We start from the raw sequence: 48,508 nt of genomic DNA on the forward strand, positions 1-48,508 counted from the left end.
CCCTGGGCCACTCGAAAGCGGTAGCTCCACTCGTTCCTCGTTCCGCAACCGCACTCCAAAAAATCATCGGCCCGCCTGCAGGGCCATCGCGCAGGCAGTGGAGCAATCAAGACGCCCGCATCACCTACCGCCCCGCAGCCCCCAGCACCCCCAGACGCTTCAGGTACCACCTCAGCCCCGCCGTGTCATCCTCACGCCTCACACGCAAACGATGCCCCTCTCCCGTCGCCGAATAGCGCGCACTCGGAATCTCAAAAGCCTCCCGAAAGTCAGCGTATTCCTCCTGGGTCAGCTCACGCGAAAGCGGAATGGCTGAACTGCCCTTTTCCAGCAGCCAAACTGGAGACATCACCCAAATGAGGACCAGCAGCGCCGTGATCCCATGCCTCCAGCGCGCCAGTCGCGTGCGAGCAAAAAACAGCGACATCAAGAAAGCGCTGGCAAGCATGAGCCACGGACTGGCTAGCACGACCTCAGCACCCGGGATGCGCAAAGCCGCAGCCTGCCCGCCATAGATCGCCGCAAAATCACCCGCAGGCATGAAGAGAAGCAGCGGAAGGATGAAATCATCCCACTTCCAGGGAAACTCTTTCGACGATGGCCGCTCGGCATCCATGCTCACGGCAGGCAGCCTACCAGAAAACAGCAGCCCGGCAAAAGCGAAGCTCAGGAAGTACGACAGACATTGCCTCACTCCGTTCGCCCTGCGGGCAGCCTTCGGCTGGCTGCCTACGCTTCGCTCCGGCTCCTGTCTGTCGGTCAGTGCTACCGCCAGCCCCACAACCCGCCGTCAACCAAACACCACGGCGATGCCATCAAAAACTCTTCCGCACCTCCTGCCACTCCTCCCAGCAGCGCTGCGGGTCGATGTCCTTGTACCCGCGCTCCGCATCGATCTTCTCCGCCACATCCCTCGGCACCGCCGCCGCCTTGCAGCCATTGCGGATCTCGATCACCTCCGCCTCCGTCAGCGGGCTCCCCTTCTCCTGCTCCCTGCTCACCAGGATCGAAATCAAACTCGGGATCGGATAAATCAGCAAAGGCTCGGAATCACTCATGGCGTCGGCGGGAAAAGATGCGCCTCCTTTTCACTCAACCGGGAACGGGTCAAGCCCCAGAATCACATCATGATCCGCTTTCTTCACCTCCATGAAAAAGGGGCGCCTTCGTGAGCATTTGCCTCAATCCTCGGTGACAAGTTCCACTCGTTTGATCACAGGCGTCCTGGGGTCAGAGATGTCCACGGTGAAGGAATAGACCGCCATGAAATTAGGGTCTTCATCTACTGCGAGAGTCTTGATAAGTGCGCCCGTGCCTGCCGAAAACTGAAGGGTGCTGCGGCCAGGCCAGCCCTGAAAGTTCAGGTGCCATCGTGACCGAAACCCTTTGAAGCGCGGGATCATGGCCTCGATCACAGGAACCGTGTCCGGCAGCGTGACCGCGGCGAAGGCCTCCGGCATTTCCAACGTGCCTTGCAGGCGATAAACAAGGAGATGCGTGTAAAACCGCTCGGAGAACGACAGGGCCACCGCCGATCCATCGGCGTTCCAGTGCGCCCTGATATGAGTGCGGAGTGGTTGGGGGTCGGACTCGGGATCTGCCGCATACGGAAACGTCACAAGCACCCGGTTGCCTGCACTTGCGACAATCTGGACGTTCGGCGAGTCCTCAAGAAGAGGATCGGTCTCTTTGGCCCGATCATGAGTGAGGCGGATGACAAACCTCCCATCGGGCGAGGCCGCATTAGGAACCACCACGGGTTCGGCCGCAGTCAGGCAGGCAAAAGCAACGAACAGGTGCAAGGCAGTGATAAAAAGTGCTTTCATTTCAGTCAGTCATTGAATGCCGGCGGCCGGGATTGGCAGAGATCGCAAAGCGCCAGAAACCTCACCCCACGCTTCACCCCGGGCAAGTGTCTTCGACAGCGTGAACCACGACCAGAACAGCGGCAGCACAAACACCCCGAGCCAGAAGAAGTCCCGCCCGCGTGAATCTGCCGCTTCTGCAGGCCGCTGCGCTGGATCAGCCGCGTTCATGGTTCTTTTTCCTCCACACTCAGCCAGATGCCCTTCGCCGTTTCAGCACTCATGGCAGCATGACAGGTGGAGAGTGAAAAAGCAGATCCATGCTGTGATGCACCTCTTCATTTTTTCAGATCCTTCTCGATCAGCCGGCTTCGGGCATAGGTCACATCAGCAAGCTTGCCAGGAAACCTCCGCCCGATCTCATCCAGCAGCGGCTCCACTTTCTCCTTCGGAAAACGCCCCGAGCCCAAGGCCATGATGGCAATCTCTTGCATGTCCTTGTTGTGATCCATCGTGTTCACGATCGTCCGCGCCCCAGTGGCAATGTCCCGCACAAACTCAAACGATCCCTTTTCCACCGCCAGCACATCCGTCGCCGCCTGCTCAGCCTCTTTCTCTGAAACCAACCCCTCGCCTGCATCGGTCGCCAGATCCAGTCTGCCCTGCATGTAGAGCCGGAAGCGGATCGTCGCAGGCTTGCCCTCCTTGGGCTGATGCCCGTTGATTTTGCAGAAGCAGTCCTTCTTCACCTTCATGCGGCCATAGCTGTTGCCGCACCAGCTAAAGGCATGCGGCTGCACCCGTACCCAGGAGCCATCCTCCTTCCGCGTCTCCAGCTTCAGATACACATCCCCATCCTGCGAGCCCAGCACGATGTCACGGTCGCTGCGGTTGATCAGGTAAACATCCACGTCCTGCCCCTTCACCGCCCGCGCGTAATCCGCAAACAGCGTGACCTTCCCCTCCGTGCTCGGGATTCCGCCCGGAAGCTTCGCCAGCGGCTCTCCCGCAGGCCGTTGATTCGGAATAAACTCAAAGGGATCAGCCGCAAAGCTCCCCACGCCGCACAGCATCACCATCATCAGGACCATCAGGGTTTGTCGCTTCATAAAGGCATCGGGTTGGTTTTGACCGCCTGACTGCCAGCCACGCACCCCGTGGAGCCAGTCTGATTTGAATCGAATTCCCCTTCATGAAATCGGAAAAGCCGCCGCAGGTCAAGCTCCTGCGCTCCCGATAATCCGCCCCTGCAAGCCCCCTTTCTCCATCCCCACGCCATGGCCCGCCCCCTGCTCCCCATCCCCACGTGGTGACCGCGCTCCCACCTCCGGCCCATGTACCATTTTCAGTTCCCATTTTGCAGTTTGCAGTCCTTCCCGCCACGACTCCATTCTCCCCGGGCGTTCCCTCCCTTTTCCCTTTCACTTACCCCTTTTCACTTCACCCTCCCCATCCATCGCCCTCTCCCCGCAAAGAACACCCCTCCCCCGCGCGTTAAGCTTCCATTCCACGCATGAATCTCGCCCTTCGTCCCGCCACGCATGCAGCTCTGGAGCGTTTCCGCCGCCGCCGCCAGAAGCTCCTGCAGTTCCGCGCCCTGCTCTGCGCCGCCGCCATCGCCCTCGCGGCCTTCGCGCTCATCGCCCTGCTGGACCGCGCGTGGTTTCTTCCGGACGCGCTTCGCCCGTGGCTCACGGTAACAGCTTACCTCGGCGCTGCCTACGCCGCCTGGCGCGTGGCCTTGCGCTTCATCGCCCAGGCCAGCGGCAAAGAAGGCACCGCCAGACTCATCGAGGCTGCTGAGCCTGCTCTGCACGAGCGCCTGCTCGCCGCCGTCGAGCTCGCCGATCCCAAAGGCGGCGTGAACGTGAAGGACTCCGTCGAGTTCCGGGAAAAGCTCCAGGAAGATGTCGCCTCCGCCCTCGAAGGCATCGACTGGGCCGCCCGCCTGCCCACCCGCGCGCTGCGCCCCTGGTTCATCGCCCTGGGGTCAGTCGCCGCCGTCATCCTCCTGCTCTGCCTCGTACCCGGCCTGCACCTGGGCGGCTTCATGGCGCGCGCCGCGCTGCCATTCGCGAATCTCGAACGCCCCGCCTCCGTCAAGATCCGCATCCTCGAGCCCCTCCAGGCCAGCGCCCTCGCCCCCATCGGTTCGGAGGTCCCCCTCATCATCGAAACCGAAGGCCCGCAGCCCGCGCTGGCCACCCTGGAGTTTGCCGTGGAGGGGTCCAAGCCCCGCAAAACGGAACTCTCCGCCGTCGGCACCGCACGCTTTGAGGGCGTCATTCCCGTGGGCCAGACAGACCTCCGCTACCGCGTGCATGCCGCCGATGCCATCAGCCCCTGGCGCACCCTCAGCGCCCGCCCGCGCCCCCGCATCGTCGAGTTCACCAAGACCATCATCCCCCCCGCCTACTCCGGCTGGCAGCAGTCCAAATCCACCGCCGACCAGGGCGACCTCGAAGCCCTCGACGGCTCCACCATCAAGCTCACCCTCAAGGCCAACCAGCCCCTCTCCAGCAGCGACTTCGTCCTGAACCCGGACCTCCCCGAGAAACAGCCCCTGCCCTCCGCCACCACGCCCGAGGGCCTGCTCACCGCAGACATCGCCGTGCAGGTCGCGCACAGCTCCTGGCAGGTCACCTTGAAGGCCAAAGAAACCGGCTTCACCAATGAGGAGAGCACCCCCTGGCGCATCACCACCATCCCCGATCTCCCCCCCACCGCGCAGATCACCGAGCCCGCAGAGCAGATCGAGCTCCTGCCAGATGAAGCCGTCCGCCTCGCCGGACTCGCCACCGACGACGTCGGCCTCGGTGCCCTGAAGCTCGCCCACGCCATCAACGGTGCCGACTGGGCCGAGCGCGACCTCCAGATCGCCAAGGCAGCCAAGGAGGCCCCCGTGCAGACGCTCCTCCCCCTCGCCCCCCTCGGCGTGAAGCCCGGAGACGCCCTCCTCATCAAGCTCATCGCCACCGACCTCAAAGGCCAGAAGGCCGAGTCCCCGCCCGTCCGCGTCATCATCCTGGAGCAGACCGTCGATCCCCGCCAGCGCGACTGGGCCGAAAGCCAGCGCCGCCTCGCCCTGAAGGCCGAGCGCCTCGACGAGCAGGCCCGCGAGCTGCGCAAGGAGCTCGACAAAGTCCGCAAGAGCGAAAAGAACGCCCGCAAGGAAAGAGACCCCGACAAGGCCAAAGACGAAGCCGCCAACGCCCTCGCCGCCGCCCAGGAAAAGCTCGAGCAGGTCAAAGCCCAGTCCGAAGATCTCTGGAACGCCCTCAAGGACGCCGCCCGCGACGCCCCCAGCCAGCTCGATGCCGCCGAGGCCCAGCTCCTGGGCAAAAAGCTCGCCCAGCTCCGCCGCGAGCAGCTCCCCACCCTCGAAAAGCTCAACGCCCCCGAGATCGAAAACACCGATCCCCTCAAGCGCGCCGCCAGCGAAGCCGCCAGCCACGCCAGCGTCATGGCCGATGCCCTCCGCGCCTTTGCCGCCGAAGACAGCGCCAAGATCGCCGCGCAGGAGTCCCAGCAGCTCCAGCGCCAGTCCCGCATGCTCACCGAGACCTCCCTCCAGGCCAATCGCGACGCCGACCAGCGCCCCAAATGGCAGGAGCAGCAGCGCGCCCTCATGGCCCAGGCCAAGACCTTGCAGAAAGACCTCGCCAAGGTCGATGAAACCCTCAAGGGCCGCAACCGGGGCCAGCTTCAGGAGGTGGACAAACGCCTCACCGAGACCTCCGCAGACCTCGCCAGCAGCCTCGACAAGCCGGACCAGACCAAGAGCCCCGAGCACCTCTACGGCGCCTCAGACAATCTCCGCAACCGCCTCCAGCAGGCCGCAGACATCAGCCGCGGCATCGCCGAGCAAACGGCCAATGAGGCCCAGCAGCGCCGCGAAAACCTCAACCGCCAGGACACCCCCGCCCTCGCCAAGCTCGAAGAGGCCCGGAACTACCTCGCCGTGGCCGAAAACGCCACCCGCGACCCACGCCACAACAAAAAAGTGGACCAGGACGGCCTCACCCCCGCCGAGAGAGCCCAGAAGCTCCTCACCGAATCCGCCAAACAGCTCCAGGACCAGGCCGAGCTGCGTGAGCAAAATCAGGCCACCAACACCCAGGCCGCGCTGGACATGAACCGCGCCAGCCGCGCCGTCGACGAGCTCGCCCGCCAGACCGCCGAGGCTCAGAAGCACCCCCTCCCCACCCAGGAAGAGGCCGAAAAAGCCCGCCGCAGCAATGCCCCGCCCTCGGAGGCCACCAAGGCCATGGCCGCCGTCAGGGAGCAGGCCGCCCAGCTCTCCCAGGCCGCACGCGCCCTGGAGGCAGACGCCCTCGCGCAGGACGCCGCCCAGGCCCTGGAGGCCGCGCAGGCAGAGGCCATGCGCCCGCAAAACCAGCAGGACCTCCCGCAGGCCGCCGCCCAGGCCCGCGCCGCCGCCGAGGCCCTCCAGCAGCTCCCGGACAAGATCAACCGCGCCCGCATCGCCGAGGCCCTGCAGCAGAAAGACCCGCAGGCCGCCAACACCCTCCGCCAGGCCGCCCAGCAGGCCAGCGAGACCTCCCGCAACGCCGCCGAGCAGAGCAAAAACCTCGCCCGCGAGGCCGCCCAGCAGCAGCCCGGCCAGCAGCTCAATTCCCAGCCCGCCCAGCAGGCCACCGCAGACGCGCAGCAGAAGGCCAATGAACTCACCGCCCAGCTCCAGCCGCAGGTCGATGCCGCCCGCGCCCAGCTCGCCGCCCTCACCCCCGAAGTCAGCGAGATGATGAAGCGCGTCGCCGCAGACCTCAAGAAAACCCAGCAGGAGACCCAGACCGCCGCCGACGCCGCCAAGGCTGAAAAGCCCGTGGCCGAAGTCGCCGAAAAAGCCCAGGAGCTCCGCCCCGAAGCCGCCGAAAACGCCGAGAAAATGGCCGCTCTCCAGGCCGCCCTTCGCCAGGAGGCGAACGCCTCCGACCTCACCAAGCAGGCCGAAGCCCAGCTCGCGCGCACCGCCGACGTCGCCCTCGCGCAGATGCAGCAGAAGACCCCGCAAATCGCGCAGAATTTGAAGCAGGCCGCCCAGGCACAGCAGAGCAAGCCGCAGGCCCAGGCCCTGCAGTCCGCCGCCAGCGCCCAGCAGCAGACCGCCCAGGCGCTGGAGCAGCTCGCGCAAAACATGCAGAAGGTGGAAAACGGCCAGCAGCTCACCGAAGCCGAGCAGGCCGCCATGCAGCAGATGGAGCAGGAGCTCGGCGTGCAGGAGCCGCTCGATGAAGCCTACGACCGCGCCAAGCAGCTCGCCGAGATGGCCCAGGACGCCACGCAAAATCCCCAGGCCGTGCTTGAGGCTCTGGAGAAAGAGCTGCCCAAAAACCAGGCCATGCAAAAAGCCCTCGCCGACAACGCGCAGGCCACCGCCCAGCAGGCAGAGCAGGCCGTCGCCAAGGAAACCCAGCAGGCCGTGCAAAACGGCATGGCCCAGAAGCAGGCCGCCAATGATCTCGCCCGCGTCTCCCGCCATCAGCAGCGCCTTGGAGACAAGGAGGCTGCGCAGCAGACCGCGCAGGCCAGCAACCAGCTCCAGCAGGCAGGCCAGCAGGCCGAGGCCACCCAGGCGAATCCCGTCCCCAATCCCCAGGCCGCGCAGCAGAGCCAGGCCAGCGCCGCCCAGGCCGCGAAAGCCGCCGAAGCCACCGCCAGCAAAACCTCCCCACCCATGCTTGCCTCCCCGCTGGAACAGCTCCAGGGCCAGATGCTCGCCCAGGCGCTCGATCAGCTAGACGCCCAGCTCCACCCCATGCAGAGCGGTCAGCAGCAGCAGTCCCAAAACGGCCAGCAGCAGCAAGGTCAGCAGCAGCAGGGCCAGGGCCAGCAAAACGCCCAGCAGAGCCTGAACAACGCCCAGCAGGCGCAGCAGCAGAGCATGGCAGACGCCCGCAACCAGGGCCAGGCCCCCGGCCAGAAGCCCGGGCAGCAGCAGGCGCAAAACCAGAAGCAGCAGGGTCAAAATTCCCAGGCCAACTCCGCCGAAGGCGGCAACCAGGCCACCCAGCTCCAGGACGGCGTCCTCGGCGAAGGCACCATCCTCGTCAAAGGCGACTGGGGCCACCTTCCGCAAAAGATGGCCGACGACCTCACCGAAGCCACCAGAAGCGAAGCCGCCCCCGAATACCGCGCCGCCATCGAAAGCTACTACAAGGCCATTGCGGCAAAGGCGAAGCGCTAAAGTGGAATGAATGAAGTGCCGATGAAGCAGCCGGTGTTGCCATTGCGGCACCGCACCAGACAGCAATGTTCAAGCAAAAAAATTAAGCCTTGCTTGCCAGCATCAGGCGGGAGCGACAAGCTGTTGCGCCCATTCCATCATGAGCACTGAAGGACAAATTTCCAAAATCAAACTCCAAGGCTACAAATCCGTGAAGGAGTGTGATCTGAAATTGGAGGCGCTGAATGTACTCATCGGACCCAACGGTGCAGGAAAATCCAACTTCATTGGGTTTTTCAAACTGATCCAACAAATGCTGGAAGGGAACCTTCAAAGGTTCATCAGCAAAGGCGGCGGCCCGGAATCCTTCCTCCATTTCGGACGAAAAAAAACGGAACAACTCAAGGCGGAAGTATACTTCGGCAACAATGGCTACAAATTCGCCCTGGAGCCCACACTGGATAACCGAATGATGTTTGCCGAAGAGAGCTTGTGGTGGAACATGCACGGTGACTGGATGCCTGCATCAGGACATTTCGAAACCGAAGTGGAACGTGCAAGCAGGACACCTATCTATAGGTACACGGTGCCCATGATGAAGCAGTGGCGTGTGTATCACTTTCATGACACCGGGGACACCGCCTTGGTGAAACAGCGGCATCTGCTGAATGATCAAAGTTTGCTCAGGCCTGACGGCAGAAATCTCGCAGCCTTTCTAAATCATCTGCAACAGGCACATTCCGAAGCCTACGAACGGATTGTTAAAACGATCCGACTTGCAGCTCCATTTTTCGGTGATTTCCGACTCCGCCCATGTCCGGATAACACAGAACAGATCGAACTCGAATGGTCGGAGAAGGGAGAAGACATCCCCTTTAAGGCTCTGCATCTGTCTGACGGCACACTCAGATTCATCTGTCTAACCACCGTGTTTCTTCAGCCTGCTGAACTCCAACCGGAAACGATTATCGTCGATGAGCCTGAGCTTGGACTGCATCCTTACGCCATCAAAATCCTGGCTGCGTTGATCCGCTCCGCCAGCAAAGAGAAGCAGGTCATCATCTCGACTCAGAGTGTCACCCTGCTCAATGAATTCGAACCCAAGGACATCATCGTTTGTGATCGAAAAGCAGGGGCCAGCGTGCTCCGAAGAGTTGAAGAACACGAACTGACTGAATGGCTGAAAGAGGAATACTCTTTGGGCGACCTATGGCAGAAAAATATTCTGGGAGGCCGTCCATCGCGATGAAACGGATCCATATCATCTGCGAAGGACAGACCGAGGAAACCTTTGTGAATGAAGTCCTGGCACCTTATCTGGAACGTCGTGAAGTTTTCCCGGCTGCGTCTCTGGTTGGCAAACCGGGACACAAGGGTGGATTCGTGACGACTGAGCGCATGACGCGGGACATCAAACTGAGGCTTCTAGGAGATCGACAGGCATGGTGCACCACTTTTTTTGACTTCTACGGACTCGATGCTGATTTTGTCGGCAAACAGGAAGCGACACAGCGCCGCTCGCATGAAGAGAAAGCTGAAATCATCGAAAGTTCTTTGCGATCCCATGTCCTCCAAGAAACGAACGACGGCGTGATCCAGCGCTTCATACCTTATGTGCAAATGTATGAATTTGAAGGTCTGCTTTTCAGCGATCCTGCCCGGCTGGCATCTGGCATCTTCGAGCCACATCTTGAGCCTGAGCTTGCTTTGATCAGAAACAGTTTTGGTTCCCCCGAAGAAATCAACGACAGCCCTCTGACCGCTCCCAGCAAGCGCATTCTGAAGCTCATGCCAGGTTATGAAAAACCGCTCTACGGAAGCCTTGCGGCCATCGAAATTGGCATTGATGTGATGCGACAGGAATGCAGCCGTTTTGACCAATGGATTCAAAAAATGGAGACCGCAGGAGGCGAATGATCCGCTTTCACAGTGATTGATGAAGCCCTTCCTCCTCCTCGCCACCTCCCACACGCCCGATGGCGCGGAGCTGACACTGCATTCGCACGATTCGCATTTCTACCTGCGCGTGAACCGTCAGCCCCTCATGGGCACCAATGCCTCCGAGTCCGAAAAAGTCCTCGCGGAGCTGGCCTGCGCAAAACTGCATGGCGGCACACCCCGCGTCCTCATCGGCGGCCTCGGCTTTGGCTTCACCCTGCGCCGTGTTCTCGAACTCATGGGCCCCGCTGCGCATGTTCAAGTCGCCGAGCTTCTCCCGCAGGTCGTCGCCTGGAACCGCGAGTTTTTACGCGAGGTCAACGGCGCCCTGATCGACGACCCGCGTGTCGAGATCACTGTGGGCGATGTCTTCCAGGTCATCTCACGTGCCCCCGGTGGCCACTACGACGCCATCCTGCTCGATGTGGACAACGGCCCCGTCGCCATGGTGCAGGACGGCAACGCACGCCTCTACCAGACCCAGGGCTTTTCCGCCATCACCCACGCCCTCAGGCCCGGCGGCCGTGTCGCCTTCTGGTCCGCCAGCACCGACCACGCCTTTGCCAAACGCCTCGCCAAAGCAGGCTTCAAAGTCGAGACCGTCGCCGCCAAAGCCTACCCACAGGCCAAACGCTGCACGCACACGATTTTCGTGGGAGATCGGAAGTAGTTTCGAGCTCTGGCGATTTCCAAAACGGATTGCCGGACAGCCACGCTGAGTGGCATTCGATGGGGCGCCCCCAACTCAGCGCTTGCCGGTTGCCTGGCCGTAGGATGGGTGTGGCGACAGCCCGCCCGTCTGCCAGCGCACAGCAAACACCATGACGTACGAACATCCTCACAGTCGGACAGTTTGGCGGTGCGATCTCAAGTCTGGAACAAACGCAGCGCACCAGACACATCCCACACACACTCGCCGGAGCGAATGCATGGCGATTCGGAAATCCGTTTTGGAACCCGCCAACGCATGGAGAGACAAAGCGCCCCCGGCTTCAGCTCATTTCAGGACTCTACTCCACTCCGTGCCGTCAGACCGCCTCAGCGTCTGCCCGTCCTGCGAGATGTGGAAATGCTGCACGTCGTTGTCCCCCTTCACCACGACGGCCTCGTCGTCGGACTGCACCATCCATTTGCCATCCCACGGGCGCACCACCCAGTCCTCGTGCCAGCGTCCGTCCTCGAAAAACTCCAGTGTGGAGTCACCGCGCTTCCAGTGCGTGTGCTGCCAGCGCGCCTTTCGGGCGGCGTCCACCTCCTCCTTCGTCACCGCCTTGCGCAGCGCCACCAGCGAGGCCTCCGGCTGCGGGCGGCTCTTCAGGCGGCAGTACCGCTGGTCACCGCTCCCCGGCCAGTTTTGAATCAAAAACCCGCTGTGGTCAGCATTGAAAATCAGCGTGCGCACCTGCGCCATCCGCAGGGTCCGGCCGTCCGTCACCACAAAGCGGTGCAGCTGCCTCTCATCCGGCGCTTTGAAAAAGCGGAACTCGCGGCCACTGGCGCGGAACGTCACCTCCGCGATCTCCGGCTCATTCTCCGCCTTGCTGAAGCTCCACGTCGTTTCATCCAAATAGTCCAGCAGCTGCTGCGCGGTCATCTGGCTGTCTCCGGGCAGCGGACCGCCTGCGGGCCGCTGCGTGAAATCATCCGGCAGGCGGCGTACCTCCGCCTTCAGCAGGCGTGTCGTCACTCCGCTGGGGCAGAGCAGATGCCCCAGCCCCACACGTCCGTCGCGCATCCGTTTCAGCGGCGGGAAAGGCTCCAGCGTGTCATAGGCCGTGCAGTCGTTGTACACCTTGCAGCCGTTGACCGCGTACGTGATGCGCCCGTCGTGGCAGGTGATTTCAATTTCAAAACGCCCCACACCGTCCCCCAGCAGCGCATCGTCCACCGTCGAGTCAAACTTCCCGTCCAGCATCTCCACCCGGCTCCCAACTTTTTCGAACTGATGCACGCAGCTCACCCAGCGCGCCGACTCCTCATCGCGTCCGTAGCCAAGCATGACCCCCATGCCCGCCTCCGCACGCGCCCCCTTGACTTCAAACTTGCCGCGCATCTGAAAATCATCTCCCAGCCGTCCGTTGTGCAGCAGATACGCCGAGTCCCCCGTGCCCACGTTCGTGAGCACGCCTGCCATGGTCGCAGACCAGTTCCCCTTGTCGATCTGCCAGCACAGCAGCCGCGGCTCGATGTTCAGCGAGACCCACCCGCCCTTTTGAAACTCCTGCTCAAAGCGCACCGTCGCCAGCCGTGAGGCCACCAGGTCATTGTCCTGCCCGCCCGGCTTCGCCAGCAGCTCTTCATACAAGCCGGCCGCCTCTTCCAGTTTTTTGGCCTTCCACGCAGACTGCGCCTTTTCCCAGCCATCCTTCAAATCATGGGCATACAGCTCCGACTCGCCGCGGATGTCGCGCTCGTTCGTTTTGAACGGCAGCATCACCAGGATGGCAGGCCGCTTGAACCGCTTCGGCTGCGATTTGAGCACCTCCGTGGCCCACTCATACGCTTCACAGGCCCAGGCATGGATACCCAGCATGGACAGCGCGTTCTCCCGCTGCTCCTCGTTGCGCGCATCCTTCACCCGCTGCTCGGAGAGCGCCAGCGTCGTCTCCTTCACCGCCACATCCTTGAACACCGCGCGCCCCATGCCGGAGTCATCCAGCACATCCGCGAGGATCTTGAAAAAGTAATACGGCACCTGCGTGTCATAGCGGTGCGTGCGTGCGCACATGATGCCAAAGTCCAGCATCTTCTCATGGCTCCCGCCCCAGCGCGGCAGCAGGCCGTTCAGCCACGCCCTGTAGGCGGGCAGGCAGTCAAACTGCGCCGTCAGCGCCCGGTTGAACCACTCCGCGCTTTCTTCTTCCACCGCCCTTCGCGCCACGATGCTGATGTCCAGCATGTTCGTCGCCGGCTGCGGATACTGCGGCTTCATCTCCCAGGCCGCGCGGAATTTCCCAGCCGCCTGCTTCATGTGCTGCTCAAATCCCACCCACCCTTCCGGTTTCACCCCGCTGGCCCAGTCATGCCCTCGCTCCAGCCATGCCTTGCGCAGCTCAAAGGCCCCCTCCAGCATCAGCCGCGCATACGCAGACTTCAGCGGCATGCGGCAGATCTCCGCCACCTTGTTTTCATCCGTGGTGAAGACCTCCTCATAAAACAGCGGCACCAGATTCTCCGCCAGCACCTCCTCGTCCTCCTCCAGGTACGACTGATCCTGCAAAGAAAGCCACGCGGCGTCCATCAGCGGCCTGTCATACGTCTTGTCGCCCCCGCGCTGCCCCGCATCGCGGCGGATGTCCTCATACGTCACGATCAGCAGGTAGCGCACCACCGGCAGGATCGTCTGCGCCAGCCTGTGGTCGTAGCCGCGCTTGAACGCCTGCGTGCATGCCTGGAAGTCCCGCGTGCTGTCATGGATGGCCCAGCACTGCAGCCAGCACACCAGCGGATCATCCATCCCCCGCTTGATCAGTTCCGCGCAGTCGCTGGCCAGGTTTGCAGAGCTGTAGCTGAAATCACGCTCCGCATGATTTCGCAGCAGCGGAATGCCGCGCCGCACCACCTTCAGCGCCAGCTCGTTCAATTCAGCGCCCTGGCCCAGCCGCGCCACAAACGGCTGGATGCACGCGCGCTCGCACCACGCCAGCCACTTTTTCTCGTAGTCCACCGCCAGCCGGCTGCCCGCCGTCTGCGCCAGCTCCGGCAGATTGCTCCGGTCTTTGGTAAACTGGGCCGACGCGCCGATCGCCATCAGCGCGAGAATGAACAGGCAGGTCTTCATGGTGGATGGCAAAGACTCATCATCCCACCCGTCCGGCAACTTGAAACTTGGGCAGCCGCCCCGACCTACGGCACCACCTCCACCGGCGTGCCCACATGCACCTCCCGGAAAAATTTCTCCGCCATGTGCCCCGGCAGGCGGATGCAGCCGTGAGAGGCCGCGTAGCCCGGCAGGTAGCCCTGGTGCATCCCCACGCCGCCGTAGATCCGCATGAAGTAGTACATCTTGGCCCCCTCAAACCGCGTGCCCGGCGGGCGCGGGTCCTTGCGGTTGTCGATGTTCTGCATGATCACGTTGCCCTGGTAGTCCTCGTAGTCGCCGTAGATGGACGACTTGTGGTCGATGTCCTTTTCCATCACGCGGTAATGCCCGGGCCGTGTGTCATAGCCCTCCGCCCCGGAGGAAATGGGCGAGCCCCCCGCCAGCTCCCCGCGCTTGAAGAGGTACACCATCTGCTCGCTGAGATTGATCACCACGCTCGGCCTGCCCGTCATCTCATCCGCATACCAGAAAGAACCATCATTCGATCCAAACAGCCCCGTGACCCCGTTCCACACAAAGCGCGAGGCACGCGGGATCTCGTGCGTCACAAACCTCCGGCTGTAGTGAAAGGCGTTGTTGCCCGTGGTTTGGACGGTGTTGCAGCTGGCAAGGCCGAGAGAAAAAAGGAGAAGCAGCCGGAGTGACCTCATGCACAGCAGCAATGCCGCCGGGATGGCAAAAAGCAACGCGCGAGAGATTAAAGTTTCAGCCCCTTCTCACCCGTCCCTTTTCGCTTCCCCTTCATTACGGCTTCACCAGGAAGAAGGCGCGGAAGGCGTCCAGCAGCGGCAGGTTCGTCACCTCCAGCCCGGTGGTCTCATCCACCCACTGGGACTGCGCATTGAGCAGGTAGTTCTGGTACACCGCCGTGGTGGCGTCCGTGTCCCCGCTCCACAGGCGCAGGCGTGAGCCCGCGGCAAAGGGCAGCGTGCCCGGAGCCTGCGCCGTGGCCAGACCCGTGCCGCGCAGCGTGGTGCCCGCCGTCTGCGGCAGCGCCAGCGCCGTCGTGCGCACCTCGCCCAGCAGCGTCAGCGTGGCTGCCGTGCTGCGCACCTGCACCAGCATGCCCGTCTGCGGCGGGATGATGCGCGCGGCGTCGTTGGAGAGCGCGGCGTCGCCATCCCGCACCCACTGCGCACCGGAGGCCGTGGCCTGCAGCCAGTCGATCTGGAACTGGCCGCTGGCGCTGTCAAAGAACATGACGCGGTCTGCCGCGTCCGCCGTGGCGGCAGGCTGCAGGCTCGTCACCGGCAGCAGCGCACCCAGCGTCCAGTGCGGACGCAGGCTGATGCGCGCACCCGCCAGAGTGCTGTCGGCGCTGGTGCCCAGAGTCAGGCTCGTGGCGGAGGCGGCGGCGTCCACCTCATACGTGCGGCCCTTCAGCGCACCGCTCAGCACTTCCACATAGTAGCTCACACCATTCTGCAGCACCGTGCGGATGTCTCCGCTGCCCAGGCTCAGCACCACCGTGCGGTCGCTCACAGAGCTGACCTGGCCGGTGCAGATGGCAGGCAGCAGCAGCGGCATGGAGAGCGAGGCACGGCCCGCCGCAAACGGCATGCGCGCCCAGCCCTGCACCGCCGTGGTGGCCGTGGCCTCAGGCGTGCCGTCCAGGTTGGCGTCCAGCGCCACCTTCAGGCGCAGGAAGCCGCGCGCCGCACCGTTGAAGGCGGCCTCCACGCCGCCGTAGCGCAGCGTTTCGGTCTTGTCGGCATTGGCCGTGGTCACAGGCGTGAGGGACAGCGCCGTCCAGGTGCTGAGATCGCTGCTGGCTTCCAGGATGTAGCGCAGGTCCGCATGCGTGCCCGCAGGCCGTGTGAGCACGGCGTCGATCGCGCCCGTCACCGTGTTGTCCACCAGCGTGAAGCGCGCAGCCCCCAGGCCGCTGCCGCCCGCCGTGCCCAGCGCGTACTCCAGCAGGTTGGCCTGCCCGTCCGCATCCGGATCATCGTTCGGGCCATTGAGGCCGCCCAGGCTGTTCTGCGTCTGCCATGCCGTGAAGGTGGAGGCGCTGTCAGTCGTCGTCGTGGCCGGGTTCGTCGCCAGGTTGCGCTTCACCTCCACCGCATTCGGCGCGCCCGTGCCGCCCAGGAAGCCGAAGTCCACCGTCATCATGCCCGAGTCATCCGCAGCGTCGTCCATGAAGGCCTGGAAGCCGTTTTCACCCGTGGCGGAGGTCACGCTGCTGTTCAGCGGCATGGTGCCGTAGGCCAGGTTGATGAGCCCGGAGGAGATGCCGGTGGCGTCAGGCTGCGTGGCGTCGCTGCCGTTTTCATCAAAGCGGTCGTCCTTGTTCGTGTCGGCGTTGGTCGTCAGCTGCACGTTGCCCGTGCCTGCCACCGAGGTCATTCCATAGAGCGGCGCACCTGCGGCAAACATGCTGGCAGGAATATGCACGTAGTAGGCCGCCGGAGAGGTGGCATACAGCAGGTAGGTGCCGTCCGCCGCCGTCACAGCCTCGGACACCGGCGTGTCCGTCACCGCCTGCGCCTGCTGGAAGAGCCGCACCGTCACGCCGGAGAGCGGCACATCGATGCCCGACTCATACGTGCCGTTCAGGTTGGCGTCGCGGAAGACCAGGTTGCCCACCATGATGGCCTTGGCCTTCAGCCCCAGGTCGATCGTGAGGTCGATGTTCGCGTCGTCCGCGTTGTCGCTGGCCTTGTCATAGCCCGCCTCGCGGCCATCGGCATCCGTCGGCAGCGTGCCCGCCACCAGGGAGAATCCGGCGGTGACCGCCCCCGTGGTCTCAGGGCTGGAAGCAGGCTGCGCGTTCTGGTTCACATTGTCGTCATTGCCGTTCGTCGTCAGCGTGCTCGGCACCAGGAAGTTGAGCACACTGCCCGCGGCAAACTGCGCGGCAGGGATGCGCACCTTGTAGCTCTGCGGAGACACGGCCGGCGGCGCATACATGAGGTAGCCGCCGTTGGCATCCGTCGTGGTGCTGACCACGGCGGTGTCCGCGCCGCCCGCGCCGTCATTGTACACCAGCTCCACATTCACGCCCGCGAGGCCCGTGTCCACGCCCGCCTGGTATTTGCCGTCCGCGTTGGCGTCACGGAAGACCAGGTTCCCCACGCCCAGGCGTGTGGCAAAGCCGAAGTCGATCGTCAGGTCCGTGTTCGCGTCATTGGCGTCGTCCGACGTGCCCTGGAAGCCGCCCTCCTGCGCCCCCGTCGGCGCGGCATTCGCCACCAGCGTCACCGGCCTTGCCGTGATGCCCACCTGCTCGGGGTTCTGCGAGTCGATGCCGTCCTCGCCCAGGTTGTCGTCCCCGGTCGTGGTCTGGCTGCCGCGCAGCGACATCATCTTGTGCAGCGGCCCCGGACCCACCGGCCCGCCGTTGATGCTGATGGAGGCCTTGAAGTTGTCCGCAGCCACATGGACGGTGTAAATGCCCGGGCTCAGGTTGGTGAAGAAGTAGCGACCGTTGGAATCTGTGACCGTGCTGCGGATGTAGCTGGTGGAGCCCGCCGTGCCGCTGCCTGCATACAGCAGCATCCACACGCCCGGCACCCCTTCGCCCGCGTCCGCCACGCCGTTGTTGTTCACGTCGTTGAAGACCAGGTTGCCGATGTTCATCAGGCTCGGCAGCGTGCCGCCCGCAAAGCCCATGTCCACCGTCAGGTCCGCATCTGCGTCATTGTAGGTGTCCATCGAGCTGAGGAAGCCCGCCTCGCCCTCCGGCTCCGTGCCGTAGGCCAGCGCAAAGACCGTGGAGTTCACGCCCGTGCTCGCCGGGTTGGCGGCGTCCAGGCCGTTTTCGTCCACATCATCATCCTTGCCGTCGTCACCGCCAAAGCCGGACACCGGGCTGGTGCCGTAGAGCGCCGCACCGCTGGCAAACTGCGAGGCCGGGACCTGCAGGAAGTACTGCCCTTCCTCATACGTGTTCAGCAGGAAGCTGCCGTCGATGTTCGTGGTCGTCTCCATCACCGGCGTGCTGGTGGCCGGATTGTCACCCACCTTGAAGAGGCGCACCTTCACTCCCGCCACGCCAAAGTCCTGGCTGTCGTAGCGGCCGTTGGAGTTCATGTCGCGGAAGATCAGGTTGCCCACGCTGAGCGGCTTCGGCGCAAAGCCCAGGTCCACCGTCAGGTCCTCGTTGGCGTCGTCAAAGTCATCGCTCTCGGAGTAGTAGCCCGTCTCCGTGGTGGCCGCCGTCGGCGCATTGTTGGGCACCAGCGTAAAGGCCGGCGTGCGTGCGCCATCCGTGAGCACACCGCCCGTGGTGTAGCCGTCCTGCCCGGCATCATCGTCTCCGGCGGTGGTCGTGGGCTGCGCGTAGCCAGCGGGTTTTGAAGGCACCAGGTTTGCCAGAACGCCGCCTTCCTGGAAGTTGCTGGCAGGGATCTTCACATAGTAGCTGCCCGGCGCCACGCTGAAGCTGTACTGGCCCCCGCCATACGTCGTCGCCCTGCCCACGGCCTTCGTCGCGCTGGCGCTGCCGGACCACAGCTCCACGGTGACGCCGTCGATGCCGTACTCCGTGGCCGGGTCAAACAGGGCGTCGTTGTTCAGGTCGTTGAAGATCACATTGCCCACGCCCGAGCGCGGCACAAAGCCGAGGTCGATGGTGAGGTTTGTGGACGCATCATTGATGTCGTCGCTGCTGCCCTGGTAGCCGGCTTCCTGGCTGCCCGTCGGCGCATTCGTCGGTGTCAGCTCAAACACCGCCGTCTGGATGCCGTTGATCGCAGGCGTGCCGTCGTCCAGGCCGTCCTCACCCAGGTTGTCATCCCCGATCTGCGTGTCCAGGATGCTGGCGTAGCCGTAGAGCTGCCCGCCAAAGTCAAACTGCCATGAAGGCACGCGCACAAAGTAGCGGCCCGGTGCCAGATCGGCAAAGAGGTAGCTGCCGTCAGAGTTCGTGGTCGTGGTGGCCACCGGCGCATCAAACGGAATGAACGCACCCTCCTTGTACAGCTCCAGCGTGACACCGCCCACTCCTTCGCCGGCATCCGCACGGCTGTTGTAGTTCACATCCAGGAACACCAGGTTCCCCACCGCCACGGAGCGGAAGAAGCCGAAGTCGAACGTCAGGTCCGTGTTCGCGTCATTCACATTGTCCATGTAGGCATAGCCGCCGTACTCACCCAGCGAATCCGTCGGCTCCTGCCCCGGCGCCAGGTTGAAGGCCGCAGACTCCACGCCCGTCATGGCCGGATCTTCCACATCGATGCCGTTCTCGTCGGCGTTGTCATCCACGCCGTTGTCCGCGCCGTCTCCCGGCAGCGAGCGCCAGCCATAGAGCGCCTTGCCTGCGGCAAATTCAGACGCCGGGATGAAGACCTTGTAGTCTCCCTCCACCAGGTTGCTGAACATGTAGGTGCCGCCGTTGTTGGTGTACATCGTGGCCAGCGGATTGGCCGCATGCACGTCCGCAGCCGCGTTGAAGAGCTGCACCTTCACGCCGTCCACGCCTTCACCGGCGTCATAGAAACCGTTGCCGTTGAGGTCCGCAAACACCAGGTTGCCCACGCCCACGCCGTTCGGGTTGTTGGATTCAAAGCCGAAGTCGATCGTCAGGTCAAAGTTGTTGTCGTCAAACGAGTCGATGTCGTTGAACGCGCCGCTCTCGCCCGTGTCGTCCGTCGGCTCTGTGTCCACCGCCAGCGTGAAGACCGCGCTGCTGATGCCGTTGAGGAACGGAGAGGCGTCATCGATGCCGTTTTCACTGCCCGGCACATCGTCATCCAGCGCCGCCGAGGCGCTGCTGACGCCCGCCAGCGAGGTCAGGCCGTTGAGCGAACGCCCGGGCTCAAACTCCGAATACGGAATGTGCAGCACATAGTCTCCGGCAGGCAGCGCATTGAAGAAGTACTTGCCGCCGCTGCTGGTGATCGTGCTGAAGAGCGGCACGCCAAAGCCCGGCGTCTGGCTGCTGCGGTAGAGCTCCACCGTCACTCCGTCCACGCCTTCACCCGTGTCCGCCTTGCCGTTCTTGTTCTTGTCCACAAACACCAGGTTGCCCACGCCCACAGGTGTCTGGAAGCCGAAGTCGATCGTCAGGTCGATCGCCGCGTCGTTCTGGTCGTCAGACGTGTACTCAAAGCCCGTCTCACCGCTGTCATTCGTCGGTGCGTTGCCAGGGTAGAGGCTGATCACCAGGGAGGACACGCCGTTGTCCGTCGGCAGACCGTCATTCACACCGTCTTCGCCCACGTCGTCATCCCCCACCAGACCTTCGAGGATGCTGATGCGCTGGTACAGCGGCGCCCCCTCCTGGAACTGCGAGGACGGCACATGCACCAGGTAGTTGCCCGGGCGCAGGAAGTTGAAGCCGTAGCGGCCCGCAGAGTCCGTCGTGGTGATGTCCAGCGGATTGTCCACCTCGGGGAACTGCGTGTCCGTGTAGATCTCCACCTTCACTCCGGGGATGCCCTCGCCCGTGTCGTAGTGCCCGTTCGAGTTGTTGTCCGCAAAGACCATGTTCCCCAGCGCCACCGGGCGGAAGAGGCCGATGTCCTCCGTGAGGTCTATGTTGATGTCATTGAGGTCCGTCGAGGAGTCAAAGCCCGTCTCAGTGCCGTCGTCCGTCGGCGCCTGGTCACGGATCAGGTTGATGATGCCCGTGCTCACGCCAGTGATCCACGGCGTTTCGGAAGGCAGCGCATCCTGGCCGGTGTTGTCATCCCCCGCAGCAATGACAGGCAGGCTGTAAAGGCCGCGCAGATTGCCCGTGACCTCAAACTGGTAGGCCGGCAGGTGGATGAAGTACTGGCCCTGCCACAGGTTGCTGAAGAGGTAGAGACCGCCGTTCGCCGTCACCGCCGTGGCCACCGGCGTCGTCACACCCGCCGTGTCTCCCCAGCGGTAGAGCTCGATGGTCACACCATCACGGCCTTCGCCCACGTCAAAGCGGTTGTTGCCGTTGTCATCCACAAACACCAGGTTGCCGATGCCCATGATGCCCGGCTCCACAAAGCCGAAGTCCACCGTCATGTCCCCGTTGGCGTCCACCGTGTAGTTGTCCAGCTCGCCGCCAGGCGCAAACTCCGCACCGGAGCTGCCATTCCCCACAGGCTCGGCGCCAGGTGTCAGCGTGATCAGCGGACTCTTCACCACCGTCTTCGGCCCGCCCGGCTGGCGGCCGCTGTCATCACCGTCGATCTGGTCATCCAGCACGGACGAGATCGGGCTGCTGTACCCGCTGCCCGCCAGCGGCAGGCCATCCACAAAGTTCGACTCGGGGATCTGCACCTGGTACACCCCCGGAGCCTGGCCGGAGAAGTAGTAGAAGCCCTTGTTGTCCGTGTAGGTCCAGCCCACGAGGAATTCCGCACCGTCGGCCGAATCGCCGTTCACATCCCTCCACAGCTCCACACGCACCCCGGGGATGCCGAGCTCAGCCGCATCCTGGATGCCGTTGGCGTTGGCGTCATTCCACACCAGCGAGCCGATGGCCACCGAGTCTGGCAGCGGCGCGTAGGGACGCCCGATCGCCAGGTCACGCGGCCCCGACCAGATTTCAAAGTTCGGACCCGGCGGCCGCGGGATCGGCACTTCAAACACATTGACCGTGCCGTTTGGCGCGCCGGCGATGTCCACACGGATCAGCGCCCCGGTGTTGTAGGTGCCCGCGTTGACCGGCTTGCCCCAGCTGTAGCCGGTGATGTAGATCTGGTTGTTCGAGGGGTTGAACTCCACGTCACGCGTGTCCACCTCTCCCCTGCCCGCGCTGGAGAGCGTGGCGATGAGCTGCGGCAGCCCCGGCGCGGCCGGCGTGCTGAGGTCGATCTTGAAGACCTCACCGTCAGTGCGGTTGATGCCGTAGAGCGTGCTGCCTTCGATGTCGATGCCCGAGATCAGCGCGATGGAGCTGCCGCCCGGCACCATGGCCACCAGCTGCGTGTCCGTCACGATCGTGTTCAGCAGCTCCCCCGTCGTGGTGCTGTAGCGGCGCACCTCGCGCGTGTCGCTCGTCTGCACCACCAGGTAGAGGTTGCCGTCCGGCCCGAAGTTCATGTCCTCCACACCCGCCTGGGTGATGAAGGTGTAGGGAGCGGAGGCGCCGATGGGCTTGCCGGGGTTCAGCCCCTTCGGCCCCTGGAAGCGCACCACACGGCCGCCGTTCAGATCAAAGACATAGAAGTTGCCGTCCGGGCCGATGGCAAACTGCGTCACCAGGCTCATGCTCGTGGCGCTGTTGTCCAGCGCCAGCCCCAGGTCCGTACCGGTGGGGCTGATCTTGCGCAGGTTGCTGGCGCCGTAGTGTGCCACATACCAGTTGCCATCCGGGCCCTGCTCCATGCCGTAGGGCACGTCGCCGTAGTCCGCATTGCCCTGGCTCAGGCTGTTGCCAAACGCAGGCACCAGCGAGCCCGCGTAGAGCCCCGTGCTGGAGTTGAAGGCCTGGATGCTGTCCGCCTGCGTGGCGGAGACATAGACACTCGGCGTCACATTCACAAAGCCGAAGTCGATCGTCGTCTCATTGTACGTGCCGCCGCCGGTGCCGGGCTCGTCCGCCGCAGTCAGGGTGATCACGGGGCTGTTCACCGCGCCGCCGCTGAGCTGCAGGCCGTTGTCATCATTGTCCACGCCGTTGTCGGCAAAGGTCGTGTTGCTGCTGGAGAGCGGCTGCGCCGCAGGCGGCCGTGGGAGGCGCACGTACACCTTCAGCGGCGGCACCGAGGTGAAGAGGTAGGCACCGCCGGCGCTCGTCGTCGTCGTTTTCAGCAGCACGTCATCCGTGCCGCCGATGCTGCCGTCCGCGCCCACGTTCCAGAGCTCCACGGCCACGCCGTCGATCCCCGGCTCTCCGTTGTCGCGCACTCCGTTGTCATTCGTGTCCTGCCACACCAGGTTGCCCACGTTCATGCCGCGGAAGAGGCCGAAGTCCACGGTGTAGTCCGTGTCCGCGTCTCCGTCGTCCACCGTCGGCTCCCCGCCGGTGGTCAGCGTGATCACGGGGGAGAAGACCGGCGTGCCCGGGCCGCCCGGCTGGGAGGCCGCGTTGTTGTCATTGTCCACGCCGTTGTCCAGGTTCACCGGATTGCCGCCGATGATGTTGAGCTCAGACGGCATCAGCACGCGCATGAAGAAGGTGCCCGGCTGCAGGTTCGTGAAGTTGTACTGGCCCGCGCCGTTCGTCGTCGTGCTGCTCAGCATCAGGTCGCTGTTCGGTCCGCTGCCGCCGATCGCGTGGTCGGCGCCCGGATCCCACAGCTCCACCGTGATGCCGCTGAGCCCCGCCTCGCCCACATCGCGCAGGCCGTTGAAGTTGCTGTCCTCATACACCGTGTCACCGATGCTGAGCCCCTTCACCAGCAGCGAGTAGGACTGCGTGGCGGAGCAGTTGTTCGCATCCGTGCTGCGCACCGTGAAGCTGGCCGTGCCATACACCTGCGCAGAGCCGGAGATCAGCCCGCTGCTGGACACCGTGATGCCCGCCGGCGGAGAGCCCGCGATCACCGCATACGTGTACGGTCCCGTGCCGCCGCCGGAGGTGAGCTGCTGGCTGTAGGGGATGCCGTAGTACGCGCTCTGCAGCGTGGCCGGCGTGATGCTCACGCTCGGGCAGTTCACCGCCAGCGTGTAGATCCGTGTGGTGGAGCAGTTGAAGGAATCCACCGCCTGCACCGTGAAGGACGCCGTCGTCGCCTGCGTCGGCGTGCCGGAGATCAGGCCGCTCGCGCTCATCGAAAGCCCCGCCGGCAGCGTGCCGCTGGCCACGCTCCAGGTGTAGGGGGCGCTGCCGCCGGAGACGGTGAGGGAGGCCGAGTAGGCCGTGCCCACCACGCCGTTGCTCAGCGTCGTCGGGGAGATCGTCATCGTCGGGCAGAGGATGGTGATGGTGTAGGGCTGCGTGCCCGGTGCGCCGTTCACATCCAGCGCCTGCACCGTGAAGGAGTAGGTGCCGGGGGCTGCGGTGGTCGTGCCGGAGATCGCGCCCGCCGTGGAGATGGACAGCCCCGCTGGCAGGTTGCCCGTCAGCTTGCTGAAGGTGTAAGGCGCCGTACCACCGGTGGCGGTGAGCTGCGTGAAGTAAGGCACCAGCCGTGTCGCATTTGCCAGCGTGGACGGCGTGATGAAGATCGGCGGATAGTTCACCGTGAAGGTGTAGGACTGCGTGGAGGAGCAGTTGTCCGCATCCGTGGCCCTCACCACAAAGGTGTAGCTGCCCAGGCTCGTCGGTGTGCCGCTCAGCACCCCGCCGCTGCTCAGGCTCATGCCCGTGGGCAGCACGCCCGAGGCCAGGCTCCACGTGTAGGGGCTGGTGCCGTTCGCCGCTGTCAGCGTCTGGCTGTAGGCCGCATACTGCACGCCCGCAGGCAGCGTCGCCGGCGTGATCGTCAGCGTCGGGCAGGCGATGGTGATCGCCAGCGCCTTCGTGGCCGAGCAGTTCACGCTGTCCGTGGCCTTCACCGTGAAATTGTAGGTGGCAGGCGCCGCCGTCGGCGTGCCGGAGATCAGACCCGCCGTGCTCATGGACATGCCCGCAGGCAGCGCCCCGGAGATGATCGTCCAGGTGTAGGGCGAGGTGCCGCCGCTCGCGCTGAGCTGCTGGTTCGGGTACACCACATTCTTCGACGCGCTCGGGAAGGTCGGCGCGGTGATGGTGAAGGACGGGCAGTTCACCGTGATGGCATACACCCCGGACTTCGCGCAGCCGTTCACATCCGTGGCGGTCACAGTGATGTTGTAGCTGCCCGGTGCGCTGGAAGGCGTGCCGCTCAGCACCCCGCCGCTGCTCAGCGTCATGCCCGTGGGCATCGTGCCGGTAAAGCTCCAGACATACGGGGCGGTGCCGCCGCTCGCCGTCAGCGTCTGCCCCGTGTAGGCCGCATACTGCGTCGCCGCAGGCACGCTGCCCGGAGACAGGGAGAGCGCCGGGCAGGTGACCACCCAGGTGAAGGAGGTGTCCAGAGAGCAGCCGTTCGCATCCGTGGAGCGGATGACAAAACTGTAGGTGCCCGGCGCCCCCGTGATGGTGCCGGAAAGCAGACCGCCGGTGGAGAGCGTCGCGCCCGCAGGCAGCGTGCCGGAGGCCTTCGTGTAGGTGTAGGCCGCCGTGCCCCCCGTGGTGGAGAACTGCTGGCTGAAGGCCGTGTTTTGCGCCACCGAGGCCAGCGCTGTCGGCGAGAGCGTCAGCGTCGGGCACACCACCGTCAGAGACATCGCCTGCGTGGCGGAGCAGCCGGAGGCGTCCACCACCTTCACGGTAAAGCTGTAAGTCCCGGTCGCCGCCGTCGGCGTGCCGCTCAGCACCCCGCCACTGGAGAGCGCCAGCCCGCCCGGCAGCGTGCTGCCCGTGGCCACGCTCCAGGTGTAGGGGGAGTTTCCGCCTGCCGCGCTGAAGGTGGCCGAATAGCTGGAGCCCTTCAGCGCATTCGCCAGCGTCGTCGGCGTCAGCGTCATCGTCGGGCAGGAGCGCAGGCCAAAGTCGATGGTGTTTTCCGTGTTCGTCAGGCCGCTGGTGCCGGGCTCGCCGCCCGGAGTCAGGGCAAACACCATGCTGCTGACCACCGTGCCCGCACCGCCCGGCTGGCTGCCGTTGCTGTCATTGTTCACGCCGTTGTCCGCAGTCACCACCACGCTGCTGGCCAGCGAGTAGGCGGCGGGCGGCGTCAGGCGCACGTAGTAGTTGCCACCCGTGTAAACCTTGAAGCTGTAGGAGCCGCTGCTCAGCGTGGAGGTCGTCTGCAGCACCGTGTCCGCATTCGAGCCCGTGCCGCCCACCGCGTTGTCCGCGCCGGGGCTCATGAGGTCCGCCTGCACACCGCTCACGCCGGTCTCCGTCGTGTCCTTCAGGCCGTTGTTGTTGGTGTCATTCCACACCAGGTCACCCACGGTGATGCCGGTGAAGAGGCCGAAGTCGATGGTGTTGTTGCCATTGGTGCCGTCTCCGTCCACCGCTGTCGGCGGCTCCGCGCCCACCTGCAGGTCCACCACCGGGCTGTACACAAACGTGCCCGGGCCGCCAGGCTGGCTGCCGTTGTTGTCATTGTCCACGTCATTGTCCAGCGTCACCACCACGCTGCTCACTCCCGGCACGCTCACCGTCGGCGTCACACGCACGTAGTATTTGCCCGGCACCAGGTTCGTAAAGGCATACGCACCCGCGCTGCTGCTCAGCACGCTCGCGCCCACCTGCGTGTCCGCATTCGCGCCCGTGCCGCCGATCGCATTGTCCGCACCCGGGCTGAAGAGCTGCACCGTCGCACCGCTGATCCCCAGCTCACCGCTGTCGCGCAGGCCGTTGCTGTTGGCGTCATTCCACACCAGGTTGCCCACGTTCACCCAGGGCGAGACCGAGCACGGCTCCGTCGCGATGGTGAGCACCCCGGAGGCATCCGTCGCAAACGAGCCCTCCGTCACTCCCGGTGTGTAGCTGAAGGCCGTCAGCGCCCCGTTGCTGTCATACGTCGGTGCGCTCGCCAGATCCACCATGTGCAGCACGACGCCCGAGCTGCCGCCCGTCTGGATGCCTTCCCACGTCCCGGAGTTCACCCCCATCGCGCTCCAGTTCGTCGCATTGTTCACGCGGCTCACATCGATCACGCACTGGAAGCGCACGCTGCTGCCCGCCTCCGTCACCTTGTTCAGCAGCACGTCCCCTGCCGTGATGTTTCCGGCCGCCGTGCTCACCATCAGGTTCGCCGCCGTCTGCCAGCTCTGGTAGCCCAGCGTCGTGTCGTACTTGTAGATCGTCACCACCGGGCTGCTGCGCGTGATGCCGTCCACATACACGATGGCGTGGTCCGCCGTCGCGGGGTTGCCCCCCGTGCTGACGAGGAACCACAGCGCGTCCACCTTGGAGGCACCGATCTGCGCAAACGTCAGGTCCACGTTCAGGCGGCTCAGAGCGGCGTCATAGATCACGTCCGCCTTGCTCATCGTGGCCACCCCGCCCTGCGTGTAGCTGAAATCATACGCCTGCGCCGGCGTCCACTCCGTGGCTCCGCTCAGCACACCGTCCGCGTTGCTGTCCATCGCCAGGAAGTGGTAGCAGCCCGTCGCGCTCGGCCCGCTCGACTTGAAGCCGAAGTCGATCGTCATGTTGCCGTTGTTGTCGTCGGAGTCGTCGATGGTGTTGAAGGCGCCGCTCTCACCGTTCGTGTTGATCGGCTCGCCGCTGTCCGTCAGCGAGATCAGCGCGCTGCTGATGCCGTTCACCGCAGGCTGCGCGTTGTCGATGCCGTCGTCATTCCCCACGATGTTGTCGTCCACATCATTGTCCGTGGAGCTGGAAGGGAAGATCGAGACCGTGTTCACCAGCGCCTTGCCCGTGGCAAACTCGGAGGCAGGCACACGCACGTAGTATGAGCCCGGCACCACGTTGCTGAAGAGGTACTGCCCCACCTTGCCGGAGGTCGTGCTGGAGGTGGTGCTGGCCACAAACGAGCCCGCGCTGTTCAGCAGCTCCACACGCACCCCGCCGATGCCTTCGCCCGCGTCATACACGCCGTTGTTGTTCGCGTCTTTGTAAATCAGGTTGCCGATTCGGCAGAAGGTCGGCCGCAGGCCGAAGTCGATCGTGTTGTCCACGTTGCTGCCAAACGGCGCCACCAGGTTGCCCGGCTCCGTCAGCGCGGAGAGCGTGATCATCGGAGAATAGATCGGCGCACCTGTGGCGGACTGCGTCACGCCGTTGCTGTCGTTGTCGATGCCGTTGTCCGCATTGCTGCTCGTCGTGCTGCGGCGCGGGTGCGTGATCGGCGGCGTCAGCTTGATGTAGTACTTGCCCGTGCTCAGTCCGGTGAAGCTGTAGAGGCCGTCGCTGCCCGTGGTAAAGGTCGTCCCCACCTTCACATCATCTCCGTTGTTCACCGTCGAGTCGGTGGAGGTGTAAATCTCCAGCTGCGCACCGGCCACTCCCGTCTCGCCCGCGTCCAGCAGGCCGTTGTTGTTCAGGTCGGAGAACACCAGGTTGCCCATCGTCATCGCCGCGCTGAAGCCAAAGTCCACCGTCATGTCCTGGTTGCCGCCGCCGCTGGCCAGGTTCCCCGGTTCCTTGCCCAGGGCCAGGTTGATCACCGGGCTGGACACCGCCGTGCCCGAGCCGCCGGGCTGGATGCCGTTGCTGTCATTGTCCACCCCGTTGTCCAGGTTCACCCCCGGAGAGGCCGTCGGCCACATCGGGTCTGGCGTCGGCAGCTTCACAAAGTAGTTGCCCGCCGTCAGCCCGCTGAAGAGGTAGTAGCCGTTCGCATCCGTCGTCGTCGTGGCGGCCAGCGTGTCATCGCCGGTGTTGGCCGTGTTGTCCGCACCGGCCTTGTAGAGCTGCACCGTGACGTTTTGCAGGCCCGGCTCGCGTGGGTTCTTGATGCCGTTGCCGTTGGTGTCCGCCCACACAAAGTCACCGATCGCCAGCGACTGCGGGTTCGTCGTCGCGCTGCCCTGCAGCAGGATGTTGTCGATGTCGATGTACCCGGAGCCGTCTCCGCCCCACAGGTAGACTTCCAGCATGAAGGACTTCCCTGCCAGGTCGGCACCCGTCGGCAGCGTGGACGCCCCGCCGATGGAGTTCGTCCATGCCAGGTTCATCGAGTACCACGAGCCCGTGGCGGAAAGCTGGAAGACGTTCGTCGTCACCGTGCGCATGGTCGTGCCGTCCAGCCAGGAGAGGAAGACCTTCCCCTGCACCGGCGCCGTCGTGCCCACGCGGTACACATCAAACAGCAGGTTGCCGATGTTCCCCGTCGCCGTCGGGTCCATGTCAAAGCGGATCCACAAGCTGTCCGGCCGCTGCACCAGCGAGCTCGGCACCGCGTTGTAGCCCGTGTCATACGCCGCGTCCCAGTCGCGCATGCGGCGGGAGAGCGCACCGCTGCGGATCGGCCCGTTGTTCGTCGGTTCGCTGATGTCCGTGAGGCCGTTCATGTCGTCCTCGATCTGGATCTTCGCCGCGTTCACCACGGCGGAGTTCTTGAAGCTCGGCGGTGCCGGCAGGCCGCCGCTGCTCGTGTTCAGGTCGTACTCCAGCAGGTTTGCCAGAGACGCGGGCACCGCGCGCAGCGCAAAGTCCACCGTGTTGTCCGCGTCGATGCCGCCCGCCACATCTCCGGGCTCACGCCCCACCGCCAGTGTGACCACCGGGCTGACGATGGCCGTGCCCACGCCGCCGGCCTGGATGCCGTTGTTGTCATTGTCCACCCCGTTGTCCAGGTTCACCTGCGGTCCGGAGGACAGCGGGTAGGCCGTGGGCGGCGTGGCGATCTTCACAAAGTATTTCCCCGGAGCCAGCCCGGTAAAGGCATACGCCCCCGTGCCGTCCGTCGTCGTTGTGCCCTGGGACACATCATCCCCGTTGCCGATCACCGAGTCCGTCGTGGAGAAAAGCTGCAGAGACACGCTGCCGATGCCCAGCTCTCCCACGTCCTTGGTGCCGCTCTGGTCCGTGTCCTGCCACACCAGGTTGCCCAGGGTGAGACCATTGATCACCGCGATGTAGTCGCGCGTGCCGGAGCACGTCGCGCTGTCCACCGCACGCACAGTAAAGCTGTAGCTGCCCGCCGCCGTCGGCGTGCCGCTGATGGCTCCGGTGGTGCTGTTCAGCGTCACCCCCGGTGGCAGGCTGCCCGCCGTCACCGAATACGTGTAAGGGCTGATGCCCCCGCTCGCCGTCACCGTCTGGCTGTAGGACAGACCGCGGTAGCCCGAGCCCAGGCTCGTGGGGCTCAGCGCCAGTGTGGAGCAGTTCACCGTCATGGTGATGGTCGTCGTGCCTGTGCAGGCATACGCGCCGCGTGCCGTCACCCCAAAGCTGTAGCTGCCCGGCGCCGTCGGAGTGCCGCTGATGACACCCGCCGTGCTCAGCGCCAGGCCCGGCGGCAGGCTGCTGCCAGACTGCAGCGTCCAGGTGTAGGGAGCCGTGGCGCCGGAGGCCGTCAGCGTCGTGGAGTAGCTGGTGGCCACCGTACCGCTCGGCACGCTGCTCGGCGTGATGGTGACCGTGGGGCACTGCAGCGTCAGCGTGCAGGCAAAGGTGCCGGGGCAGTTGTTCTGATCCATCGCCTGGATCGTGAAATTGAAGGTGCCCGCCGTGTCTGTGGGCGTGCCGCTCAGCAGGCCGGCCGTGCTCAGCGTCAGGCCCGCTGGCAGCGTGCCGGACTTCACCGTCCACGTCTTCGTGCCCACGCCGCCGCTCGCGCTGAACTGCTGCGAGTAAGCCGTGCCCACCGTCGCCGTGGGCAGCGACGAGGGGGAGATCGTGATCGCCGCGCAGTTCACCCCCAGCGCCAGCGCCTGCTGCACCACGCAGCCGTTCAGGTCGCTCGCCTGCACCGTGAAATTGAACGAGCCCACCGCGGACGTCGTGCCGCTGATCAGCCCTGCGGAGGAGAAGGTGATGCCGGAAGGCAGCGTGCCGGACGCCAGCGTCCAGGTGTAGGGGGAGGAGCCGCCAGTCGCCGTGAGCTGCTGGCTGTAGGCCACCGTCGTCGTGGCCTGCGGCAGCGTCGTCGGCGTGATGGTGATCAGCGGGCAGTCAAACAGGATGGAGTAGTCCCGCGTGCCTGTGCAGCCAAACGCATCCGTCGTCTGCACGCGGAAGCTGTAGGTGCCCGGCACCGCCGTCGGCGTGCCGCTGATCACGCCCGCGCTGCTCAGCGTCAGCCCTGTCGGCAGCGCGCCGCTGACCACCGTCCAGGTGTAGGGGCTGTTGCCGTTGCTCGCCGTCAGCGTCTGGCTGTAGGCCTGGTACTGGCGGCCGTTTGGCAGCGTCGTGGGGGCGAGCGCGATCGCCGGGCAGGTCACACGCAGCGTGTAGCTGCGCGTGCCGGAGCAGTTTGCGCTGTCCGTCCCCTTCACCACCACCGTGTAGTCTCCCGGCGTCGCCGTCGGCGTGCCGCTCAGCAGGCCGGCGCTGCTCAGGCTCATGCCCGTGGGCAGCGCGCCGCTCTGGATGCTGAAGGTGTAGGGAGAGCTGCCGCCCGTGCCGTCCAGCAGCACGGCGGAGTAGGAGGCAAACTGCTGCGCATTCGGCAGCGTCGCCGGTGTGAGCGAGATCGTCGGGCAGGTCACCTTCAGGCTCAGCGCCTTCGTGCTCACGCAGTTGTTCGCGTCACGCGCACGCACCGTGAAGGAGTACGTGCCCGGTGCGGAGCCCGGCGTGCCGCTGAGCACACCCGCGCTGCTGAGGCTCATGCCCGTGGGCAGCGCCCCGCTGCTGATGTCCCACTGGTACGGAGCCGTGCCGCCCGTGGCCGTCATCGTCACCGCCGTGTAGGCCGCGTACTCGGGCGCATCGGCAAACGTGGCCGGGGAGATGCTCAGCGCCGGGCAGCCCACCGTCAGCGAGTAGCTGCGCAGGCCGATGCCGCTGTAGGCGTCCGTGGCGCGCACGGTGAAGGGATAGCTCGCAGGCACCGCCGTGGGCGTGCCGCTCAGCACGCCGGTCGTGGTGTCCAGCGTCAGCCCGGCGGGCATGCCGTTGTTGCCGCTGGTGGTGATGCTGTAGCGGGCCAGCGCCTCCGCAGAGCTCAGCGCCCGGTTGTAGATCACCGCCTCATCCAGCGCGCCGTTCCAGCAGGTGCTCGCCGTCGCGCTGCCGCCCATCACCAGCGCCTGCGTGGAATGGTTCACCGCCGTGGTGAAGGCCTTCGAGGCGATCTGCACGCCGTTGACGTAGATGCGGATGTTGCTGAGGTCATACGTGGCCACCACATGGCTCCAGCTTCCCACCGCCAGCGTCGCATCCACAAACTCAGACGTGCCTGCCACCGAGCTCGTGCCATTGATGAAGAAGCGCACGGTGCTGCCGCCGCTGCGCTGGATCAATCCATAGCCGTTGGCCGGAGCGGTGACGTTTGATGTCTTCGCGAGGATGATCTGGTCCGCCGCAGGCGTCGCTCCCGCAGGGCGCACCCAGGCCTCCAGGGAGATCTGCGCCGGGCGCATCACCGACTGGTCCGCCACCTGCGCGTAATCATTCACCCCGTCAAAGCTGAAGGCGCCGCCCACCAGCCCGGTGGTGAAGGCCACGCCGTTCATCAGCGCGCCGTTGTTGCCCGCCACCACTTCCGTGGCTCCGCTTTCACCCGGCCACCACGCCACCGCACCGCTCAGCGCGGAAGGCCCATAGCTCCAGGTGTAGGGGGAGGTGCCGCCCGAGGCCGCCAGATTCTGCGTGTAGGCCGCATACTGCGTGGCGGCCGGCAGCGTGGCTGGGTTCACCGTCACCACCGCATTGCTCAGCGTCAGCGTGTAGTTTTGCGTGCCGGAGCAGCCCTGGCTGTCCGTGCTGCGCACCGTGAAGCTGTAGCTGCCCGGTGCCGCGGAGGCCCCCGGCGTGCCGCTGATCACACCCGCGCTGTTCATCGTCATGCCGCTCGGCAGCGCGCCGCTGCTGATGGCGTACACATACCCGCCCGAGCCGCCGCTGGAGGTCAGCGTCAGCGGATTGTAGGCCACATACTGCGTCGCCACCGCCACCGTGCCGGGGCTGATGGTGATCGTCGGGCAGCCGCGGAAGCCGAAGTCGATGGTGTTTTCCGTGTTCGAGTTGCCCGTGCTTCCGGGCTCGCCGCCCGCCGTCAGCGTGATCACCGGGCTGATCACCGCCGTGCCGATGCCGCCGGTCTGGATGCCGTTGCTGTCATTGTCGCGCCCGTCGTCCGCGCTGTTCACCACGCCGGAGGCCAGCGGGTAGGCCGAAGGCGGTGTCGGGATGCGCACGCGGTAGCTCGCCGGCTGGTACACCGTGAAGCCGTACACCCCGGAGCTGTTCGTCGTGGTGCTGGTGATCACCGTGTTCACCGTGCCGTCCAGCAGCTCCACCCTCACCCCTGCGCCCACGCCGGTCTCAGTCGCGCTGCTGAAGACGCCGTCGTTGTTGGCGTCGATGAAGAGCTGGTTGCCCAGCTGGATGCCGGAGAACAGGCCGAAGTCCACGCTCAGCTCCGTGTCAGGATTCGTGTCGCCATCGTTCACCGGCTCCGTGCCGCTGGCCAGGGTGATCACCGGGCTGTAGATGTAGGTGCCCGGCCCGCCGGGCTGGCTGCCGTTGTTGTCATTGTTCACCCCGTTGTCCAGCGCCACGACGTTCCCGCCCGTGGCCGGGATGTTTGCAGGCGGCGTCACGCGCACCACATACTTGCCGTCTGCCAGGCCGGTGAAGTTGTAGGCGCCGGCGGAGTTCGTCGTCGTCGTGGCGATCCACAGGTCATCCGCATCTCCGGCGACGTCGTTGGTGCTGCGGAAGAGGTCCACCGTCACGCTGCTGATGCCGATCTCAGGATTCGTCCCCGTGTCGCGGATGCCGTTGTTGTTGGCGTCATTCCACACTAGGTTGCCGATGGTCAGCGTCGCCGTGGTGTTCACCTGGCACAGATACACCAGGTCCGCCGCCACGGCGTTGGTGCTGCTGCCGCCGGAGAGCGCCAGCGTCGCCGTGTCGATCTGCGACTGCGTGGCCCCGTTGGCCACACGGAAATGGTAGGTGAACTGGCGCCACAGCGGCTGCGTGCTGTTTGCCGTGGCCTCCGTCCAGCTGTTGTAGTCCGAGGCGCCAAAGGCCGAGTAAGACACCGTGCCCGCATTGTAACCGCAGCACTGGCTCACGCCCGGAGCCGTCGCGCTCATTTCACCCTGCGGCACCGTGTAGTACTGGTAGAGCCCCGGCGTCGCTCCGGTGATGATCTGAAAGATCTGCGCGTTGGCGCCCAGATTCCACAGGATGGACGCCGCGCCGGAGGTGGCGTTGGCCGCCCACACGCTCAGCTCGTACTCCTTGCCCGCCTGCAGCACGCTGCTCCAGCTGCCGCCGCCCGCAGGCATCAGGTTCACCGCCGAGTTCGTTCCCTGCAGCATCACCATGCGCTTGCCATGGCGGCTCTTCACACTCTCCATCCACGAGACCTTGGACCCTGTGCTGCCCACGGCGACCTGCACGCGCTGCACCGGCTCGCCGACACCGCTGGTGCCGTTCGTGCCGCCCACCCACTGGAAGGCGTTGATGCCGCTGCCAAACGCCGTGCCCGTGCCGTCATACCCCATCACGCTCGCAGGCGCGCCTGTCACGTTCGTCGTTCCCAGAAACTCAAAGCTCGGGTTGTCGATCAGGTTTGTGATCTGGCAGGGGTTCGCATTGGCAAAGCCGATGTCGATGGTGCTGTCGATGTCCGTGTCGTCTCCGTCCACCCCTGCTCCGGGTTCCGTGTTCGGGTACAACGTGATCAGCGGCGTGACCACCGCGATGCCGGACACCGCCTGGATGCCGTTGTTGTCATTGTTCACCCCGTTGTCCAGGTTCACCTGGCTGGTGCTCACCTTCGGGTAAAACACCGGCGGCGTGGGGATGCGCACGTAGTAGGTCGCGGGCGTCAGGTTGTTGAAGAGGTAGAGGCCGTCGGCGTCTGTGGTGGTTGAGGCCACCAGCACATCATCACCGCTGCCGTTGTTCACCACGCCGTTGATCCCCGCCGTCCAGAGCTGCACCGGCAGGTTCGGCACGCCGCTCTCCGCCGCGCCCTTCAGCCCGTCGTCGTTCATGTCCACCCACACCTGGTTGCCCAGGCCCATGCCCTTGATGTTGTAAGTCACCGCCGTCGTGCTGCTCTGGCAGCTGTAGGCGTCCGTCGCGCGCACCGTCACCGTGTAGGTGCCCAGCGTCGTCGGCGTGCCGCTCACGCTGCCGTTGCTGGCCAGGCTCAGCCCCGGCGGCAGGCTGCCGCTCACCAGTACAAAGGAGTAAGGCGCCGTGCCGCCGCTCGCGGTGATGCTCTGCCCGTAGCTCAGCCCGAGGTAGCCGTTTGCCGGCGTGGTGCCGCCCACCGTGACCACCGGGCAGACGGGCGTCAGCGTGTAGCTGCGCGTGCCTTTGCAGCCGTTAGCATCCGTCGCGGTCAGCGTAAAGGTCACCGGCGTGCTCGCCGTGGCCGTGCCGCTGAGCACTCCCGTGCTGCTGTTGATGCTCAGCCATGCGGGCAGGCCCGTGCCGCTCCAGGTCAGCGGGGTGGCCCCGGTGCCGCTGGCGGTGATCGTCTGCGTGTAGCTCAGGCCCAGGTAGGGCGCCGGCAGCGTCGCCGGGTTCAGGGTGATGACGGGGCATACCTGGATCTGGTAGGTCGTGCTTCCCAGGCAGCCCTGTGAGTCCGAGATGGAAACCGTGATGCTCGTCTTGCTGCCGTCTCCGGTGGCGGCCGTGCCGCTGATGACACCGCCGCTGGAGAGCGTCAGGCCCGCAGGCAGCGTGCCGCTGCTCAGCGTGTAGGTGTAGGGGCCGGTGCCGCCGCTGGTCGTCAGGGTCTGCGAGTAGGCGCTGCCCGCAGTGGCGCTGGGCAGCGTGCCCGGCGTCACGCTGAAGATCGTGCAGCGTGGGTCCAGCGTGTAGATCTGCGTCACCGCGCAGCCGTTGGCGTCCGTGGCTTTCACCGTGAAGCTGCCGGGGCTGTTGTCCGTCGGCGTGCCGGAGAGCTTCCCGGTCGTGGCGTTGAGCGTGCACCAGGACGGCAGCGTGCCGCTCACCACGGTGTACTGGTAAGGCGCCGTGCCGCCCGTGGCCGCAATCGTCTGCGTGTAGAGCTGCCCCACCGTCGCAGGTGGCAGCGTCGCGGGGCTCAGGCTCAGAGCCGGGCAGATCTGCAGCGCAGGCCAGACCTGGGAGCCCACGCAGCCGTTGGCATCCGTTGCGGTCAGGGTCAGGCTGATGCCGACGCCATTCGCCGCTGTGGGCGTACCGCTGATCACACCCGTGGTCGCGTTCAGCGTCAGGCCCGCTGGCAGCACACCGCCGGTCACACCCCACACATAGTCCAGCCAGCCCGTCACCGGCTGCAGCGTTAGGTTGGGCCCGGACCAGAGCAGCTTCATCACCGCGCTGCCGCCGGCCTCGTAATACTCCACCCGGATCGGCACCACCACGCCTGCGGTCAGGTTCACCGTGGCCGTGTAGTTCGTCGCGGACTGGTCCATCCATTTGTCGATCACCAGCGTGTTGTTCACCCACACACGCACACCGTCGTCGCTGGTGCTCTGGAAGGTGTAGGTGCCCGTCGTGGCCGGACGCACAAAGCCGCTCCACCGCACCGAGAACTGGTCCACCGGCACCGTGGCATCCGGCGAGCCCGCCGCCCAGTCATAGTTGATCGCCGACTCCTGGCGCGTGAGCAGCAGCGTCTTGAAGGCCGTGCCCGAGAAGTACTGCCCCGTCAGGCCGGAGGTAGGCGAGGCGCTGAAGGTCTGGCTGTAGGGCACCCCCACCGTGCCCACCGGCGGCGCGGACGGCGTGATCGTCACCGCAGGGCAGACCGGCGGCAGCGTGTAGGTGCGCGAGGCGGAGCAGAGATTGGCGTCCGTGGCCGTCACCGTAAAGGTCACCGCCGTGGAGTTCGTCGGCGTGCCGGAGAGCACCCCCGTGCTTGCGTTCAGGTACAGCCAGCTTGGCAGGCCCGTCGCGCTAAACACCAGCGGCATCGCCGTGGTGCCGGTGGTCGTGATGGTCTGCGCATATGGCGCACCGATCACCGGCGCAGGCAGCGTGGCGGGGTTCACCGTGATCACCGGGCACACCTTGATCTTCAGCGCCTGGTCCCGGAAGCACGTGGTCGCATCCATGGCGCGCACCGTCACCGTTGTGCCGTTCACCCCGTTCGTCGGGACCGTCGGCGTACCGGTGATGCTGCCGGAGCTGCTCAGGCTCAGGCCTTCCGGCCATGTGCCTGAAGACGTGCTCCAGGTGTAGGGGGTGGCGCTGCTGCCGCTCGCGCTCATCGCCTGCGTGTAGGCGCTGCCCACCGTGCCGCTGGCCAGCGTCGTGGGCGTCATCGTGATCACCGGGCAGGAGCGGAAGCCGAAGTCGATGGTGTTTTCAAAGCTCGTGCTCCCCGCAGAGCCCGGCTCCGTGCCCGCCGCCAGCGTGATCACCGGGCTGATCGTCGGTGTGCCGGCGCCGCCGTTCTGCGAGCCGTTGCTGTCATTGTCCACCCCGTTGTCCTCATAGACCGTCAGTGTCGCGGAGGTGTAGGCCGCAGGCGGCGTGGGGATGCTCACCCGGTAGGTGCCCGGCGCCTGCCCGCCAAAGAAGTACTTGCCGCTCGCGTCCGTCGTCGTCGTCAGCAGCACGTTGTTCGTCGCCGCGTCCAGCAGCTGCACCGTGATGTTTGCCTGCCCGGACTCCGTCGCGGGCTGGAAGATCCCGTCGCCGTTGATGTCGGCAAACACTTGGTCGCCCAGGCTCACGCCGTCGCTCAGGCCAAAGTCCACCGTGAAGTCCGTGTTCGTGTTCGTGTCGCCGTCATTCACCGACTCCGTTCCGGGGATCAGCGTGATCATCGGGCTGTACAGCGGCGTGCCCGGGCCGCCGGGCTGCATGCCGTTGTTGTCATTGTCCACGCCGTTGTCCAGCGCCACCACCACGCCGGAAGTCACCGGCAGAGACTCAGGCGGCACCACCTGCACATAGTAGCTGCCCGAAGGAATGCCGCTGAAGGTGTACACCCCGCTGCTCGTGATCGTGACCGGCGTGCCGATTTCATAGTCGGCATTCGCTCCCGTGCCGCCGCGCACACCGTCCGCGCCCGGGTGGAAGAGGTGCACCACCGCGCCCTCCGCTCCGGGCTCGCCGTAGTCCTTGATGCCGTTGCGGTTCGTGTCTGCCCACACCGCATTTCCCAGGCAGAGCCGAGAGTCAGCCACGTCCACCTTTTGGAACACCATCGAGTCCTCCTGGCCGTAGGGGTTGTCTCCAAACACGCCCATCATGGTACCGTCTGCGGAGATGCCGTCGCCGCCGTTGTAGATGTTCCAGTAGGAGTAGGCGCTGTCCTGCGCCACATGCCCGTCAGACACCAGCAGGTCGGAGATCCTCGTGTACAGGTCCGCAGGCGTGTCCCACATCACCGCAAAGCTGCCCGTGGACGCGCTGCTGTACAGCGTGCCCAGCACACGGCCCGTGTCGCTTATCGCCCCCACGATGCCGCCCAGGCTGTCCTGCGGCAGGATGCGCGGCAGGTTTGTGCGCGTGCTCGTCTGCAGGTCGTACACAAACGGCACCGGCACCCCGGAGATCTTCTGGCTGGAGCCCACGTAGCGCCCATTTGGACTGATGCGCCCCGCGTTCAGCGAGCCGCCGCTGAAAGTCACCAGCACCGTGCTGTAGCCCGCCGCCGGGCTGCCGCTCAGCACCTTGCCCACGCCGCTGCTGTCCGTCACCAGCAGCTTTGTGCCGTCTGCAGAAGCGTCCACCACCTCGCGCACTCCGGAGATCGCCGTCCACGCAAGGGTGTTCAGGTTCCAGTAGCCGCCCTGGGAGAGCACCGGGCCGCCGGGGCCGTCTGCGTCCACCGTGCCAAAGGCATACGCGCTGTCGCTCGTCAGCGCGCACGGGATGGCGCTCATGCTCGCGTTTGAATCATACGGCGTCAGCAGCCTCACCGTCGTGCCGCTTGCCTGGCTGTAGTACCATGGCGCGATGCTCAGCTTGCTGCCAGCGGACCATTTTTCATAGCCCACCGCGTCGCCGCTGTCGTTCACATCGCGCCCCATCGCATACGGATGCGCGCTGTCCAGCAGCGGCACGTTCACGTTCACATCCGTGAGCGTGTTCAGCAGGAAGGCGTAGGACTTCTTGCCCACGCGGATGCCCGTGACCCAGCGGCCGTTGGGAGACATGTTGTAAAGGCAGGTGCCCACCCCGTTGTTTTCACCGCCCAGCACATCGCGCCCCAGCCGCGTCACCAGGTAGGCACCGCCCGCGGTCTGGTTCAGCGGCGTCGGGCAGGCGGAGGTCACCGCTGCGGAAACGATGATGCTGCGTGTGATCGTCGTCTGGCATGAGTTGGCATCCGTCACCCTCAGCGTCAGCGTCGTCGTGCCGGCCACGCTCGGCGTGCCGGTGATCGCTCCGCTCGTGGAGTTGAAGCTCATCCCCGCTGGCATCGAGCCGCCCGTGATCGCATACGAATAAGGTGCCGTGCCCCCGGCGGAGATGAACGTCTGCGAATACGCGCTGCCCACCATGCCCACCGCGAGTGTGCCGGGGCTCACGCTGATCACCGGGCACTGAGGCTTGATCGTGTAGCTCTGCGTGCCCACGCAGCCGTTGGCATCCGTGGCGCTGATCACAAAGGTGCGTGATGTGGCGCTCGTCGGCGTGCCGCTCAGCACGCCCGTGCTCGCGTTGAAGGTCACCCCCGTCGGCAGCGTCCCGCTCGCCAGTGCCAGCACATACGGCGCTGTGCCGCCGGTCGCGCTGATCGTCTGCGAGGAGCTCGTGCCCACCGTCCACGTCGCCACCATCGGCGAAAGCGAAATCACCGGGCAGATTTTCAGGCTGATCACCTGGTCCTTCAGGCAGCCGTTCGCATCCATGCTGCGCACTGTGAAGCTCGCTCCCGTGCCGTTCGCCGTCGTCGGCGTGCCGCTGATCACACCGCTGCTGCTCAGCAGCAGCCCCGCTGGCAGCGTGCCGTTGCTGATCGTGTAGGTGTAGGGAGCCGTGCCGCCGCTGGAGGCCAGCGCCTGGCTGTAAAACGTGCCCACCGTACCTGCCGCCGCCGTCGTCGGCGTCACACTGAGGGCCGGGCAGACCTGCAGCGTCAGCGTCGCGGTGGCCTGGCAGCCGTTCGCATCCGTCGCGCGCAGCGTCAGGCTCGCACCGCTGGCGTTCACCGCAGTCGGCGTGCCTGAAATCACGCCCGTGCCGGTGTTCAGCGTCAGCCCCGCTGGCAGCGTGCCGCTGGTCAGCGCCCACGTGTAGGACGCCGTGCCGCCGCTCGCCGTCAGCGTCTGGGAGTAAGCCGTGCCCACCACCGCCTGTGGCAGCGAGGCAGGCAGGATGCCGATCGTAGGGCACACCGGCGCGAGCGTGCAGGCCAGCGTTTTGGCGCAGCCGTTCGCATCCGTCGCGCGCACCGTGAAGGCCGCCGTGGTCGTGTTCGTCGGCGTGCCGGTGATGACACCCGCGCTGCTCAGAGTCGCCCAGGAAGGCAGCGCCCCGCTCGCCAGCGTGAAGGTGTAGGGAGACGCGCCGCCACTCGCGGAAACGGTCTGTGAATACGCCACGCCCACCGTCGGCGTGGTCAGTGTCGCGGGGGCCAGCGAGACCACCGGGCACACCTGCAGCGCCAGCGTCTGCGAGCCCTGGCAGCCGTTCGCATCATTCACCCGCACCGTGATGGAGCCGGCCGGGCTCGAAGCCGCCGTCGGCGTGCCGCTGATCACACCCGTGCTCGCATTCAGCGTCAGGCCCGCTGGCAGCGTGCCGTTGGTGATCGTCCATGAGCTGTAGGGCGCCGTGCCGCCGCTCGCCGCCAGCGTCTGCGAATACAGCGTGCCCACTGTCCCCTGCGTCAGCGTCGTCGGGCTGATGCTGATCGTCGCGCAGGAAGGCGTCAGCGTGTAGCTGCGGGTGCCGGAGCAGCCGTTCGCATCCGTGGTCTTCACCGTGAAGGTGGCGGAAGCCGTCGTCGCCGGCGTGCCGCTGATCACCCCGCCGCTGCTCAGCGTCGCCCATGTCGGCAACGAGCCGCTGGCCAGCGTGTAGGTGTAGGGGGCCGCACCGCCGGAGGTCGTCAGCGTCTGGGAATACGCCGTGCCCACCGTCGGGACATTCAGCGTCGTGGGGGAGAGCGTCACCACCGGGCAGATCTGCAGGGTGAAGGTCTTCGTGCCGGCGCAGGCATTCACACTGTCCGTGGCGGAGAGCGTCACGCTCACGCCGCCCGCATTGCCCGTGGTCGGCGTGCCGCTCAGCACCCCGCCGCTGCTCAGCGTCAGGCCCGCAGGCAGCGTGCCGCCCGTCACAGACCAGGTGTAGTTGGATGAACCGCCGCTCGCGCTCAGCGTCTGCGAATACGCGCTGCCCACCGTGCCCGCTGGCAGCGTGGCCGTGGTGATGGTGATCGCAGGGCAGCCCATCGCAAACGTCATCGCCTGCGTCCCCTGGCAGCCGTTGGCATCCGTGGCGCGGATGGTCACGTTGCCGCTCGTCTGGCTGCTCGGCGTACCGCTCACCACACCTGTCGAAGGATTGAGCGTCAGCCCCGCTGGCAGCGAGCCGCTGACCACCGCATACGTGTAGGCAGAGGTGCCGCCGGAGGCCGTCAGCGCCTGCGAATACGCCACCCCCACCGTGCCCGTGGCAGGCGTCGTGGGCGCGATGGAAATCACCGGGCAGATCTGCAGCGTCACCGCCTGCGTGCCCTGGCAGCCGTTGGCATCGCTCACCCGGAAGGTCACCGTCGTCGCCGGACTGGCGGAAGCCGTGGGCGTACCGCTGATCACCCCCGTGCTCGCGTTCAGCGTCAGCCCCGCCGGCAAGGCGCCGCCCGTCACCGTCCATGAGCTGTAAGGCGCGATGCCCCCGCTCGCCGCGAGTGTCTGTGAGTAGGCCGTGCCCACCGTCCCCGCTGGCAGTGCCGCAGGCGTGATCGAGATCGCCGGGCACACCGGCGTCAGCGTGTAGGCCAGCGTGGCCGCGCAGCCGTTCGCATCCGTGGCGCGCAGCGTAAAGATTGCCGTCGTCGTGCTGGTGGGCGTGCCGCTCAGCACACCTGCGGAGGTCAGCGAAGCCCAGCCTGGCAGCGTGCCGCTGGCCAGCGTGTAGGTGTAGGGCGCGGTGCCGCCGCTCGCCGTGATCGTCTGCGAATAGGAGGTGCCCACCGTCGCCGTCGGCAGCGTGCTCGGCGTGAAGGAGATCACCGGGCAGATCTGCAGCGTGATGGCACGCGTGCCCTGGCAGCCGTTCGCATCATTCACACGCACCGTCACAGACGTCGCGGGGCTGGCGGAGGCCGTCGGCGTGCCGCTGATCACACCCGTGCTCGCGTTCAGCGTCAGGCCCGCTGGCAGCGTGCCCGCCGTCACCGTCCATGCGCTGTAGGGGGCCACGCCGCCCGTCGCGCTCAGTGTCTGCGAGTAGGAGCTGCCCACCGTACCCGTGGCCAGCGCCGCAGGCGTGATCGTCACCGTCGGGCACACCGGCGTCAGTGTGCAGGAGAGCGTGCTGGAGCAGCCGTTCGCATCCGTCACCCGCACCGTGAAGGTGGCCGGGGTGGTGCTGTTCGGCGTGCCGCTGATGACGCCGGCGCTGCTCAGCGTCGCCCAGGCAGGCAGCGTGCCGCTGGCCAGCGTGTAAGTGTAGGAGGCCGCGCCGCCGGAGGCGCTCAGCGCCTGCGAGTACGCCGTGCCCACCGTCGGCGTCGGCAGGATCGCGGGCGTCACCGAAATCTGCGGGCAGATTTGCAGCGTCACCACCTGCGTGCCCTGGCAGCCGTAGGCGTCATTGACACGCACCGTCACGGAGGTGGCAGGGCTGGCGGAGGCCGTCGGCGTGCCGCTGATCACACCCGTGCTCGCGTTCAGCGTCAGTCCTGCTGGCAGTGTGCCGCTGGTCACCGTCCAGGAAGTGTAGGCCGCAGTGCCGCCGCTGGCGCTCAGGGTCTGCGAATACGCGCTGCCCACAGTGCCCGCAGGCAGCGCGCTGGGGGAGATGCTGATCGTCGGGCACACAGGCGTGACCGTGTAGGACTGCGTTTTCGCGCAGCCGGCGGCATCCGTGGCGCGTGCGCTGAAGGTCGCCGCAGCGGAGCTCGTGGGCAGGCCGCTGATAGTGCCGTTGCTCGTGCTCAGAGACAGACCCGCAGGCAGAGAGCCGCTGGTCAGCGACCATGTGTAAGGCGAAATGCCGCCCGTCGCATTCAGCGTCTGGGTAAAGCTCGTGCCCACCTTCGGCGTGTCCAGCGTCGCAGGCGCCACATTCACCGCAGGGCACGTCGGAGTCATGCTGATCGCCAGCGTGCCGGTGCAGCCCTTCGCATCCGTGGCGCGCAGCGTGAAGCTCGTCGCGCTGGAGCTCGTCACCGTGCCGGAGATCACCCCTGTGCTCGCATTCAGTGTCAGTCCCGCAGGCAGCGCCCCGGTGGCCACCGCATAGGTGTAGGGGCCGTTGCCGCCGCTGGCGGTCACCGTCTGCGAATACGCCGTGCCCACCGTCGGCGTCGGCAGCGTGCCCGGCGTCAGCGTGATGCTGCTGCACGTCACATTCAGCAGGTAGTCCTCCACCTCGCCCGGGCCGCTCGCGCCCGCCGGGCCCGGATTCGTCACGGCCGTGAGGCGGAAGCGCGCCCCCAGGCTGCCCACCGCAGCGCTCGCAGGCACATTGAAAGTGTAGGTCCCGCTGACGTTGTTGGTCCCGTCGGGAATCACCACGTTGTTGATGATCTGGTCGCCGCTGTCTGTCAGCGAGCCGTTGTTGCCAAAATCCACCCAGCCGTTCAGGAAAGCCGGCGCACCGGAGGTGTTCGTGACCTTCACGGTCACACTCACTCCCGTGGCACCCTGCACCACGCTGGCGGGCAGCGTCACACCGTCTTCGTCATCCAGCCACGAAACATCGTCCGCATTTGCCGCCGTGTTAAACGCCGCAGGAATGTCATAGTCGATCAGCGAACCCATCAGCAGCGAGCTGAACACCGTATCACGCGCCACCGGGAAGAGGGAGTAGTCGCCAAAGTCATCCAGCACCTGGGTGAACTCATACCTCATCGCACCGCCGGAGATCGCATTCGCGGCCATGCTCGAAGTCATCGACGTTGCCACCGCCGTGGTTTTGTCCACCTTGTACAGCGTCGTGCCCGCCTGCGCGTACAGCGTGCCGTAGCCGTCGGTCGAAAGCCCGAACACATCCATGATCGCCGTGCCGCTTGGATTTTTGATCTGCCCCACCAGCTGCGTCGCCGTGCCTCCTTCCGGCACCTTGTACAAATAAAACGTCGTGAAGCCGCTGCCCGCCGCCGTGTAGTACAGCTCGTTGCCGATCCACGCCAGGTCGCCCGCGCTGTTCAGCGCCTGCCCGTTCGGCGCCGTGGCCGGGGAGGTGAAGGCCATCGTCAGCGGCGTCGTCGTGCTGGTGCTCAGCGCAGACAGGTTGAAAGTGTAGATGTCTCCGTCGCTGACACTGCTGATGTAGGGCTTCCCTGCCGAGTCAAACACCAGGCCGTTGAAGCTGTTGCTGGTCGTAAAGCTCCCCAGCCTCGTCAGAGCCCCCGTGCTCGGGTTGATCTGGTAGATGTTGTTGAAGTCGATGCCGTACAATATCCCCGAAGGCGACCACGCCAGGTCCGTGAGGTACCGCGAGCTCGAATCCTTCGTCTGCCCCACCAGCGTCTTCTGCCCCGTGGACACATCATACGTCTCCAGGTAGCCCGTGCTGCCATTTCCGGAGCTCACATACAGCAGGCTGGAGTAGCTCGTGCCGGACGCCACCGTCATCAGATACGACTCCGAAGCTGTGCAGCCGTACGCATCGGTCACCTGGATCGTGAAGCTCGAAGTCCCCTTCGCCGTCGTCGTCCCGCTCAGCACCCCGGCGCTGCTCAGGGAGAGCCCCGCAGGCAGCGTGCCCGACGCCACAGACCACGTCAGCGGCCCGTTTGTGGAGCCCGAAGTCGCCGTCGCCACCATCGTCACATTCACCGCCGTGGACAGATCCCACGACCCCATCGCAAACGGAGAGATCACATAGCTCGTGCACACCGGCGCCAGCGTGTAGCTGCGCGTGCTCGTGCACCCGTTCGCATCCACCGCGCGCACCGTGAAGGTCTGGCTGTTCCCGGAGGTCGGCGTGCCCGTCAGCGCCCCGTCGGAGCTCAGCGCGAGCCCATCCGGCAGCGTCCCGCTGCTCACACTGAAGGAGTAAGGGCCTGAGCCCCCGCTGGCGCTGATCGTCTGCGAATACGCCGTGCCCACCGTCGCCGTGCCCAGCGTCGTAGGCCCCAGGGTGATGGACGGGCAGATCTGCACCAGGTAGTCTTCCACCTCGCCATTCCCACTCAGCCCGGTGGAGCCCGGAGAGCTGTTGGACGTCAGTCGCACACGCAGCCCCACATTCCCCAGCGTCGCCCCGGCAGGCACCGTAAACGTGACCGTACGGTTCGAGTTCGACGTGCCCGTGGCGATCGTCGTGTTCGTCGCGATCTGCTCGCCCGAGTCCGTGAGCAACCCGTTCTTGTTGTAGTCGATCCACGCATTCAGATAGACCGTGGAGCCGCTCGTGTTCGTCACGTTCACGATGATGCTGTTGGACGTGCCCGTCACCAGGCTGGCCGGCAGCGTCACGGCATCCTCGTCATCGCTGCCCGTGATGTCGTCCCCCGTGGCCTGTGAATTTGCCGTGATGCTCGTTTCACTGTCCGTCGTCGCACCGAGCCTGATCGTGCTCACCGTGGTGCTGCTCGCGCTGCTGAAAAGGCTGTAATCGCTATAATCCGTCGCGGCCAGCGCAGCCACCGCCGAGATCACAAACAGGGACAATCCAGCCGTCAGCGAGCGCTGGCCACGGGCACAACGCCTCCTGAACCACGCAGCAGCGCGGTTGATAGCGACAGCCGACTCACCTGCTTCTTTAGAAGCATCTGGCTGAATGCTGTATCCCGTAGGAAGACCCATGTATTTTTTGTGAATAAGGGCAGTCTAATCATACGTTTTATAATTTCAATAGAAAGAACTAGGTTATTTAACTTTTCCTAAATTATTCAGTTTCCGCCCCTGAAATCCGCAAAAAAGGCTCACTCCGGGGCTCGACACTCCCTTCGATCCCCTCTATTCTCAGCGCCCCTCTCAAAAAAGTGGCAAACATGAGCAAAAAAATCGTCCTCGCATACTCCGGCGGCCTCGACACCTCCGTCCTTCTCTCCTGGATCAAGGAAACCTACAACGCCGAAGTGATCGCCTTCTGCGCCAACGTCGGTCAGGACGACGAACTCAAAGGCCTCAACGCCAAGGCCAAAAAGACCGGCGCCTCCAAGATCTACATCGACGACCTCCAGGAAGAATTCGCCGCCGACTTCATCTACCCGATGATCCAGGCCGGAGCCATCTACGAAGGCGAGTACTTCCTCGGCACCAGCATCGCCCGCCCCCTCATCGCCAAGCGCATGGTCGAGATCGCCAAGGCCGAAAAGGCCGGCTTCATCGCCCACGGCGCCACCGGCAAAGGCAACGACCAGGTGCGCTTTGAGCTCACCGCCGCCGCCCTGGCCCCCGAGATCGAAATCATCGCCCCCTGGCGCGACGAGCGCTTCCGCACCCAGTTTCCCGGCCGTGCCGAAATGATCGCCTACTGCGAAGAGAAGAAGATCCCCGTGCAGGCCAGCGCCAAGAAGCCCTTCTCCATGGACCGCAACCTCCTGCACATCAGCTACGAGGCAGGCATCCTGGAAGACCCCTGGTTTGACGCCAGCGATCCTAAGTACAAAGGCTACTTCAACACCCTCTCCGTCTTCCCCGAAGACGCCCCGGACAAGGCCGAGACCGTCATCCTCGAATTCGAAAAGGGCAACTGCATCGCCGTCAACGGCAAGCTCCTCTCCCCCCTCGGCGTCATGAAGATGCTCAACAAGCTGGGCGGCAAGCACGGCGTCGGCCGCGTGGACATGGTGGAAAACCGCTTCGTCGGCATGAAGAGCCGCGGCGTGTATGAAACCCCCGGCGGCAGCATCCTGCACTTCGCTCATCGCCAGATCGAAAGCCTCACCATGGACCGCGAAGTCATGCACCTGCGTGACAGCCTCATTCCGAAGTACGCCACCCTCGTGTACAATGGCTTCTGGTACGCCCCCGAGCGTCTCGCGCTGCAGGCCCTCGTCACCGAGAGCCAGAAGAAAGTCAGCGGCACCGTCCGCGTGAAGCTCTACAAAGGCAACATCATCCCCGCCGGCCGCAAGAGCGTCTTCAGCCTCTACAACCCGCAGATTGCCACCATGGAAGCCGACCCCACGAAGGCCTACAACCAGGACGACGCCACCGGCTTCATCCGCCTCAACGGCCTCCGCCTCAAGACGGGAGCGATCCGGGACCGGAAGAAGTAAGCAAGCTTCGCGAGTTTCGACTCAGCTCAATTCCCCTCATCAACACGCCGAAGAGCATCCCTCTTCGGCGTTGTTGTTTATCAAAGCTTACCGTCTAAAACAGTCAGGCTTGCAGCTCAAAGAAACACCGCATCTAAAATGGTTTATCCTCATTTAAAGTTCGATCTGGCAGAAGCCAAAGAGCAGCCCATCTTTGATCTCTGTGAAGCCGTTTGGAGTGCGGTTGCCAATGCATGTGGCCAAACCAAATATGGCGCCGATGTAGAACCTTATGTGTATCTGCTTCCTGAACCATGGCGCATTGCATATGCAGTTCATGATTTGGAGGGCTATGTACTTGGCGGCGGCTTCATCTCCTACTTCGACACACACACCAAGCTGCTGCATCAAGAAGCATTGAACGGGTTCAGTCTTATCGGCGCAAAAAAACACCATGAAATCGTGCGGCAGGCGTTCGAGATGCAAGATGATGAAGAAGCACTTAGGGAACTCGACAGCCTGTTTTACGACTACTCAATGGATGACCCAAGGCAGCTCTTGGCCCGATACATCATTGACCATTTTGCTGCTTATCGTAATCCGAAACAAAACCGACTGACATGGATTTGGCGCACAGTGAAACTCGAGCTTCTCAAGCTGAAAAAGCAGGCTTAGCCCCAATGAAACGTCATAAATGATGCCTGGCGCCCAACACTGCCTGACATTTTATCGCCAATGGACAAACCCATGTCATCCTTATAGAATAGAAGATGATATGGCTCTTGGATGACAATCACCGTTTTTGCTTGGCTTGTGCCGCAATCGACAAAGTAGATTCTACAACTTTGGTATGCGACGAATGCGGTTCCAAACAAGATCCAGTTCAATACAATTCTCTATACTCGTTTGGAGCGGACTGCGTGGAGTACGGGCAGCTATACCGAGAAATGTATGAACGGGATAAAGCTAATGGAAATGCCTCTTCAAGATATTCACTCCCCCCGTTTGACCAATTACTAATCTTTGCTGGAGTTTCGGCCATATCCGGAATAATTGGCAATCTCGCATATGATACGATAAAGGCCGCCATTCAGAAAATTGTTAAGTCCGCCAAAAAAGATGACTCTAAACAAAATGATCTCTTTTCGATTCAATTCCTTCGAAAAGAACAAAACATTGATGTGTTTATAGATAATATAAATCTATATCTACAAGGGCTTCCAGGGGTGGATCCGGCAGTTAAAGCAGCCATCGCAGAGGAACAGATAGTTCACGAAATGCAACGAATGGCCGCGTTGCGAAAAAAGCCATTAGCAACCGAAGAACTACTGGATCCTGTACTAATGCAGAAAGCTTTTAAAAAAGCGATAATCAGCCTCAACAAAAGGCGTGCAATCCGCCCAACCAAAAAGCAATTTAAGCAAGTACTGTCTCTGTTGAAGAATCTGAATTCACACCAAGATTGATTGAGAGGTCAGGTACGAATGGAACACAATTACGCGGCGGCACGGTAATGGACCACGAACGGGGAATTTTCTTGAATATCTGGCGGGATGAGGTAAGCAGTTGATAGACTTGGGCCGTTTCTTCTCGACCTTGAAGATGAGGAAGACGATGCTTGGCATTATTGCACTCCCCAACCACGGAAGCCGACCCCACCAGGCCTACAAACAGACGCCACCGGCGCCATACGGGATCGGAAGAAGTAAGACCAACTTACGTCTAGCCCCTCACCTTCCAAAACGCCGAAGAGGCCCCCGTCTTCGGCGCTTGCTTTTTGCCCCTCCCGCGCGCCAGCCTCCCACTCAACTACTGCGCTCAAACCATTAGGAACCAAATCCTTAACCGGGACGTTACCAAATAATGCCTGGCATTTTATCCGCAAGATCAGCTTGGTGCAGATTGAAACCCAAAGTGCACCTGGGCTGGTTTTTGGAATTAGATGGGTTTGAGCAGGAAAGGCAAGAGGGAATGAGGTGATTGAAAGCCGAGTGTTTTGCGTGGTCGGAAGTTAAGTTGGTTT

15 protein-coding genes are annotated in these 48,508 nt (G+C 64.5%); 7 read left to right on the forward strand and 8 right to left on the reverse strand.

All coding sequences use genetic code 11. The features are described 5' to 3' along the window. Positions 1-124 precede the first annotated feature (124 nt). The 5 genes from ACFQDI_RS22950 to ACFQDI_RS22970 all read right to left on the reverse strand — a co-directional run bounded on the left by ACFQDI_RS22950 (position 125) and on the right by ACFQDI_RS22970 (position 2,914). Positions 125-622, reverse strand: coding sequence for a hypothetical protein (locus tag ACFQDI_RS22950; RefSeq protein WP_377171399.1), 498 nt, complete (start codon positions 620-622; stop codon positions 125-127). A gap of 193 nt (positions 623-815) precedes the next feature. Next, entirely contained in the window at positions 816-1,058 is a 243-nt protein-coding gene (locus ACFQDI_RS22955; RefSeq protein WP_377171401.1) for a hypothetical protein, read from the reverse strand. A 123-nt stretch (positions 1,059-1,181) separates the two neighbouring features. Then, positions 1,182-1,826 (reverse strand): hypothetical protein, encoded by a 645-nt coding sequence (locus ACFQDI_RS22960; RefSeq protein ID WP_377171403.1) that lies wholly within the window; start codon positions 1,824-1,826, stop codon positions 1,182-1,184. 9 nt (positions 1,827-1,835) lie between these two features. Further along, the gene (locus ACFQDI_RS22965; RefSeq protein ID WP_377171405.1) at positions 1,836-2,036 is read right to left on the reverse strand and encodes a hypothetical protein; all 201 of its coding nucleotides are present in this window, start codon (positions 2,034-2,036) and stop codon (positions 1,836-1,838) included. 107 nt (positions 2,037-2,143) lie between these two features. Next, entirely contained in the window at positions 2,144-2,914 is a 771-nt protein-coding gene (locus tag ACFQDI_RS22970) for a hypothetical protein (RefSeq protein WP_377171406.1), read from the reverse strand. 404 nt (positions 2,915-3,318) lie between these two features. On the opposite strand from ACFQDI_RS22970, the gene ACFQDI_RS22975 reads away from it, so the two are divergent. From ACFQDI_RS22975 to ACFQDI_RS22990, 4 genes are all read left to right on the forward strand, one after another. Further along, a complete protein-coding gene (locus ACFQDI_RS22975; protein WP_377171407.1) occupies positions 3,319-8,013 on the forward strand; it encodes a hypothetical protein in 4,695 nt (1,564 codons plus the stop codon). Between the two features lie 139 nt (positions 8,014-8,152). Continuing rightward, complete coding sequence (locus ACFQDI_RS22980; protein WP_377171409.1) at positions 8,153-9,241, forward strand: AAA family ATPase; 1,089 nt, start codon at positions 8,153-8,155, stop codon at positions 9,239-9,241. After that, the gene (locus tag ACFQDI_RS22985) at positions 9,238-9,909 is read left to right on the forward strand and encodes a DUF4276 family protein (protein WP_377171411.1); all 672 of its coding nucleotides are present in this window, start codon (positions 9,238-9,240) and stop codon (positions 9,907-9,909) included. The genes ACFQDI_RS22980 and ACFQDI_RS22985 overlap by 4 nt, the downstream gene beginning before the upstream one ends. Positions 9,910-9,928: 19 nt before the next feature. Then, a complete protein-coding gene (locus tag ACFQDI_RS22990; protein ID WP_377171413.1) occupies positions 9,929-10,600 on the forward strand; it encodes a spermine/spermidine synthase domain-containing protein in 672 nt (223 codons plus the stop codon). A gap of 327 nt (positions 10,601-10,927) precedes the next feature. On the opposite strand, the gene ACFQDI_RS22995 is transcribed toward ACFQDI_RS22990, so the two are convergent. The 3 genes from ACFQDI_RS22995 to ACFQDI_RS23005 all read right to left on the reverse strand — a co-directional run bounded on the left by ACFQDI_RS22995 (position 10,928) and on the right by ACFQDI_RS23005 (position 45,085). Further along, complete coding sequence (locus tag ACFQDI_RS22995) at positions 10,928-13,711, reverse strand: hypothetical protein (protein ID WP_377171416.1); 2,784 nt, start codon at positions 13,709-13,711, stop codon at positions 10,928-10,930. Between the two features lie 65 nt (positions 13,712-13,776). After that, complete coding sequence (locus ACFQDI_RS23000; protein ID WP_377171418.1) at positions 13,777-14,403, reverse strand: L,D-transpeptidase; 627 nt, start codon at positions 14,401-14,403, stop codon at positions 13,777-13,779. Between the two features lie 94 nt (positions 14,404-14,497). Next, positions 14,498-45,085, reverse strand: a complete 30,588-nt coding sequence (locus tag ACFQDI_RS23005; RefSeq protein ID WP_377171420.1) for a putative Ig domain-containing protein — start codon at positions 45,083-45,085, stop codon at positions 14,498-14,500. A gap of 188 nt (positions 45,086-45,273) precedes the next feature. On the opposite strand from ACFQDI_RS23005, the gene ACFQDI_RS23010 reads away from it, so the two are divergent. The 3 genes from ACFQDI_RS23010 (at position 45,274) to ACFQDI_RS23020 (ending at position 47,951) form a co-directional block, all read left to right on the forward strand. Next, positions 45,274-46,506 carry an argininosuccinate synthase gene (locus ACFQDI_RS23010; RefSeq protein WP_377171422.1) on the forward strand — a complete coding sequence of 411 codons (1,233 nt, stop codon included), beginning with the start codon at positions 45,274-45,276 and terminating at the stop codon, positions 46,504-46,506. A 138-nt stretch (positions 46,507-46,644) separates the two neighbouring features. Beyond that, entirely contained in the window at positions 46,645-47,160 is a 516-nt protein-coding gene (locus ACFQDI_RS23015) for a DMP19 family protein (protein WP_377171424.1), read from the forward strand. Between the two features lie 95 nt (positions 47,161-47,255). After that, positions 47,256-47,951, forward strand: coding sequence for a hypothetical protein (locus tag ACFQDI_RS23020; RefSeq protein WP_377171426.1), 696 nt, complete (start codon positions 47,256-47,258; stop codon positions 47,949-47,951). Positions 47,952-48,508: the final 557 nt, after the last annotated feature.

Source organism: Prosthecobacter fluviatilis (assembly GCF_042655725.1).
Lineage (GTDB): Bacteria > Verrucomicrobiota > Verrucomicrobiia > Verrucomicrobiales > Verrucomicrobiaceae > Prosthecobacter > Prosthecobacter fluviatilis.

What these genes read in the sequence shown, in the direction of transcription:
- ACFQDI_RS22995 (WP_377171416.1), bottom strand. Translation starts at nt 13,711, where the DNA reads ATGAAGACCTGCCTGTTCATTCTCGCGCTGATGGCGATCGGCGCGTCG.
- ACFQDI_RS22970 (WP_377171406.1), bottom strand. Translation starts at nt 2,914, where the DNA reads ATGAAGCGACAAACCCTGATGGTCCTGATGATGGTGATGCTGTGCGGC.
- ACFQDI_RS22965 (WP_377171405.1), bottom strand. Translation starts at nt 2,036, where the DNA reads ATGAACGCGGCTGATCCAGCGCAGCGGCCTGCAGAAGCGGCAGATTCA.
- ACFQDI_RS23000 (WP_377171418.1), bottom strand. Translation starts at nt 14,403, where the DNA reads ATGAGGTCACTCCGGCTGCTTCTCCTTTTTTCTCTCGGCCTTGCCAGC.
- ACFQDI_RS22985 (WP_377171411.1), top strand. Translation starts at nt 9,238, where the DNA reads ATGAAACGGATCCATATCATCTGCGAAGGACAGACCGAGGAAACCTTT.
- ACFQDI_RS22975 (WP_377171407.1), top strand. Translation starts at nt 3,319, where the DNA reads ATGAATCTCGCCCTTCGTCCCGCCACGCATGCAGCTCTGGAGCGTTTC.
- ACFQDI_RS22990 (WP_377171413.1), top strand. Translation starts at nt 9,929, where the DNA reads ATGAAGCCCTTCCTCCTCCTCGCCACCTCCCACACGCCCGATGGCGCG.
- ACFQDI_RS22980 (WP_377171409.1), top strand. Translation starts at nt 8,153, where the DNA reads ATGAGCACTGAAGGACAAATTTCCAAAATCAAACTCCAAGGCTACAAA.
- ACFQDI_RS22960 (WP_377171403.1), bottom strand. Translation starts at nt 1,826, where the DNA reads ATGAAAGCACTTTTTATCACTGCCTTGCACCTGTTCGTTGCTTTTGCC.
- ACFQDI_RS23020 (WP_377171426.1), top strand. Translation starts at nt 47,256, where the DNA reads ATGATATGGCTCTTGGATGACAATCACCGTTTTTGCTTGGCTTGTGCC.
- ACFQDI_RS23010 (WP_377171422.1), top strand. Translation starts at nt 45,274, where the DNA reads ATGAGCAAAAAAATCGTCCTCGCATACTCCGGCGGCCTCGACACCTCC.
- ACFQDI_RS22955 (WP_377171401.1), bottom strand. Translation starts at nt 1,058, where the DNA reads ATGAGTGATTCCGAGCCTTTGCTGATTTATCCGATCCCGAGTTTGATT.
- ACFQDI_RS23005 (WP_377171420.1), bottom strand. Translation starts at nt 45,085, where the DNA reads ATGGGTCTTCCTACGGGATACAGCATTCAGCCAGATGCTTCTAAAGAA.
- ACFQDI_RS23015 (WP_377171424.1), top strand. Translation starts at nt 46,645, where the DNA reads ATGGTTTATCCTCATTTAAAGTTCGATCTGGCAGAAGCCAAAGAGCAG.